36 protein-coding genes (1 of these 36 running past the window's edge) are annotated in these 57,671 nt (G+C 67.7%); 8 read left to right on the forward strand and 28 right to left on the reverse strand.

Features of this window, described 5'->3' with window-relative positions:
* Window positions 1-123: 123 nt before the first annotated feature.
* The 3 genes from PSV00_RS13155 to rfbB are packed head-to-tail and all read right to left on the reverse strand — an operon-like array spanning window position 124 to window position 3,068.
* Window positions 124-1,068 (reverse strand): phytanoyl-CoA dioxygenase family protein, encoded by a 945-nt coding sequence (locus PSV00_RS13155; protein WP_300447979.1) that lies wholly within the window; start codon window positions 1,066-1,068, stop codon window positions 124-126.
* A 33-nt stretch (window positions 1,069-1,101) separates the two neighbouring features.
* Window positions 1,102-1,998, reverse strand: coding sequence for a glucose-1-phosphate thymidylyltransferase RfbA (gene rfbA / locus PSV00_RS13160; protein ID WP_300448954.1), 897 nt, complete (start codon window positions 1,996-1,998; stop codon window positions 1,102-1,104).
* Entirely contained in the window at window positions 1,998-3,068 is a 1,071-nt protein-coding gene (gene rfbB, locus PSV00_RS13165; RefSeq protein WP_300447982.1) for a dTDP-glucose 4,6-dehydratase, read from the reverse strand. The genes rfbA and rfbB overlap by 1 nt, the downstream gene beginning before the upstream one ends.
* Before the next feature lie 138 nt (window positions 3,069-3,206).
* Between rfbB and PSV00_RS13170 the strand changes: the two genes are divergently transcribed.
* Genes PSV00_RS13170 through PSV00_RS13180 form a run of 3 tightly spaced genes read left to right on the forward strand, consistent with a single transcriptional unit; the run spans window position 3,207 to window position 6,695 of the window.
* On the forward strand, window positions 3,207-4,904 hold the full coding sequence (locus PSV00_RS13170; protein WP_300448955.1) for a tetratricopeptide repeat protein: 1,698 nt from the start codon (window positions 3,207-3,209) through the stop codon (window positions 4,902-4,904).
* Window positions 4,901-5,650, forward strand: a complete 750-nt coding sequence (locus PSV00_RS13175) for a hypothetical protein (RefSeq protein WP_300447985.1) — start codon at window positions 4,901-4,903, stop codon at window positions 5,648-5,650. The genes PSV00_RS13170 and PSV00_RS13175 overlap by 4 nt, the downstream gene beginning before the upstream one ends.
* Before the next feature lie 10 nt (window positions 5,651-5,660).
* Window positions 5,661-6,695, forward strand: a complete 1,035-nt coding sequence (locus tag PSV00_RS13180; RefSeq protein WP_300447987.1) for a class I SAM-dependent methyltransferase — start codon at window positions 5,661-5,663, stop codon at window positions 6,693-6,695.
* Between the two features lie 2 nt (window positions 6,696-6,697).
* Here the strand turns inward: PSV00_RS13180 and PSV00_RS13185 are convergent, their stop codons facing one another.
* From PSV00_RS13185 to PSV00_RS13245, 13 genes are all read right to left on the reverse strand, one after another.
* On the reverse strand, window positions 6,698-7,765 hold the full coding sequence (locus PSV00_RS13185) for a class I SAM-dependent methyltransferase (protein WP_300447989.1): 1,068 nt from the start codon (window positions 7,763-7,765) through the stop codon (window positions 6,698-6,700).
* Complete coding sequence (locus PSV00_RS13190; protein ID WP_300447991.1) at window positions 7,762-8,703, reverse strand: hypothetical protein; 942 nt, start codon at window positions 8,701-8,703, stop codon at window positions 7,762-7,764. The genes PSV00_RS13185 and PSV00_RS13190 overlap by 4 nt, the downstream gene beginning before the upstream one ends.
* Entirely contained in the window at window positions 8,700-9,260 is a 561-nt protein-coding gene (locus PSV00_RS13195; RefSeq protein ID WP_300447993.1) for a GNAT family protein, read from the reverse strand. The genes PSV00_RS13190 and PSV00_RS13195 overlap by 4 nt, the downstream gene beginning before the upstream one ends.
* Window positions 9,244-10,161 (reverse strand): GNAT family N-acetyltransferase, encoded by a 918-nt coding sequence (locus PSV00_RS13200; protein WP_300447995.1) that lies wholly within the window; start codon window positions 10,159-10,161, stop codon window positions 9,244-9,246. Before PSV00_RS13200 ends, PSV00_RS13195 begins: the two co-directional genes overlap by 17 nt.
* Entirely contained in the window at window positions 10,158-11,198 is a 1,041-nt protein-coding gene (locus PSV00_RS13205; protein WP_300447997.1) for a hypothetical protein, read from the reverse strand. Before PSV00_RS13205 ends, PSV00_RS13200 begins: the two co-directional genes overlap by 4 nt.
* Window positions 11,199-11,210: 12 nt before the next feature.
* Complete coding sequence (locus PSV00_RS13210; protein ID WP_300447999.1) at window positions 11,211-11,972, reverse strand: SDR family NAD(P)-dependent oxidoreductase; 762 nt, start codon at window positions 11,970-11,972, stop codon at window positions 11,211-11,213.
* Window positions 11,973-13,112 (reverse strand): DegT/DnrJ/EryC1/StrS family aminotransferase, encoded by a 1,140-nt coding sequence (locus tag PSV00_RS13215; protein WP_300448001.1) that lies wholly within the window; start codon window positions 13,110-13,112, stop codon window positions 11,973-11,975.
* Window positions 13,113-13,213: 101 nt separating this feature from the next.
* Window positions 13,214-14,167 (reverse strand): rhodanese-related sulfurtransferase, encoded by a 954-nt coding sequence (locus tag PSV00_RS13220; RefSeq protein ID WP_300448957.1) that lies wholly within the window; start codon window positions 14,165-14,167, stop codon window positions 13,214-13,216.
* Between the two features lie 83 nt (window positions 14,168-14,250).
* The gene (locus tag PSV00_RS13225) at window positions 14,251-15,105 is read right to left on the reverse strand and encodes a class I SAM-dependent methyltransferase (protein ID WP_300448004.1); all 855 of its coding nucleotides are present in this window, start codon (window positions 15,103-15,105) and stop codon (window positions 14,251-14,253) included.
* Window positions 15,106-15,139: 34 nt separating this feature from the next.
* Window positions 15,140-15,763 (reverse strand): class I SAM-dependent methyltransferase, encoded by a 624-nt coding sequence (locus PSV00_RS13230; RefSeq protein WP_300448006.1) that lies wholly within the window; start codon window positions 15,761-15,763, stop codon window positions 15,140-15,142.
* Between the two features lie 114 nt (window positions 15,764-15,877).
* Window positions 15,878-16,246, reverse strand: a complete 369-nt coding sequence (locus tag PSV00_RS13235) for a hypothetical protein (RefSeq protein WP_300448009.1) — start codon at window positions 16,244-16,246, stop codon at window positions 15,878-15,880.
* Window positions 16,247-16,313: 67 nt separating this feature from the next.
* Window positions 16,314-17,612 (reverse strand): pilus assembly protein, encoded by a 1,299-nt coding sequence (locus PSV00_RS13240; RefSeq protein ID WP_300448011.1) that lies wholly within the window; start codon window positions 17,610-17,612, stop codon window positions 16,314-16,316.
* On the reverse strand, window positions 17,609-18,052 hold the full coding sequence (locus PSV00_RS13245; protein WP_300448014.1) for a response regulator: 444 nt from the start codon (window positions 18,050-18,052) through the stop codon (window positions 17,609-17,611). The genes PSV00_RS13240 and PSV00_RS13245 overlap by 4 nt, the downstream gene beginning before the upstream one ends.
* Window positions 18,053-18,233: 181 nt before the next feature.
* Between PSV00_RS13245 and PSV00_RS13250 the strand changes: the two genes are divergently transcribed.
* Together PSV00_RS13250 and PSV00_RS13255 are read left to right on the forward strand one after the other, a co-directional pair.
* Complete coding sequence (locus tag PSV00_RS13250; protein ID WP_300448017.1) at window positions 18,234-21,608, forward strand: EAL domain-containing protein; 3,375 nt, start codon at window positions 18,234-18,236, stop codon at window positions 21,606-21,608.
* A 65-nt stretch (window positions 21,609-21,673) separates the two neighbouring features.
* Window positions 21,674-22,087, forward strand: a complete 414-nt coding sequence (locus tag PSV00_RS13255; protein WP_300448020.1) for a response regulator — start codon at window positions 21,674-21,676, stop codon at window positions 22,085-22,087.
* A 15-nt stretch (window positions 22,088-22,102) separates the two neighbouring features.
* Here PSV00_RS13255 and PSV00_RS13260 read toward each other — a convergent pair whose 3' ends face one another.
* From PSV00_RS13260 to PSV00_RS13275, 4 genes are all read right to left on the reverse strand, one after another.
* Window positions 22,103-22,573: a response regulator gene (locus PSV00_RS13260; protein WP_300448023.1), complete on the reverse strand. Its 471-nt coding sequence runs from the start codon at window positions 22,571-22,573 to the stop codon at window positions 22,103-22,105.
* Between the two features lie 86 nt (window positions 22,574-22,659).
* Window positions 22,660-23,067, reverse strand: coding sequence for a response regulator (locus tag PSV00_RS13265; RefSeq protein WP_300448026.1), 408 nt, complete (start codon window positions 23,065-23,067; stop codon window positions 22,660-22,662).
* A 22-nt stretch (window positions 23,068-23,089) separates the two neighbouring features.
* Window positions 23,090-26,230 (reverse strand): PAS domain S-box protein, encoded by a 3,141-nt coding sequence (locus tag PSV00_RS13270; RefSeq protein ID WP_300448029.1) that lies wholly within the window; start codon window positions 26,228-26,230, stop codon window positions 23,090-23,092.
* Window positions 26,231-26,332: 102 nt separating this feature from the next.
* Window positions 26,333-40,567, reverse strand: a complete 14,235-nt coding sequence (locus tag PSV00_RS13275) for a hypothetical protein (RefSeq protein ID WP_300448032.1) — start codon at window positions 40,565-40,567, stop codon at window positions 26,333-26,335.
* Window positions 40,568-40,889: 322 nt separating this feature from the next.
* Here PSV00_RS13275 and PSV00_RS13280 point away from each other — a divergent pair, with 322 nt between their 5' ends.
* On the forward strand, window positions 40,890-41,462 hold the full coding sequence (locus PSV00_RS13280) for a DUF1003 domain-containing protein (RefSeq protein ID WP_300448034.1): 573 nt from the start codon (window positions 40,890-40,892) through the stop codon (window positions 41,460-41,462).
* On the opposite strand, the gene mprF is transcribed toward PSV00_RS13280, so the two are convergent.
* Entirely contained in the window at window positions 41,459-44,041 is a 2,583-nt protein-coding gene (gene mprF, locus PSV00_RS13285) for a bifunctional lysylphosphatidylglycerol flippase/synthetase MprF (RefSeq protein ID WP_300448037.1), read from the reverse strand. The genes PSV00_RS13280 and mprF overlap by 4 nt on opposite strands.
* A 170-nt stretch (window positions 44,042-44,211) precedes the next feature.
* Here mprF and PSV00_RS13290 point away from each other — a divergent pair, with 170 nt between their 5' ends.
* On the forward strand, window positions 44,212-44,979 hold the full coding sequence (locus tag PSV00_RS13290; protein WP_300448039.1) for a glucose 1-dehydrogenase: 768 nt from the start codon (window positions 44,212-44,214) through the stop codon (window positions 44,977-44,979).
* A gap of 78 nt (window positions 44,980-45,057) precedes the next feature.
* A complete protein-coding gene (ugpC, locus tag PSV00_RS13295; protein WP_300448041.1) occupies window positions 45,058-46,146 on the forward strand; it encodes a sn-glycerol-3-phosphate ABC transporter ATP-binding protein UgpC in 1,089 nt (362 codons plus the stop codon).
* Between the two features lie 4 nt (window positions 46,147-46,150).
* On the opposite strand, the gene PSV00_RS13300 is transcribed toward ugpC, so the two are convergent.
* The 7 genes from PSV00_RS13300 to PSV00_RS13330 all read right to left on the reverse strand — a co-directional run.
* Window positions 46,151-49,318, reverse strand: coding sequence for a discoidin domain-containing protein (locus PSV00_RS13300; protein WP_300448043.1), 3,168 nt, complete (start codon window positions 49,316-49,318; stop codon window positions 46,151-46,153).
* A gap of 7 nt (window positions 49,319-49,325) precedes the next feature.
* A complete protein-coding gene (locus tag PSV00_RS13305) occupies window positions 49,326-50,147 on the reverse strand; it encodes a carbohydrate ABC transporter permease (protein ID WP_300448045.1) in 822 nt (273 codons plus the stop codon).
* Window positions 50,144-51,064, reverse strand: coding sequence for a sugar ABC transporter permease (locus PSV00_RS13310; protein ID WP_300448047.1), 921 nt, complete (start codon window positions 51,062-51,064; stop codon window positions 50,144-50,146). The genes PSV00_RS13305 and PSV00_RS13310 overlap by 4 nt, the downstream gene beginning before the upstream one ends.
* Window positions 51,061-52,341 carry a sugar ABC transporter substrate-binding protein gene (locus tag PSV00_RS13315; protein ID WP_300448049.1) on the reverse strand — a complete coding sequence of 427 codons (1,281 nt, stop codon included), beginning with the start codon at window positions 52,339-52,341 and terminating at the stop codon, window positions 51,061-51,063. The genes PSV00_RS13310 and PSV00_RS13315 overlap by 4 nt, the downstream gene beginning before the upstream one ends.
* Window positions 52,323-53,762 carry a glucoamylase family protein gene (locus PSV00_RS13320; protein WP_300448051.1) on the reverse strand — a complete coding sequence of 480 codons (1,440 nt, stop codon included), beginning with the start codon at window positions 53,760-53,762 and terminating at the stop codon, window positions 52,323-52,325. The genes PSV00_RS13315 and PSV00_RS13320 overlap by 19 nt, the downstream gene beginning before the upstream one ends.
* An 89-nt stretch (window positions 53,763-53,851) precedes the next feature.
* Entirely contained in the window at window positions 53,852-56,749 is a 2,898-nt protein-coding gene (locus PSV00_RS13325; protein ID WP_300448054.1) for a TonB-dependent receptor, read from the reverse strand.
* 82 nt (window positions 56,750-56,831) lie between these two features.
* Window positions 56,832-57,671, reverse strand: partial view of a LacI family DNA-binding transcriptional regulator gene (locus tag PSV00_RS13330; RefSeq protein WP_300448057.1) — the 3' portion only. Its footprint extends 246 nt past the window's final position; the window shows 840 of its 1,086 coding nt (coding positions 247-1,086); the start codon falls outside the window, past its right edge — the gene reads right to left on this strand; the stop codon is at window positions 56,832-56,834.

The raw sequence follows: 57,671 nt of genomic DNA on the forward strand, positions 1-57,671 counted from the left end.
CGCGCGGAGCGTCTGACGTTCGCCGAAACACATAGTCATACGGTCTCCGGGCGGATGCCCGGCGCTCCGCCCACGCCCCCATCACCGCGGCCGGACCGGCGCGCGGCCGCAGGCTCCTGCCCGCTACGCCACCGGCCGGATGGTGCTGACGATATTGCCGGTGTCGCGGGCCGAGCCGTCCTCGGCCAGGTCGCGGCGCGTCGCCGCCAGACTCAACGGTCCGCCCAGCGCGCGATTGACGGCGTCGATGCCCGTCTCGCCCGCCTCCGGATCCCGGGCCAGCAGATAGCGCAGCGACAGGCGCGGATGTTCGGCCGTGTCCTGCTGCGTCCCGTGCAGGGTGCAGGCGTGCCAGACGGCGGCATAGCCGGTACCCCCGGTCAGCATCCTCTGGGTCACGGTCATCGATCCGCCCCGGCCGTCGCGATAGGTCCACTGGTCCCCGTCCCCGGGCGTCAGCTCATGCGGAAACAGAGTCGAGGCCAGCGCCTGGCTGCCCTCCAGCACGAACAGGGGCGCGTCCACCGCCGTGACCGGATGCAGATAGATATACAGGGTGACGAAATCCGCCGTCCGCGCCGGATGGTCGATCAGGTCCTGATGGAAGTCGATGCCGGCGAAATAGGTCACATCCCGGTACTCCGGCCGGATATAGGGCCCCAGATTGTTGACCGCCTTGCCCTCGGTCCGCGCCTGCACCCAGGCCGGCATCCAGTCGCGCGGCACCCCGCACACCAGTTTGCGGTCCAGCGCCTGATAGTTCGGCCCCAGCAGTTCGGTCAGGCCCGCCACGATCGCCGGATCGCCCTCGACAAAGTCCAGGCTGGCGTCGATCCGGTCGACCAGATTGCGCCCCGGCCGCGGATTGACGCCCCGGAACTGCGGGTCGGCCAGGAACTCGGCCTCACTCAGAAACAGCTCCGGCCCGAAGGCCCGCGTCGCCTGCACCGCCATCAGCAGATCGGTCGCCGCCACCGGGTCGACCCCGGGCGAAAACACGTGAAAGCCGCGCGTCGCCAGGTCGCCGGTCACGACCCCGTCCTGCCCCTGTCCCGCCTGCCCCGTCATCGCTTCGCTCCCCACAGTCATCACGCGCCGGACCTAGGCCCCCGGCACCCAGTCCGGGTTCGCACCCTCGCCAACCAGTTTCAGCAGATAGGCCCCATAGGGACTGTTGCCGTGCGCCCGGGCACTGGCCCGCATCGCCGCCTCGTCCAGCCAGCCGTTGTTCCAGCCGATCTCCTCCAGGCAGGATATCTTGAAGCCCTGCCGCTGTTCGATCGTCTGCACGAACTGCCCCGCCTCCATCAGACTTTCGGGCGTCCCGGTGTCCAGCCAGGCGAAGCCCCGGCCCAGCATCTCCACATGCAGGTCGCCACGCCTCAGATAGGCCTCGCTGACGCTGGTGATCTCCAGCTCGCCGCGCGGCGACGGCTTCACCGCCCGGGCGATGTCGACCACATCGGCGTCGTAGAAATACAGACCGGTCGTGGCCAGGTTCGACCGCGGCCGTTTCGGCTTTTCCTCAATGCCCAGCGCCCGGCCGTCGGGCCCGATCTCCAGCACGCCGAACTGCTCCGGATTCTTGACCGGATAGGCGAACACCGTCGCCCCCGTGGTCCGCGCCGCGGCCGCCCGCAGCTTCGGGGTAAAGCCCTGGCCGTAGAAGATGTTGTCGCCCAGAACCAGACAGACCCGGTCGCCGTCGATGAATTCCTCGCCGATCAGAAACGCCTGGGCAATCCCCTCGGGCCGCTTCTGTTCGGCATAGGTCAGGCGGATGCCGAAACGCGATCCGTCGCCCAGCAGCCGCTCGAACATCCAGCGGTCCTCGGGCGTGGTGATCACCAGGATGTCGCGGATATCGGCCAGCATCAGCACCGACAGCGGATAGTAGATCATCGGCTTGTCGTAGATCGGCAGCAGCTGTTTGGAGACGCCATAGGTGATCGGGGCCAGCCGGGTCCCCGTGCCGCCCGCCAGAACGATACCCTTCATCATGTCGCCCCTTCCCTCAGGCCCAGCCGCTGGCCGTCATACCGTGCCCGCAGTCGCTGCAGGACGTCCAGATGACCCAGGCACCAGTCGACCGTTCGGGCCAGTCCGGACTCAAAGGTCTCGGCCCGCACCCAGCCCAGCTCGCGCTCGATCTTGCCCGAATCCATCGCATAGCGACGATCATGCCCCGGACGGTCGGTGACATGGGTGATCAGATCGGCATAGCGGGCCACGCCCGCCGGTCGCGCCGGTCGCGCGACCTCCAGCAGGGCACAGATGGCCTGCACGACCTCGATATTGCGCCGCTCGGCATCGCCGCCGACATTGTAGCTCTCGCCGACCACGCCCTGCCGCAGCACCAGCTCCAGCGCCGCCGCATGATCCTCGACATACAGCCAGTCCCGCACCTGGTCCCCGGCCCCGTAGATCGGCAGGGCCCGCCCCTCGATGGCGTTCAGGATCGTCAGCGGGATCAGCTTCTCGGGAAACTGGAAGGGGCCGTAGTTGTTCGAACAGTTGGTGATGATCGTCGGCAGGCCATAGGTCCGCGACCAGGCGCGGACCAGATGGTCCGCCCCCGCCTTGCTGGCCGCATAGGGCGAGCTCGGGGCATAGGGATCGCTCTCCCGGAACGGCGGCGCGTCGGGGGCCAGGTCGCCGAACACCTCGTCGGTCGACACATGCAGAAAGCGAAACCCGTCGCGCGCTTCGGCCGGCAGGGCGTCCCGGTGCCGCACCGCCGCCTCCAGCAGCACACCGGTCCCGGCGACATTGGTCTGGATGAAGACCGCCGGCCCGTCGATCGACCGGTCCACATGGGTCTCGGCCGCCAGATGGATGACCGCGTCGGGCCGGTGCCGGGCGAACACATCCGCCACCGCCGTCGCGTCGCAGATGTCGACCTGTTCGAACTGGTAGTCGGGCGACCCCGCGGCCGCATCGACGCAGGCCAGGTCCCCCGCATAGGTCAGCTTGTCGAGATTGGTCACGGCCACGCCGCCGGCGCTGACCAGTCGCCGCACGACGGCCGAACCGATAAACCCGGCACCACCGGTAACGAGGACGTTCATGCGCCTGATTGGCGTCCGCTGCGGTTAACAACCCGTCAAGCCGGACGCAGCGGTTCCGCTGAACCGGATCGTAAGCACAGGTTAACGCAATCCCGCTCTACTCGGCCCTTAACCATATTCCCGGAGAGACGCGTGAACATGATGGCGAAGGCGGCCACCGACCCCGTCGCCGAAGGGCGCGCCCTGCTTGAAGCCGGTGATCCGGCCGCGGCCGCGAACCTGCTCTACCCCTATACCGAGACCCACCCCGCCGATCACGAGAGCCGCTACTGGCTCTACAGCGCCCTGGTCGCGGCCGGCGAGCCGGCGGCCGCGCGCCAGACCCTGGACGACGCCCGCAACCTGCATTCCGTGGCCATGCTGCGCGCCCACGGTGTCGACCTGAACCGGTTCAAAACCGACAAGGCCTACTGTGCCCAGATCGGCATGCAACTCTACGCGATCAAACATATGGCCCCGGCCAGCCTGACGCTCGGGCGCGGCCTGGACCTCGACAATCCCGACGTCCAGACGATGATCAGCTACGGCCTGTCCCTGCAGCATCAGGGCCGGACCGACGAGGCCATCAATGTCTTCAGCGCCGCGGCCGAGGCCTTCCCGCATCCGGCGGTCCACGAATTCCTGCTCTACGCCCTGTTCCACGCCCCCGACCGCATGCGCCAGGTCTCGGACGAAGCGCGCCGCTGGAGCGACCTGTATGCCGCGCCCCTGACCCCGGCGAACCCGGTTTTCGCCAACGAACGTAGGACCGACCGCCCCCTGCGGGTCGGCTATGTCGGTCCCAGCTTCACCCGCAGCCAGGTGGCCCAGTTCCTCCTGCCGGTACTGGAGGCCCAAGATCCGAAGGCGGTCGAGGTCTTCCTCTACTGCGCCGATCCGGCGGCCGAGGACGCCCTGCCGGACGGCTGCACGGTGCGTGGCATCGGTGCGTTGTCCGACACGGAGGTCGCGGCCCTGATCCGCGAGGACACGATCGACGTCCTCGTCGATGTCTGGGGTCACACCGCCGGCAGCCGCCTGCCGGTGTTCGCCCACCGCCCGGCCCCGGTGCAGGTCGCCTGGATCAATTTCGTCCAGACCACCGGCCTCGCCTGCATGGACTACATCCTCCATGCCGACAGCATGAAGGTGGACGGCACCGATGAATTCTTCACCGAGGAAATCTGGCACATCGGCCCGATCGTGGCCCCCAGCCGCCCGTCGGCCGACCGGCTCCCCGACGTCCCGACCCCGGCGCTGAAGAACGGCTATGTCACCTACGGCTCGTTCAACAATCCGGCCAAGCTCAGCGAGATCACCATCGCCGCCTGGTCGCTGATCCTGCGCCAGCGCCCCCAGGACCGGTTGATCCTGAAATACGGCCCCTTCGTCGACCCGGTGCTGCAGCGGGTGACCCGGGCCCGGTTCGCCGCCTATGGCGCGGCACCGGAACAGCTTGAGTTCCGCGGCCACACCACCGGTCCCGACTACTGGCGCGAGTTCCAGGACATCGACCTGGCCCTCGACCCCTCCCCCTGCCCCGGCGGCACCACCTCGTGCGACGCCCTGGCCAATGGTGTGCCGGTCCTGACCCAGTGGGGCGACGATTTCTATAGTCGCATCGGCGTGCCCGTGGTCCTGCCCTGCGGCCTGCCCGAACTGATCGCAGAAGACTGGGACGACTATGTCGCCAAGGCCGTCGCCCTGACGGCGGACCCCCAGGCCCTCGACGCCCTGCGCGCCCGGGTGCGACCCGGCTTCGAGGCCTCCCCCTATCGCGATGAGGTCGGCTTCACCCGCAATCTGGAAGGCATCCTCCGCCAGATGCACACCCGCTGGCTGGCGGAAACCGCATGAGCGGCGAGCTGGATACGGAACGGGTCGTCCACGTCGCCGCCACCCTGCGGGACGGCGTCATCGAGACCGACATGGACCGGGCCGAGATCACCCACCGGGTCATGGAGCGCGGTCAGCTCGTCCTGCTGAAGCAGGCCTTTCCCGAAGCCATCCTGACCGCCGCAAGGTCCGCCGTGGCCGACTGGGGGCGACAGGTCCCGCCCGCCGAAGTCGATGACTTCAACGGCAACTACCACCGCCGCCGCGCGATGGTGGCCCGGCAGCAGCAGGCCCCGCATGTCTTCCACGACTATAATTTCAACGTCATGGGTAATGCCCCGCCGGAACTGGAAGCGCCCCTTTGCGGCCTGTTCGAGCCCCTGCGTCACCTCTACAACGACCTGACCGGCAACACCGTCGGGTTCGGCATTCCCGCGACCGGCCCCTACGTCCACCCCCAGCTGATCCACTACCCCGCCGGCGGCGGATTCTTTGCCCGGCACTGGCACAATCTGTCGCCCCAGAAGCTCGGCTTCATCGTCGCGCTGTCAAAGCGCGGCCGCGACTTCCGCAACGGCGGCACCTGTTTCGAGATCGACGGCGAGGTCGTCGACATGGAGACCCGTCAGGACATCGGCGACATCTGCATCTGGCGCTACGACCACCCGCACTGGGTCACCCAGTCCGACCTGCGCGACAAGTTCGACTGGGACAGCGACGCCGGTCGCTGGGTCGCGACCTTCGCCTATTTCGATCCTCGCGGTTAAGGCGGCACAGATGGCGACCGAACTGAAATCCAGCAAATACCGCTGCCCGCACTGCGCGGCCGCAGACTTCGCCGTCACCACAACCCAGTGGCGCTGCACCGGTTGCGACCACACCTTCGGCTGCGCCGCGGGCATCCCGCGCCTGTTCGTCGAGGACCGGCTGGGCTTCCAGGACCGCAGGCTGCGCGACACCTTCTATGACGGCCTGTTCGGGCGGCTCTATCAGGTCACCATGCCGGCCATCGTCATGCCGGTCCGGCCGCTGGCGATCTCCTGGCCCTACTGGATCGCCTATGGCGTCACGCTGGTCCTGATCCTGGGCCTGGCCGCCGGCCTCATCACCACCCTGGTCGCCGGGGTCTTCGTCACGGCCGCCCTGCTGTTCGCGGCTCTCGGCCTGATCCTCTGGCTGCTCAGCCGCCAGTCCTGGCTGCTGCATCTGATGTGGGTGGCGATCCCGGCCTGGCTGTCGCTGGCGCGCAAACCCTGGGTCCCGTCCGAGTCCTTCACCGCCGTCCATGAGCGGGTACTGGCCCCGCTGCGCGACGCCGGACGTCGGCTGCAGATACTCGATGTCTCCACGGGCTCGTGCAACTCGCTCTACCGGCACGGCTGGATGTCGCTCGACGCCGACTACACCGCCATCGACCTGTCCGAGACCATGCTCAAACAGGGCAGCGATCTGATGAGCGCTGCCGGCGTGCCGGTCGACCTGGTGCTGGGCGACGCGATGGAACTGCCATTCCAGGACAACAGCTTCGACGTGGTGCTCAGCTATGGCGCGGTCAACGGCCTGACCGATCCGGCCAGGGCCATCGCCGAAATGGCCCGGGTGGCCCGGCCCGGCGGCACCCTGCTGTTCCTGGACGAGCAGATGTATGACGCGGCTACGCCCATGGAGCGGGCCTATTTCATGAAGGTCCTGTCCAGCCACAACGTCATCCACCACTGCCCGGTGGAGACCTTCCCCGCGACCCTGACCGACGTCCGCGTCTCGCAGGTCTATCAATTCTACTACATCTGCACCGCGCGAAAGGCGGGCTGAGCTCAGGGCGTCAGATTGACGAACATGGCCCCGCCGGCGACGAAGCTGCGCTTCACGCGACTGCCGTAGGCGGCGATGGCCCGGTCGGCGACCTTGCGGGGCCCGTCTCCATGCGGCCAGTTGTAGTCGTCGAAGATGATCCAGCCGCCGGGCACGACCAGCGGCCCCCACAGGGCGAAATCCTGCGCCACGGCTGACTCGTCATGGTTGCCGTCCAGATGCAGGACCGAAATGGCCCCCGCCATGGTCGTCGCGCCAAACTCGCGCGAGGTCACGGTCCGGTCCCGGACATACTGGGCTTGAGCATCCTCGGAGGTCATCCGCAGATAGTTGAAGTCCCCGGTCGCGCAGCCCAGCATACTGATCAGAAAACCGGCATAGACCACGTCCCAGTCCCAGCCGCTGGAGGCCTCCTGGATATGGGTCGGCGCATCAGTCTGGACCGAGAGGCCCAGGTTCCACGGGTCGACGCAGAGGGTGGCCCCGACGTCGCACCAGGAACCGACCCGGTTCAGCACATAGCTGCTCTTGCCGAACAGGGCCCCGATTTCGACGATGTCCCCCTTCGGGGCCGAGGGCACCACGCCGCAGATCGCCAGGATCTTGTCGCGGGAACACTCGCCATGGATGGTCTCCACCTGGGCCAGCAGCCCGGCGACGAACTCGGCCGGAAGCGTCGACGGGGCCGCGCCATAGTCCGAGGCCTTCGCCAGTCCCGCCCGGCCCTCGGCCAGGGCATCGGTCACCCGGGCCATCTGCCGTTTGAACGGCCCGGGCCCCATCAGCTTCAGGTCCGGCAACCGCGCGGCCAGCGACTGTTCCAGCATGTGAAACGTCGGGGCGTGCGGCGTGAACAGGTCGGTGATCTGCTCGCGAACCACCAGGGCTTCCAGCGCATCAAAGAATTCGGGCGCGCCGATAAAGGGCAGCCGGGCCCAGACATCGAACGCCTCGGCATTCGGATCGACATCAAGTGACGAAGCGCCGACGACCCGACGCCCCCACTGCCCGGCTTCCCGGGCGAATTTCGCGGCGGCCTCAAGGGCAGACGGAAAGACGAGAATGGTCATGCGGTCTCCAGGATCGCGCAGCCGATGCCGGACTGTCCGAAACCGTCACCGTTGTGAAACATGATCTTGCGACCGTCGGCGGCGATGACGCTGGGATAGGACATGGTCGCCGAGTTCCAGCCCTCACCGGTCGGCTGCAGGCCGTCCGGGTCCGGCTGACGCGTCCAGTCCCGGCCATCAGTCGAGGTGGCATAGCCGATCCGGTAAGACCCCGACCCGTCGCGGTACTCACGACTGTTCCTGTAGGAGAACCACATCTCGAATCCCTCGGGTGTGCGCATCACCGACGGCCGGGTATTGGCCTCCAGCGCATCCAGTTTGGGAATGCAGGCATGGTTGGTCTGCCGCCAGCGCAGGCCATCATCCGAATGGGCCAGCTTGATCTGGTAGGTCGGTTCGAACTTACCGTCGATCTCCACCCAGCCGGTGCCGGACCCGTACCACATGGTCCAGACCCCATCCTCGACGATGATGTTGGGTGCCATCGTCATATAGGGCTCGTCCGGCGTGCGATCGACGACCGGCCCGTCAAAGACCCGCTCGAACGTCAGCCCCGCGTCCCGGCTCCGGGCCAGACCGATCGACATCCGGTACGGCACATGGCCGCCCCGGCTGACCCCGCCGTAGTACATCCACAGTTCGTCGCCGACCGTGATCACCTGGCTGGCGATCACCCCGTCTTCGTCATGGGTTCCCGGCTTGCCAAGATCCATAACCGGCCGGTCGTGCACATGGAGCAGGCGGGTCGGATCGGCACGATCGACCTCGATGAAGCCGGTGCGGCTGCGGTTCTCGGCGTTGCGGGTGCCGTAGTAGACGCGGATCCGGTCATCCATCAGAACGGCGGCGGGGGCCTGGGCGTGGGTCCGCGACCAGTCCCGTGACCCGTCTGGCGTGAAGATGACCCCCCGTTGCGTCCAGCCTGCGCCCACGCTCACGCCTCCCAGTAGCCGTTGGCGGCCACCAACGCGCGGTAGTCATCGCTGGTGACGCCGACCACGATTCGGTCCCAGTAACGGCCGCCCCGGAAATACCAGTCGCGCTGGCGACCCTCGACCTGCCAACCGCATTTGCCGCAGTATACGCCGACCGACGCCTCGTTATAGGCGATCATCGACCCGTCCAGCCGGCGCAGATGCAGCTCGTCAAAGGCGTAGCGCATGGTGGCCATGATCACGTCGACCCCGACGCCCTTGCCCCGCATCGACGGGTCTCCAATCATCATTCCGTGGAAGGCGTTGTTGTTCTTCCAGTCGATGTCCACGAGGTTGGCGGTACCGACCAGACCGGTTCCCGGCACGTCGATGGCAAAACGCTGGTTCAGCGGGTCGCGCGCCAGCCCTTCGAACCACTGCTGCGTCTGGTGCAGCGACGTGGGGAAATGCCATCCGCCCAGCATCGACCACAACTCCGGGTCATTGCCCCATTCATGAAGCGTCGGCAGGTCCGCCGCCTCGATAGCGCGCAGCGTGACGATCTTACCCTTGATGTTCATCGGCGCGCTCCTGTTGGCGTGGCCCGCGATAGGCCGGAAAGAAGGCTGTCCCGGCACGACCGGCGCTGAGCGCCGCATAGGCTTCCGGGTCGAGGATGGCACTGAAAAGGTAAGAAGGTTCCAAACAGTTGGAAAACCCCTTCTTGAAGCGAACCAGACCGTCGGCCGGATCGTCGCCCGTCCCCGCCCCGCCGCCGAAATTGACCACCGCGCAATCGGCCAGTTCGGTCAGCGCCAGATCATTGACCGCATAGGCCGCGCCGGTCTGGTAACCCTCGGGGGCCGAGGCGGCCAGATGGCTCATCGCGTGGCCGTCATGGGTGACGAACAGATGGGCCGAGACCAGTCGCCCCTCGACAAAGGCCCCGAAGGTCCGCAGCCCCGGCAATCCGGCCAGGGTCTCATGATGGGCCTGCGGAAAGTCGTGCAGGCCGCCCAGGCCGTGGCGGGTGGTGAGCTCACCGTACAGCGCCTCCCAGTCCGGCAGGTGGTCAGCCAGCGAAATCTCGGACACCACGGTCCGGGCCAGCGCCCGCCGCAGCTCATAGCGATGATGCTTGCCATAGGTGACAGGGCCGAGGCTCCGGTCATGGACGAAATGCGACTTGAAACGCCGCACCGCAGCGCCAGCGCTCTCCATCGCCGAAAGCGCCGGGCGCTGCCGGTCATCCAGTACCAGAACGACCGACACCAGACCCGCCGCCTTCAGTCGCGCCAGCCCCGCTCCCACGTCGGCGTCGCCTTCCAGCACCGCCAGCGGATAGGGGCCCATCGCATCCTCGCGGCTCCCGCACGGCGTCCGGCGCACCAGCACATGGCCGCCCCATTCCGGCACCGCCAGCGGCACCCCGATATGGGCGAGGCTGCGGGCATAGGCCTCGCCGGCATAGGGGGGGGTCATGCCAGCAGCCCCTCGACCCGACGCGCGATCCGCGCCATCCCGGCCTCGCCGTAACGGTGATCGCACGGCAGGGTGATCAGCTCACGGGTCCATTGTGTTTCCCGGGGGAAGTCCCCGGCCGGGGCCGCGATCTCCGGCCAGTGCACGGCCGCAAAAATCCGCTCCGCGTGCAGGCCCTTCAAGACCGCATCGCGCGCGTCGGGCTCCAGTCGCAGAACATAACCCAGCGGCGGCACCGTCGGATCGGCCGGCAGGGCCGACCAGTGGTGCAGGGCCCGGTCAAGCAACCGCCAGTTCGCCAGCCTCGGGTCGACGAGGCTAGACAGCGGGGTCCGCGACAGGACCGCAAGACTGCGTTCCGTCATCGCCTCGGAGGTGACCGCCATCGCCGCCTCCTTGCCCCGGTTGGCGACGTGCCAGACCGCATTGTTTCGCCCCAGGGGATCATCGTGACGCTGCTGGGGCGCGCGCCACAGTGCGTCGCCGTCTGGCGAGGTATCCGGACGCGGAAGCATCGCCCGCCCGACAGGGGCGACCAGCAATCCACCGTCGGCGACGCCCAGCAGCTTCCGTGGACTGTACAGGACCCAACTGCCGTCAACCGCCGGGCCGGGTGCCAGCGCCTGGGCCCGGTCCTCGACGATGTGAAGATCGGGGCGCCGCCGGATAAGGTCCCGCACGCCCTCCGCCACGGGCTGGCCGAAATAGGCCACGACCAGTACCAGATCGCCGGCTGCCATCCCGGCCTCGACACCGACAAGGTCGGGATGGAAACCCTCCGCCACCGGATAGAAGCGCACCCGCTCGCGGAAGGACGGAGCGACCATGTCACGACAGACGAAGGCCGGCAGCCATACGGTCGCCCCGGGCAGGGTCGCCACAAGGGCGGCGAAGGCCGAGCGGGCATTCCCGAAGGCCGCCCAGGCCCGGTCTCCCGTCCAGGCCTCCATCACGCTGACGCCGCCTGTCGCGCCGTCAGGATCATGCGTTTCGAAGAAGCCACCGACAGGTGCCGGCTTTCCATCTGGCGGGACCATCACACTCACGCATCACCGGGCAGTAAAGCCACCGTCGACCATATAGGTCCCGCCGTGGCACGAGCCGGAGTCGTCGCTGCACAGGAAGGCCGCCATCCGCGCGACTTCCTGGGCGGACACATAGCGCTGCAAGGGCAGGGCCCTGGCCGCGTCCGCCTGTCCCCGGGCGCGTTGCGGGTCCCGGTCGGACAACGCCTTGTCCAGCCGCCGCATCATGTCGGAGTCGATCGGGCCAGGGCACAGGGCATTGACGCGCACCCCGTGACCGCCAGCCTCAAGTGCGGCAGCCCGGACCAGGCCGATCACCGCGTGTTTGCTCAGCGTATAGGCCCCCAGCGATGCACTGCCGACCACGCCGGAAATCGAGGACAGGGCGACGATACTGCCCGCCCCCCTCGGCTTCATGTCGCGCAGACAGGCTTGCATCCAGAACAGGCAGCCCTTCACATTGACGGCGATGACCCGGTCGAAATCAACCTCGGTAATTTCCTCGACCAGGGCCACAGGGCCTTCAACGCCCGCGGCCAGTACCGCGGCATCGATCGGCCCGAACCGGCCGAGTGTGGCGTGATAGGCGGCCTCGACCGCAGCGCCATCCGTCACATCAGCCGGCTGGAAATGGACATTCGGATTGGCGGTCAGATCCGACGACGGCGCGACACGATCAGTCAGCACCAGCCGGGCCCCCTTGTCGAGAAACACCTGGGCACAGGCCGTCCCGACCGTTCCCGCAGCCCCGGTAATCAGTACTGTCTTGCCCGCCAGATCCTGCATCTAGAGGCCGGCCAGCGCCTGTTGAAGCGCGTCGGTGATCCGACCCGTCTCTGCGGCGCTGAGGTCGATCGAGAACGGCAGACCGATGACCGATCCGGCCAGACGATCGGTGTGCCGCAGATCACCGCGCGCGCAGTCGGCGAAGGCCGGGCTGGTATGGCACCCTGCCCCCCACCACTGGCGGGTATCGATGCCCTGCTGATGGAGGGCGTCAGCCACAGGGGCCGCCATGCCATCCGGCAGGCCGACGGCGCAGACGCTGGTGACCCAATCGGCACCCCAGCCGTTCTGGAACTGAACCTCCGGCCGGCCGATCAGACTGATGCGCAGTTGCTGTGCGGCGCGCAGGAACCGGAACCGGTCCGCCGGCCAGGCGTCGAGGCTGGCCAGCCCCACCGCCGCCGGATATTCCGACAGCTTGGCATTGGTCGCGGCGACGTGGCTCTCGCGCCCGCCCTGAAAGCCGAAGGTGGTCAGCTGCCGGACCCTGAGCGCCAGCGCGGCGTCCCGGGTCGCCAGAAAGCCGCCCTCGCCAATGCCCAGAACCTTGGTGGCGTGCAGGCTGACCACTGCCGGCAGGTCGGCGTCGTCGAGGGTGTCGAAGGCGGCGGCCGCATCGACCAGCACCGGCACGCCGGTCTCGTCACGGAATGCGCGCCAGGCCGCAAGGTCGCCGGCGGCTCCAAAGGCGGAGACCGGAATCACGGCGACCACCTGTGCGCGGATATCGGCCGCGAGTCCGGTGACGGCCTCTGGCCGCAACATCCAGCTGTCGGGGTCGACGTCAGCGAACCACGGCTTCAGACCCGCCTGCACCACGGCATGGGCCGTGGCGACAAAGGTCCAGGCGGGCATCACCACATAACCGCCCACGGGCAGGTTCATGGCCATCAGGGTCAGGGTCAGGGCCTGGGTCGCATTGGTGACCGTGACGACCTCGGTCCCGGCCGGGAACCGCCCCGCCAGACGCGCCTCGAACTCGGTCAGCAGCGGGCCGAAATTGGAGTACCAGCCGGCGTCATCGATTCTCTGGAGATAGGGAAACACGGCCTCGGCCGACGGCAGTCGCGGCCGCGCGACAGGCACCTTGGTAGGCCCCGTGGCCTGCGCCTCGCGCAACAGCGCCTGATTGACCGCCAAGCGGACACCCTCCCGAATTACACCCCGGATAGCGACACATTCGTGGTTAAGATGGGGTTACGCCGCCTACGTCCGGTCACCGCCGGGACAGGACATCCGGGTCAGCGATCCCGACGGTCTTCGTCCGTCCGGTCCAGCACAGCCCCGACATGGTCGATTCCCATACGGGCCGCGATCTCCACCTGGCGTTGCCGCTCGGCATACCCCTCGCGCTGCGCCGCCGTCCGCGTCTGGTAACAGCGCTCGCAGCAGACCCCCTCCACATAGTCGGGCGCGGCCCGGTCGGCCGCCCCCAGCGGCATCCGACAGCCCCGACACAGGGTGTGACTGCCCGCTTCCAGCCCGTGGCCGATGGCGACCCGCTCGTCGAATACGAAACATTCACCCCGCCACAGGCTGTCGGCCTCCGGCACGGTCTCGAGATATTTCAGGATACCGCCCTCGAGGTGATGGACCTGGTCAACGCCCTCGGCCTTGAGAAAGGCCGTCGCCTTTTCGCAACGGATGCCGCCGGTGCAATACATCGCCACCTGCGGCGGGGTCGGCCGGTCCAGCAAGGCCCGCCCCTCCCGCTCGAACCAGTCGGGGAAGTCACGGAAGGTCCGGGTATTGGGCTGGATCGCCCCGGCAAAGGCCCCGATCGCGCCCTCGTAATCGTTGCGGGTATCGATCACCACCGTGTCCGGATCGGCGATCAGGGCGTTCCAGTCGGCCGGCGAGACATAGAGCCCCGCATTGCGTACCGGATCCAGATCGGTCCGTCCCATGGTCACGATCTCGGTCTTGATGCGGATCTTCAGCCGGTGGAACGGCATGGTCACCGCCGTGGATTCCTTGACGTCCAGATCGGTGAACCCCGGCAGGGCACGAATCCCGGCCAGCACGGTCTCGATTGCCGCAACCGGTCCCGCGATCGTGCCGTTCAACCCCTCGGGCGCGATCAGCAAGGTGCCCCGCACCCCGGACGGGCACAGCCGTTCGAGGCCGGCGCGCACCGCCTCGCAGTCCTCGATCACCGCGAAGCGATACAGGGCGACGACGCGGACGGGCGGCAAGGTCGGGATGTCTGTGGTCATATCGCGCCCCTATAGCGGAAGCCGCCCCTCCGTCGCCAGAGCGGACGATGGCCCGACGCGCCTCAGGCCCGGCGGGCCGTGACGATCCACACAGCGGCGGGCATCATCACACCGTCCGGGGTCAGATGGGTTTCCAGAACCCGGCGCACCGCATCGGCGATCACATCGGCCCGGGATGGATCCTCGCGCAGGATGGCCCCGAGCGGCCCGACACGGAAGGCCAACTGCAGCGTCTGCTCCACGTCCCCGCTGCCGATCTGCGTATCATGGGGCCGGATATCGATGGCGGAGAACCCCGCCCCGGTCAGAATGGCCCGCACCCGGTCAGCGTCGGCGAAGGCGAACGGTCCCGGTGCCAGCGGGTCCATCGGCGGCGGCGGCGGAATGAACGGCAGGGCCGCCGCCAGCGGGGTCCCCATCCACGGATTTTCGGCAAAGGACCGCCAGCAGACGAAGGCCAGGCGGCCGTCCGGCTTCAGGCTGCGCTTCAGGTTGGCGAAAGCCGCCACTGGATCGCTGAAGAACATCACGCCAAAGCGCGAGAAGGCCGCATCGAAGACCGAGCCCCCCAGGTCCGCCGCCTGCACATCCGCCTCCCGAAAGTCGGCCGTCAGCGCCGCAGCCGCCCCGGCGCGGCGACGCGCGACCTCCAGCATCGGCCGCGAGATATCGACCCCGACAACGCGCCCCTGCGGGCCGACGCGACCGGCCAGGTCCAGGGTCGTCTGGCCACAACCACAGCCGATGTCGATCAACTGTTCACCGACTCCTGGCGAAAGCGCCTGAATGGCCGCCGCGCCCAGGGGGGCGATCTGACGATCCAGCTGATCCTGGAACCGGGCCCAGGTCTCCCCGGCGGTCGCGTTCCAGTAGTCGACCTGGGCCTGATTGGGCCTCGCATCAGGGGGTGAGATCACGGCCTGCTCCTTGATCTTGAGGCCGACCCCCGCGTCAGCCGCGGCGGGCTTCGCCCCATTCGCTCCACCCCAGGACCCGGGGCGTGTTGGGCAGATACATGCACGCCGGATCGATGAGTTCAAAGCCCGATGCGGCAATCATCGCCGACACCGGACGGGTCAGATGACAGCCCCCCGCCAGCGGCTTCCACATGGGCTCGATCCGCCTCTGCCATCGCGCCACATCGGAATCAGGGGACAGCCCGTGCTCGGCGTACAGCAACCGGCCGTCGGGCCGCAGCACGCGCCGGGCCTCGGCCAGGGTCGCTTCCGGCGAATGCACCGAACACAGGGTGAAGGTGCAGACCACCGTATCAAACACGGCCGCCTCGAAGGGCAGGGCCTCGGCTTCGCCGTCGAGAATCTCGACCGTCAGCCCCGGCGCGCGCGGCGCGGCCAGCGCCTTTTGCCGCAGACCGGCCGATGGATCGACCCCGGTCACGCTGTCGACGCACGACGGGTCATAGAAGGCCAGGTTCAACCCCCCGCCGATACCCAGTTCCAGCACCCGCCCCCGGGCCAGCGGCACGACCTTGGCGCGCTGGTGCCGGATCGGCCCGGCACCGCAGGCACAGCCGATCACATGCGGCAGGATGTGGCGGTCATAGAATGAGGGCATGCGGCGCGAATTCCGTGACGACGGCGGGCTGGCTGGCAGCATGGACGCCGACAGCCGTCCTGTCATGGCCGACATGACATCCCGATCACTGACCGCCCGGTCGCGGCGGGCCGTTCAGCTCCGGCGGTCCTCAGGACCACCGCTGCGCTCGCCCGAGCGACGCTCGCCCTGACGCGTGCCACCATTGAGCATCATCAGCTCCAGGCGAACCTCAATCAGACGCTCCTCAATGGCTCCCAGCGCCAGAACCAGGATCGAGACACCGACCAGCCCGCCGACGAAACTCAGACCGACCAGAACCGAGCCGAGACCCAGCATCTGATCCGCCAGGAGGATGAGCGCGAACATGCCGCCGGACACCACCAGGGCATAGGCCCCGATCAATTTCATCAGCGATCGCCGCGGCGCGAAACGGTTGATGCGGTTGCCCGGCTTGCGCCGCTCCTTGCCGCGCCGTTCGACCGGGGCGATCGCGTCAGGCATTGTGGCTTCGGGGGCTGCCGTGGGTGTGGATTTCACCTGTTTTGCCATCATCATCGTTTCCGTGAGTTCAGTCGACCAGATGCGCGCCGCCGGCACTGGGCCCAACGCCGGCGGGAACCGGAACACTGGACGTATTGTAGTTGGCATTAATGAAAAGGGTCGGGGCCCCTTTCAACTGCAGATATTTGGCGACGATCACCGTCCAGGCACTGTCGCGGGCCACGGCCGCCGAGCCGTCGATGACCAGCCAGGCCTCAGGGATGTAGATCACCCCCAGCAGGGCCTCCACATTGTCGGCGGTGACACTGAAGACCTGGGTATTGTCGCGGGTCGCGCCCATGACCAGGCCGGCAAAGGGACCGGTTTCCCGGCCTGACAGATTGACCCGGGCCTGTTGCCTGAAGTCGAACCGTGACGGCTTGTCAAAGAACAGCACCACATCCCGGCCGGTCAATTTCGCGGAACCGCTGATCGTCAGAACGCTGCCGATAAACCAGTGATCCCCGGGCTCAAGGATCAATTCCGACGTCCCGTCGAACAGCATAACACCGCAATGCACGCCCGCGGCCAGGCGGGTGACGCCTGAGGAAACTCTGATACCGGTACCGCTTACACGCCCCCGCCTGGCGCTGGCGCGTCCACCGACGACGACACTGTCGCAGGGCCGATTGGCGTTCAGAACCATACCGGCAAACGGATCGGCAATCCGGGCGGCTCCGGTGCCTGGCGTCGGACTGATCACACCGGTCGCCGTGCCCACGGCCTGAACCCGGGCGGCGGAAATCGATCCGCCGACGACCTCGATGTCCTGGTTGGAATGAACCATACAGCCGGGCGCGCTCATGCGCGGCGACTGTCTCAGGCTCAACCCCCTGCTCAGGCTCCCGCCGGTGACAAGCACGCACAGCGGCACCAGTCCGACCGTCGACGCCGTGGCCTGGGCGGTGAAATTCCAGCCGCCCGGCGGAAGCATACTGCCGAAGAAGGAGGCGCGGTGCCCCTTGACCGTGACCCGGATCGCCCGCTGGCCGCCCTGGTCGATGATCGAATAGGTCGGGTCCACGTCCGGCGGATTCTGCCACTGGGTCATCTGCGCCTGGAAAAAGGCCGACGCCCGCTCGCGGGCCGCCGCCCCGTCTGTGGCCAGACTCAGGGACGGGGCCCCGGCCAGGGCGGCACTGTCTGCCAGACCCTGCAGACGGTCCCGGGTCGCATTGACCGCCGTCAGGTCTATCGCCCCGACCGCGAGCAGGGCGAGACCCGGCACGACCAGGGCGAATTTGAGCGCGATCACGCCCCGCACATCCCGCTTCAGCTCGCCCAGGGCGAGGTGGATATGGCGAAGGCGGTCGGTGAAACCGATCATGCCGCCTCGGACCCGGCCGCCTGCCGCAGATGATGCTCGGCCCGGTTGCTGCGCAACACGAACCGCATCTGATAGGTCAGGAGCCGCCAGTTCAGCGGCTTGGTCACGAACGAGGTCGCCCCCAGGTGGAAGGCCCTGTCGATGGCCTCGACGTCCTCACGCCCGGTCTGCACGATCACCGGCAAATGGGCAGTCGCCGGATCGGCGCGCAGCCGTTCCAGCAGGCCGAACCCGTCGAGACGTGGCATCTCAAGGTCGACCAGCAAAAGGTCGTAGCGGGTCACCGCCAGTCGCTCCAGCGCCTCCAGTCCGTCGCCGGCCGTATCGACCTCCGCATGGGGGGAGGCCAGATTGACCTGGGCAAACTCCCGCAGGATCGGATCGTCGTCGACGAACAGGATTCGCGCGTCAGTATCGAGAACATAGAAGAAGCCAGCCATCGCAGAACCCTCCCGGTTCCCTGAATTAGAGCCGGTGAACAAACCGGCGTCTCATTGCCTTAAGGGAGCAGTCATTAATGTCTGGTATTGCTAAATTAGGTATTCATACGGAACCAGACCTCTGGATTGGTCACTATTCAACAACACCGGGTCCATTCGCCGGAAGCTGATCACCCTGGTCTTGACCTCCCTGGTGTCGGCCGGACTGGTGACGGCCGCGCTGTCCGGCTGGACCGATGCACGGCGCCAGGCTGCGCTGGAAACCGCCAGACTGACCCAGACGGCCCAGGTGATCGGCTCGATGGCCGCGCCGTCGGTTGCCGGCAACGACGCATCCGGTGCCTTCCTGGCTGTGCGATCGATCGGCCAGATGCCCGATATCGTCTACGCCCGCATCCAGACGGCGGACGGATATCTGCTGGCCGAGACCGGCGGCGGTGTTCGCCTCAACTCCGACGCCAGCCTTCAGCAGACCGACAGCCTGTCTCTGTGGTCCGCGCTGAAGACCGGCACCATCCAGATCAAGACCCCCATCCTCAATGACGGCACCCGGGTCGGCGAGATCACTCTGCTCAGCGATGTTCCGGGCCTGCGTTCGCGAATTCTCTCTGCTGTCCTGATCAGTCTCGCCGGGGCCGGGGTGGCACTTCTGGCCGGCCTGCTGGTCGCCATGCGCATGGCGCGACGGATCAGCGAGCCGATCACCCGCCTCGCCCGATTCACCAACCACGTCCGCCAGTCCCAGGACTATTCCGGGGCGGTCGACATCGAGGCCGAAGGTGAACTGCGCGACCTGGTCAGCGGCTTCAATGACATGCTCGACGGTATCCGCGCCCGGGACGAGAAGATCGCCGCCCAGGTCGCCGGTCTGGAGGGGCAGGTCGCCTCCCGGACTGCGGAACTCTCGGTCGCCAAGGAGGCCGCCGAAAGCGCGAACGCCGCCAAGTCCGATTTCCTGGCGGTGATGAGCCACGAAATCCGCACCCCGATGAACGGCATCCTCGCTCTCAGCGAAATGCTGTCGCGGTCCGACCTGCCCGCCCGCCAGAAACGCTATGCCGACGTCATCGCCAAATCGGGCCAGTCCCTGCTCAGTATCATCAACGACATCCTCGACTTCTCGAAGGTCGAGGCGGGCAAGCTGGAGATGGAGGCCGTCCCGGTCGATCTGACCGAGGTCGCCGAGGACGTCGCCAGCCTGTTCATGGAACGCGCGGTCAGCAAGGGGCTGGACCTGGCCGTGTTCGTGGATCCGCGCACACCGGTCGTCAGCGGCGACCCGGTTCGCCTTCGTCAGGTGCTGGGCAACCTCGCCAACAACGCCATCAAATTCACCGAGACCGGCGGTGTCCTGATCACCATCGAACCGGTCGCCGATGCGCCGGGCCAGATCCGTTTCGCTATCGTCGACTCCGGCCCCGGCATCCCGGCCGATCGTCTCCCCCACCTGTTCGAAGCCTTCACCCAGGCCGATCAGAGCACCACGCGTAAATACGGCGGCACCGGGCTGGGCCTGACCATCTGCGATCGTCTCGTGCGCGCCATGGGCGGCGAATGGGCGCTCGAGAGCGTGCTCGACCAGGGCTCGACCTTCGCCTTCCAGGCTCCCCTCGTCGCCGTCGAGGACGCGCTGCCCGAAGTGCCCGCGTTCGACGCCTGGCGTGTTCATGTCGCCGAGACCGGCGGCCAGACCGCCACGGCCCTGGACCGCTACCTGAAGGCCTGGGGGGTGACGGCGACCCGCAAACCGGTGCCGTCCGGGAGTTCGATCCAGCTGGACCCCCAGCCCGACGCCGGAACCGGCGGGCTCTCGCTGATGATCTGTGCCACCGAGGACGAGGCCGCCGCCTTCTCCGAACGTGGCGTCTGCGCCATGGTCAAACCCCTGCGCCGGGACGATCTGCTGCAGGTCCTGCAGCAGATGAAGGCCGGCAAGCGCCCGTCCCTCGACCGGCTGTCGTCGCAGGTCGGAAGTCATCAGACCTTCCCCGGACTCCGGGTGCTGGTGGTCGACGACTCCGAGGTCAATCGCGAGGTCGCCGGCGAAGCCCTCGGTCGCCTTGGCGTGATCGTGTCCCTGGCCGAGGATGGGCTGCAGGCGATCGAGGCGCTGCAGGTGGCGACCTTCGACCTGGTCCTGATGGACGGGTCCATGCCCAATCTCGACGGCTTCGAGGCCGCGCGCCGAATCCGCGTCGAAGAGGCCGAAACCGGCCGCACTCGTACCCCCATCGTCGCCCTGACCGCCCATGTGGTCGGCTCGGGAGCCGAGGCCTGGCGCACGTCCGGCATGGACGACGTGATCCACAAACCCTTCACCCTCGCCGACCTGACCCGGATCCTCGGACGCTTCTGTTCCGACCATGCCGTGGCCGCGGGGTCGGCTCCGACCGGGACCGGCACCCCGCCCCCGGAGTCCGCCATCAGCGACACAGCCGGACTGCTGGATCCCGCCATTCGTCGGGAACTGGCGACGATGGCCGCAAACGGACGACCCGATTTTGTCGAAAAGGTCGAGGGCCTCTATGCCGTCAACGCCCCGCTCAGGGTCGCCGACATTCGCGCGGCCCTGGAGGCCGGCGATCTGGACGCCCTGGCCCGGGCAGCCCATGCCCTGAAGTCCATGAGCCTCAGCCTCGGGGCCTCGATGGTCAGCGCCGCCGCCTCACGGATCGAGCAGGACGCACGCAACGGCGACTCCTCAGCCCTCGACGCCGATGCCCTCGACGCCCTGATCGGTCAGACGCTGTCGGCCATGGGTCGCCCGCCTGTCGTCACCCCCATGAACGGGGCAGCGGTAACACCGGATCCCGACTGGGGCACCCGGGCACGGAGGGCCATCGCGGCCGGTCATATGCGCCTTGAATACCAGTCCATGGTCGACCGGTCGGTTCAATTCTCGGACAAGGTCGAAGCCCTGGTGCGCTGGACCGATCCTGATCTCGGCCCCATCGGCCCTGGCGAGTTCATTCCCGAGCTGGAGAAGAGCGACGCCATCATCGACCTGACCGATTTCGTCCTGACCACCGCCATGCGTGAACTGGCGGCACGGCCGGACCTGCGGGTCTCGGTGAACGCCTGCGCCCGGGACTTCCAGGACCCTGGCTTTGCCGTCCGTGTCGCCGCGATCGCCAAACGGGAAGGCTTTCCGCTGGAGCGGCTCGAGATCGAGGTCACCGAAACGGCGATCCTCGACATCGAACCGGCCCGACAGACCATCCGGCTTCTGACCGCCATCGGCGTCGGTATTGCCCTCGACGACTTCGGCTCCGGCTACACCAGCCTGCATGCGTTGCGCGAACTCCGCTTCAGCACACTCAAGATCGACAGCAGTTTCGTGGAGCGTTGCTGCGAGGACACTGCATCCGCGGCCATCATCCATGCGGTGATAGGCGTCGGTCGGGCCCTGGGCATGAAGGTGGTCTGCGAGGGGGTTGAGACCGAGGACCAGGCGGCCTTCCTCAAAACCGCGGGCGTCCATTATCTGCAGGGATATTTCTATCACCGCCCCTGCCCCGTCACCGACCTTCCCGAAGCCAAGGCAAGGGCCGCATAGGGATTAAGCATCTGTCTTGACGGAACGGTGTGAATTCCGCGGGCATGATAAAGTGGGAGACAACCATGGCCATCATCGTAATCGTCGACGACGACCCGACCATAAGACTAATCGCCGGTGAAATGCTTCGGCATGAAGACTATGCGGTTGTCGAAGCCTCGGATGGCGATGAAGCCCTCGGCGTCGTGGCCATCCTGCCGGTCGACCTCGTCGTCCTGGACATGCTCATGCCCAACAAGGACGGGCTGGAAACCATCAGCGAACTGAAGGCCTCCCATCCCGAGGTGCGCATTCTGGCCATATCGTCAGGCGGGCGGATGGACAGCGGCATGCTGCTGCGTACGGCACTGGCGTTCGGGGCTGACGATGCCCTGCCCAAACCCCTGCATGCCGACACCCTCGCCCGGACCGTCGCCCGCCTGCTCGCCGCCCCCGCCCAGCAATGGCCGGCAGCGCGCGCCGAGGCCCCGACGGGCTAACCGGAAGCCGCGAAATCAGGCATCGAGGATCAGATCGTCTCCGGGCGTCTCCGGGTCGGTCGCCGGTGGCGGGGCCAGCAACCATTTCACCCGCTTCAGGAAGGCGTCAGGCCGGAACGGCTTGGTCAGATAGCCGGAAGCCCCCGACGCCATGGCGCGCTCGATGTCGCCCACGGTTCGAAGCGCCGTCAGCATCAGGACGGGCGTGTTCTGGTGCTGGGTGTTTCGTTTCAGCCGCTCCAGCGCCTCGATCCCGTCGACGACCGGCATCATCGTATCCAGAACGATCACATCCGGCCGAAACCAGTCGGCGATCTTCAGGGCCTCATCGCCGTTCGAGGCGACTTCAACGGCAATCCCGCTCGACTCGAGGGTCTGGCGGGCCATGGCCGCCAGATACCGATCGTCGTCAGCGACAAGAACCTTGGGGGTCGGCAACGACGGTACTCCGGACTCGAACACAACAGCCAGGGACTGCCGATCCATGTCGATTTTAACCATCAACCATAAACAGTACCTTGCCGCCGGGTCGGAGCCCGTCGGCCCGCCTCGCCGCGGCGAGGGTCCGGCGGTCAGGCCGCGATCATTCCCCGCACGGCCTCGAGCAACGCCTCCACCGAGACCGGCTTCTCAAGCCAGCTCCCCCCCAGCGCCTCAACCACCTTGCGATCATCGACGGACGACCAGGCGGTCAGCATGATGACCGGAATGGCGACGCTCCCCGGCTGTGCCCGGATCTGCCGCAACGCATCACACCCCGAGACTCCGGGCATGGCGAAGTCCAGAATAACGAGATCCGGCCGCAAGGCCTCGACCTTGTCGACTCCCTCCACGCCGCCCGTCGCCAGTTCGACGGTATATCCGGCACCTTCGAGATGAATTCGCGTCACCTCCCGCATGATCGGATCATCGTCGACGACCAGGACCAGGGGGGGACGGCCTGCCCGGTCGGGGCCGGGTCGATCGAGCTCAGTCAACATGGACGCCCCCTTACCCCGGGCCTCAGCTGGACGCTACGGCGCTGACCAGGGTTTCGACAAGCAGACTGAAGTCCCTGTTTGCGGCCTCGTCCGCCAGGGCGGCACTGGCCGCGGCCTCAAGGGCGAAGGCCGCATCCGACACAGCCGCAAACCCGAGACTGCCCGAGGTGCCGGCAATGGAATGGGCCAGGGCGGCGATCGATTCCGTCCGTTCGGGCTCGCCCAGAAGCACCATCTGTTCGAACTCGGCCGCAAGGGTTGAAAGCCGGAACCGATAACGCCCCTTCAGCGCGGCCAGCGGGTCAGGGATACCGGCACCCGGGTCGGGCGGAACCGGCGTTTCGGACAAGGCTCCAACCCGCGCGATAACCTCATACAAGGCCTCCGTCCGGATCGGCTTGGTCAGATGCTCGTCCATGCCGGCAGCCCGGCATTCAGCGACCTGTTCGGCCATGACATTGGCCGTCAGGGCCACAACCGGGATGGTCTCGGCCCCATTGCTCAGCCGCCGGATCAACCGCGTCGCTTCCAGACCGTCCATGCCCGGCATCTGGACGTCCATCAGGACCACATCATAGGTCGGGTCAGTCCTGAGCAGGGTCAGGGCGGCCTCGCCGGAGGTCACGCCCTTGATGGTGTGTCCGGCCCGCGTCATCAGGATGTCGATCAGTTCCAGATTGGCCTCAACGTCGTCAACGGTCAGGATTTTCAGGCTCCGACCGCCTTCGGCCGCCCCCTTCGCGCCGGTCGCCGGAACCGGCGCGGGTCGCTCGGCCCCGGCATGGGGCAGGCTGAGCACCGCCGTGGTTCCGGTCCCGAGGGTACTGTCCAGTCTCACCGCTCCGCCCATCAACCGGGCCAGGGAATGGCTGATCGATAGCCCCAGGCCCGTGCCTCCGAAGCGCCGGCCGACCGAGGCGTCGGCCTGGGTGAAGGCCTGGAACAGCTGCGTCAGCGCCTCGGGCGCGATCCCGATTCCGGTATCGATGACGCGCAACTCGACCATGGACCCGGTCAGGGCGACCTCCAGTCGGACCGAACCCGTCTCGGTGAATTTGGCCGCATTGCCCAACAGGTTCAGCAGGACCTGACGGGTTCGCTGCTCGTCGCCCGCTATCCACGGGGCGAGGCCGTCTTCGAAATCGACCTCAAAGGTCAACCGGTCACCGACTCCGCTTCGCGTCAGGTCAACAACATCCAGCGCCAGAGCCTGCAGATCAAACGGTCGCCGATCGACGGTCATCTTGCCCGCCTCGATCTTCGAGAAATCAAGAATATCGTCGATCAGGACACTCAGTCCCCGTCCCGCCGTGCGAATCCGGTCGACATAGCGCGTCTGGTCTTTCGACAACGGCGTATCGGCCAGGACATCGGCAAAGCCCAGAACGCCATTCAGGGGCGTCCGGATTTCGTGGCTCATATTGGCAAGGAATTCCGTCTTGGCCCGGGTCGCCGCCTCCGCCTCGGTTCGGGCTTCGGCCAGGGCCGCCTCCCGCTCACGACGGTCTGTTACGTCACGCACGGAGTCGGTGATCTGAATGATCCGGCCGTTGTCATCACGCTGGAATCTCGGCCGGGCCTCCATCCAGTGACGCGAACCATCCTTGGCGAAAGCACAGTATTCGATGGTGGTCGGCACATCCGAATCCAGGGCCGCATTGAACTGGGCAGCCACACTTTCCCGGTCCTCGGGGACGATGAAAAAGGGCGTCTTTCCAATCAGCTCTTCCGGCGCATACCCCAGTATCTCGGTGATTGACGGGGACACATAGCTGAACACCCCCCTGGCATCATAAACGGCGATCACGTCGCTGGCGTTGTCCGCCAGCAGACGGAAACGTTGTTCCTGCTCGATGGCTTTCGCCACGACCCGACGCTCTTCCGTCAGGTCCTTGAACACGCCAAAATAGCCGATAACCTGGCCGTCAGAGTCCGTCTCGCTGGCCGCCATCGAGCGCACATCGCGGCGGGTGCCATCGGACCGCCGGATCAGGACGGCGTCAAATTCCCAGCCCTCATCCCGGTCCACGCCGCTCTTGATCATCGCCTCCACCCGTTGCCGGTCCCCGTCGGCATAGAAGGCCAGAGCGTTGTCGAGCGCCGGACTGAACGACGCGGAATCGACTCCGTGAATTCGGTAAACCTCCGGCGACCAGAAGATCGCGCCCGTTTCGATATTGAGCGTCCAGTAGCCGACCTGCGACATCCGTTCCGCCAGCCGCGCATGGGCGATCATCTGGCGCTCCCGGGCACCCTTTGCCCGGCGCACGGCCCGTGCCCGCGTCAGGCGTTCGATCAGTTTGCGGCGCTCGGCGAAGGTCATCCCGACGGTCAGGGCAATCACCGTCAGCGTGGCCAGGAACAGCTGCAGGACGATGAAACGCCGGGCGATATCCCCCGCGATCAGAACGAGCGGACCGAGTTCATGGATGGTTGCCATGACGGCGATGATGCTGACCAGCAGTGCCCCGAGGGCCGCGCCGGCAACCCCGGACCGGATGGCAACCAGGGTCAAAGCTGCCGGGGGGATGAACAACAGGGGCAACGATGACTGCAGAAAGACCGCCGTGGACACGATAACCAGCAGGCCGAGCCCCAGCACGGTCCGCAGCCGGTCAGCAGTGAACAGCTCTGAAAAGCGGCGATTGAACCCTGACAGCAGGAGGGGGGTGAAGACGAGCAGCCCCAGCAGGTTCGCCGCGAACCAAAGGCTGAACCCGGCAACGGTTGGGCGATATCCGGCGACCATAAGCCCGGCCTCGGCTGTCGCGACAGACACAAGGCAGGCGATCGTCGCCGCAAGGCCGAAGCGCGGCATTCCGGCGCGTCGCATCAGACGAAGGGAACCGCGACGCCCGAGGATCGCCAGCATAACCCCCACCTCCACCAGATTGGTGAAGGCCATCAGCAGCGCCATCGGCGGCGAATTGCCCACGATCACTACGGCCAGGGCATTGCCGATAAAGGCACTGCCCAACAGCAGTGGTCGTTCGACCCGTGTGCAACTGAGGACGACCGCGAGCACCAGGGCATTGACCGGCCAGACAACGACATAGCTGCCGGCCTTCCGGGTGACGACGGTGATCGCGACAACAAGAATGAACACGACGACCGCCAGCGCGATCGCCGTCCCTGCCTGCCTCAGCCGCGCGTTTGCCCACATCGGCCAGTCGCTCCGATCTCTCTGAACCGCAGACTTAAGCTCAAAGACTGGTCAGAGTGCTAACGGAGCCCACTCCGGAACAGGCCGTAGCCGGGCCGCTTTCTAGAACGGCATCTTCAGGCTGACGCCGGCGGTGTGGTTATGGACGTCGTCGCTGAGCTCGGCGGTGTAGCCGACGCGCACTTCCAGGCCGTTGGCCCGGGCGACGCGCAGCTCGGCCTCCAGGCGCAGGGCCTGGCGGTCGAGGGCCGTGGCGATCAGGGCCGGATCCGCCGCCGGATTGGCGCCGATCAGACGCATCGGCAGCACCAGCTGGTCGTCGGAGCGGAACACCTGGCCGACGGTGAAGGTCGCCGCCGCATAGCCGCGCGCATCGTCCTGCATCGTCACCCCCACACCCAGTTCCGGCGTGATCGAGCCGATATACCGGGTCTCCTTCAGGACCTCGACACCCAGCCCGTCCAGACCGGTCTCGGTCAGGCCGGCATGGTGCAGGGCCGTATAGGTGGCGGTCAGGGCCGGACGCAGGAACAGGGCGTCACGGGTGAAGACCTGGGCCGCATGGACCTCCAGCTGGGCATAGCCGGTCTCGGGGCTGGAGGTGCCGACCCCGGGCTGGAACACATCCACCCGACGCTCGGTCTCCAGCCACTGCCAGCCGCCGCTCAGCGACACCCCGACCTCATCGCCGCCGGGACCGGCATGGCGCACACCCAGGCCGCCGTGGACGCCGTCTCCCTCGGTATGGGCGCGGGCCGCGTCGACATGCATCCGGTCCAGACGGTCGTAGCCGACCGCCCCGGCCAGGGACCAGCGCGCGTCCAGACGGTGTTCGAACCCGCCCCGGAACTGCATGGTCTGGCCTTCGACGCCGTAGTTTTCGACATTGCCGGTCCGGTCGGTCGAGGCCGTCTCGACCCGGGCCCAGACACACTGGTCCTCAAGACGCGAGACCCGGCCCGGGCAGCTGAACAGCTGCTGCGAGAAGTCCTCGGCCGCGACCAGCTGGCGATAGGTCGGGGCCATGTGCGGCTCCGGGTTCAGCTGGTCGAAGATGCCGGCATAGGTGGCTTCCTCGCCCACCCGCAGATTGCCGATCAGCGTCATCAGCCGACCGATGCCGCCCGAACCGCCGACCGCGATGGCCGAGTCCATATGCTTGCCGAGGGCCCGCCCGTTGGCGATGAGATAGGGCTGTCCGAAATTGGTGGCAACGGTCAGCTGGATGCCGATGTCATTGGCGATGATGCCGAAGTCGATGGCCAGGGTGTCGTCAATCTCCAGACCGTGGTCGACCGCCGTGCCCGCCGTGGCGAACAGGGTGTAGGGGTTGCTGTTCTCCAGCCAGGTCAGGATCACCTGGCCCGTGCCGTCGACGGTGGTGTCGCCGCTGACATTGACCACGTCCGAGGCATAGGGACCAAAGGCCACATCGAACACCAGATTGCCGCCGGCCGTCTGCAGGAAATGGCCGTCCAGATCCACGGTATTGATGACCCGGGCCCCGTACAGCAGGTTGGTCTGCGGCGTGCCGTCGTCATCGAGATTGCCGAACCCATCGCCATTGGCCAGGTCCAGCGGATAGCGCGGGGCCGACAGGCCCATCACGAAATTCCCGGCATTGGCGAAGGTCGCCGCCGTCACCGGCAGCGGGGCCGCCAGCGGACCCGGACCGGCCGCGAGGGCCGGCAGGACCTGCGGCTGGTCGCCAGCCTTGGCGTTACCGGCCTCGACCGGGATCACCTGGGCCTGGTCAAGACCTTTGGTTACGCCGGGATCGGACGGCAGAATCTGGGGCTGATCGATCCCCTTGGCATCCGCATCCGCCCCCGGAATCACCTGGGGCTGATCACTGCCCTTGGCCGACCCGGTCGAAGCCGGAATGACCTCGGGCCCGTTGACGCTGACGGCCATGGCCGGAACCACCTGGGCCCCGCCCCCCTTGGTCACCGGCTCCAGCGGTGCCGGCGGGGTCCCCGCATCGCGCAGGTCGATGGTGTTGAAGGCGACGAAGGTCGAGCCGGTCTCGTTGTTGAAGGCATTGCCGCCCGAGCCGAGGTCGATATTGCCGACCACGAGGCCGGTGTTGCTGACCGTGTCATTGCCGCCCGTGGCATTGATCGCCAGGCCCGACACCGCCGAGACCGAGCCCGAGGTCACCAGCCGGTTGTTCAGCCCGCCGTCGAACATCACCCCCATGCCCGTATCACTGCCGCCGCGCACGCCACCGGTGACGAAGGTGGTGATATTGCCCGCACCGTCGCGGCCCAGACTCTGGGCCAGGAGCGCGGTCGAGCCGGATTCGGCGGCGAAGATGTCACCGCTGATGCTGAGGTTGATCGCCCCGCCGCGACCGGCCCCGCCGGCCGTGCCGGCAAAGATCCCGTCGACCCAGCCGCCGCCGCCGCCCAGACTCTGGGCGATAAGGCCGACGCTGTCGGTGCTTCGCGTGACGATGGATCCGGACTGCTGGAACGAAATGGCCCCGCCGTCGCCGGCGTTGCCGGTGTTCAGGGTCAGGGTCGCGTTTGCCGGCGCACCGAACACCGCGCCGCCGCCGCCGCCGATCGACTGCAGGACAACCCCATAGGCCCGCAGACCCGAGGTGACGATATTGCCGGTATTGGTCAGGGAGACTGCCCCGCCGTTGCCCGACGCCGCCCCCGTCCCGCCGAGGCCGACCGCCGCCACACCGACACCCGACATGCGCACCTCGCCGCCGCCGGCCCCGACCGACTGGGCCAGCAGGCCGATGGCATGATCACCGGTCGTGGTGATCCCCCCGGCGAAGGTCGCCGAAATCGCGCCCCCGTCCAGACCCGTGCCGCCGCTCGCGCCCAGGCTGGAGGTCACAATCGCACCTGCCGTGCCGTCGCCCTGCAGGGTCACACTGGCCGAACCGCCACCGCCGCCCACCGATTGCAGGATGGCCCCGGTCGACAGGTTGCCGGTGGTCTGGAGCACGCCCGCATGGTCGCGAACGATGGTGCCACCGCGCTCATTGGTGCCGTTGGTCCCGCCCAGGGTCACGTCGATCGGTCCCAGCAAGGCCCCGGCCGGAGCCGTAATGTCGACCACGGCACGGCCACCGCCGCCACCGATGGTCTGGATCAGGGCCCCCGGCGTGTTCTGGCCCGTGGTGAGGATGTCGCCGGAATGGCTGCTGGTCGTCGCGCCGCCGTTGTTGTTGACACCATTGCTGCCGCCGAGGCCGACCCTGAAGGCGATGCCCACCGGCACATCGACGGGGGTCGCGGCGGGGTCAGTCGGGGCCGCCATGGCGCTGGACGCCGGCAGCGGGGCCACCGACGGCGCAGGTGCAGGGCCAGCCAGCTGGCTGAGAATCCGGGCATTGATGAAGGTATCGCCGCCACCGCCGCCGACCGACTGGATCAGGGTGCCGAGGCCGTTGTCGCCGGCGACGCCGAGGCTACCGGTAGAATTGATCGTCACCGATCCGGCATTCATGCCCGAGGCCCCGTCCGCGCCGTTCACGGCTACGACCATGGGGTCACGCGTCGGCGGCGGGGAGCCGGGCCCGACGCCGGGGATCAGCACCCCGGGCAGGCCGATGATGCCGTCGAAATCGAGCTTGAGCGAGCCGCCGCCGCCATTGATGCTCTGCGCCAGAATGGCCTGTGAGCCCGCGCCCAGCACGGTGATGTCGCCGGAATGGTTGACGATGACCGCCCCACCGGTGCCGCCCGTGCCGCCGCCGGTGGCCCCGACCAGGGCCGATACAGCATTGGACAGGACGAAGCTGACGGGCTCCGAAGTCAGGCTGAAGCCCATATTGGCGTTGCCGCCGCCGCCGCCGATGCTCTGGGCGACGATGCCGTGGGAGCCGGCCCCGTGGGTCAGGATGTTGCCGCTGTTGCTCACGGTCACGGCCCCGCCGTCGCCGCCGTCACCACCGGTGCCGCCGATCGACACCAGGGGGGCGGACAGGGGGGCGCCGATGATGACATTGGCCGCAATGGCCATGCCGCCATTGCCGCCGCCGCCGCCGATCGACTGGGCCAGGATGCCGTGGGCACCCGCGCCGGTGGTCTCGACGATACCGCCGTTGTCGACAATGACCGTGCCGCCGGCATTACCGGTGCCGCCGTTGCCGCCGATGTTGAGACCGGCCACGACACTGTCCTTGCCGGTCTGCAGCGCCGTCAGGGAGATGATCGACGAGCCGTTGCCGCCGCCGCCGCCCAGGCTCTGGGCGAACAGGCCATAGGCCCCGGCCCCCTGGGTCAGGATTTCACCGGAATGGGCCACGGCCGTGGTGCGATTGGTCACCGTGACCGCCCCGCCGGTGCCACCGACGCCGCCGTGCCCGCCGAGGTTGACGACCGCGCGATGGCTGGTCGCCGTGGCACCGGGCGCGCCGGCAACCACATCCAGCACGATGCCGCCGTCGCCGCCACCGCCGCCGATGCTGTTGGCGCTGATCGCGGCCGCGCCGCGGCCGGCGGTGAAGATCAGTCCTTCATTGAGGACGGTCACCGTGCCGCCGCTGCCGCCATCGCCGCCGAAGCCACCCACATTGAGATCGATCGAGTCGTTGCTGCTGGCCCCCTGGACGCGGAAATTGATCGCTGCCCCGCCGATGCCGCCGCCGCCGCCGATGCTCTGGGCGCGGATGCCGAAGGACGTCTCGCCCTGGGTGGCGATAACGGCGCTGTTGGTCACGGAGACCGTATTGCCGGCCGCGCCGCTGCCACCGGATCCGCCGATATTGACGGCCGTGGTGCGGGCGGTCGAGCCTGTGGGCAGGGAGTTGTACTGAAGCGCGATGGTGCGCGCGGCCCCGCCGAGGCCGCCGCCGCCGCTGATCGACTGGGCCAGGATCCCGTCCGACTCCTTCATCGTGGTCACGATGTCGGCCGTATTGCCGACCGTGACCGTGCCACCGACGGCACCGGTGCCGCCGTCACCGCCCACGGCGACCGTCATGGCCCCCGAGGCCGCAAGGACGATACTGGTCGCCGCCCCGCCGATGCCGCCGCTGCCGCCGACGCTGTGGGCGAAGATGCCGCGCGCGCCGTCGCCACGGGTGGTCAGTGTGCCTGCGGTATTGACCAGGATATCGCCGCCGGTGGCCCCGGACCCGCCGTCGCGGCCGATCGAGAGGTTGCCGGTATAGACCGAGGCTGCGGCCCCGGTGGTGACCGAGCCGCCGACCGTGGTGGCCGCGCTCATGCCGCCGCCGCCGCCCACGCTCTGGGCAACGATGGCACTGGATCCGGCCCCGGTCGTGTCGATAGCCCCGTTCATGTTGACGGTGACATTGCCGCCGGTTCCACCGCTGCCGCCGGCGCTGCCGATGACGATGTCGACGGTGTTGCTGGCCAGACCGCCGACGGACATGTCCAGCACCGTACTACCGCCGCCCTTGCCGACGCTCTGGGCCCGGATACCGACCGAGTTGGCACCATGGGTGATGATCGTACCGGTATGATCGACCGAGACCGCGCCGCCCGACCCGCCGGTGCCGACGTCACCGCCGATGGCCAGGTTGAGCGAGGTCGCGCCGATCAGCACACCGGCACCGATGTTGAAATTAGCGTCGCCGCCGCCGCCGCCGACCGACTGGGCGACCAGGCCGTCACTGGCATTGCCGGTGGTGGCGATATCGCCGAAATGCCGGACGGTGACCGCGTCCCCGTTGCCGCCGCCGCCGCCGCTGCCGCCGACCGCGATCAGTGCCGCCTTCGGACTGCCGACCGCGAGCCCGGTGGTCAGGCCGAGGACGACATTCACCCCCGCCATACCGCCGCCGCCGCCGACGCTCTGGGCGAACAGACCGCCGGATTCCTCGCCGAAGGTGCGGATCAGACCGCCGACAGCCGCCCCGGTGCCGGTCGCGCCGTCATAGCCGCGCGTGACCGTAACCGAGCCGCCGTTGCCGCCCGAACCGCCGGAGCCGCCGACCCCGACCGAGAAGGGATTGCCGAACGGGGCCGCGACACCCGCGACATTGATCCCGCCGATGCCGCCGCCGCCGCCGACCGACTGGGCCACGACTCCGGGGGAACGACCGGTGAACGCGGTCGCGACGAACAGGTCGTCTCCCGGCTGGGGTGCCGTGTGCGCCTGCGCATTGACGAGCACATTGCCGAGACTGGTCAGCCGCACGTCACCGGCATCCGCCCCGGTACCGCCGGTGCCGCCGATTCCGACCGCCAGGCCATAACCGCTGCCGGGATTGATGTTGGCCGCGATGTTGATACCGCCGGTGCCGCCGCCGCCGGCCACGCTCTGGGCCATGATGCCGAATGCATCCAGCCCCTCGACCATGATCTGGCCGATCTGGCCGACGGTGACATCACCGCTGATATTGCCCGCGCCGCCGAAGCCGCCGAGGCCAAAGACGACCGACGGGTCGCTGGTGCTGAGGTCAGCCGAAATACCGCCCGAGATGTTGATCGCGCCATTGCCGCCACCCCCGCCGACCGACTGGGCCTGCAGACCGCGCGAGAAATTGCCGGCCGCGAACAGATCCGCATTGACGTTGGCGGTCACCGCCCGCGCCAGGCCGCCGCCGCCACCGAAGCCCCCGACGCCGAGCGTCAGGCTGCCGTCCATGACGATGCTGCCGGAAATATTGATCGCGCCATTACCGCCACTGCCGCCCACGCTCTGGGCGGAAATCGCCGAATGATAGTCACCGACGGACACCACCTGCACCCGGTCAACGCCGGGGGCCGCGACCATCAGATTGACGGTGCCGGCATCGCCGCCGGCTCCACCGAAGCCGCCGATGCCGATGGCCACGGCGCGACTGGCCTGGGTGGTGCCCGGGGCGGTAATGGCGATCTGGCCGGTGACATTGATGCCGCCCGCCCCGCCGCCGCCGCCGATGCTCTGGGCAGTGATGCCGCTCGAGCCACCGGCGCGGGTGCGGTAGTGGAAGGCGTCTCCGGCCGCGCCCACGGTCACGTCCGAAGTCAGGCCGATGGCCCGCACATTGCCGGTGACGCTGGCGATGATATTGCCTGCATCACCGCCGCCGCCGCCGAAGCCGCCCAGGCCGAACCCGAAGGCCCCGGCATTGCCGGAATTGGTCGCCGCGATCCCGCCCGAGATATTGATTGCCCCGGTGCCGCCGCCGCCGGCGACGCTCTGGACCATGATGCCATGGGAATTGATGCCGTCCGTCAGGGTATCGCCGACCCGGGTCAGGGTGACATTGCCCGAGGTCCCGCCACCACCGCCGAAGCCGCCGATGCCGATCGCCGCCGTGCCGGACGTCCCCGTACCGATGGCAAGGGCTCCGCTGATGTTCAGGCCACCATTGCCACCACCACCGGCCAGACTCTGGGCCAGGACTCCGGTCGAAAAGTCGCCTGTGGTCGCATAGAGGCCCGTTACCGAACCGATCACCGTGCCGGAATTGCCGCCGCCGCCGCCGAAGCCGCCGACGCCGACGGCCGCCGCGATGGCCGCGTCATTGTTGCTGGTCAGTGACACCGCGCCGGTGATGTTGAAGGCCCCGTTGCCGCCGGCCCCGCCGAGGCTCTGCAACATTGCGCCAAAGGCATGCGAGCCGAGGGTTGTCAGGTCGCCGGTCAGGACGCCGGTCACTGCACCGGCGCTGCCGCCACCGCCGCCGAAGCCACCGAGACCCAGGCCCAGGACACCGCTGTTGCCGCTGGATGCCGAAATCCCGCCGGTGATGTTGAAGGCCCCGCTGCCGCCACCACCGCCGACGCTCTGCAACTGGGTGCCGTAGGCATACTGGCCTTGCGTATGGACGTTACCGGTGATCGTGGCGTTGACGCTCGAGGCATCACCACCGTCACCGCCGAAGCCACCAACACCGACTCCCACCGTGCCCGAGGCCGCGATTCCGGCGCTGTCCGTGGTCAGGGTCAGGCCACCGGTGATGTTGAACGCACCCGTGCCGCCGCCGCCGCCGACGCTCTGATAATTGACGCCGAACGACCGGTCTCCGAGCGTACCGACATCGCCCGTGACACCACCGCTGACCGCGCCGGCGTTGCCGCCACGACCACCGAAGCCCCCGACTCCGACGCCGACATTACCGCCCAGATTCCTGGTCACGGCGATGCCGCCGGTGATGTTGAAGCTGCCGCTGCCGCCGCCACCGCCGACCGACTGGGCCAGGACTCCGGACGCGTCCGCGCCGAGCGTCGTGACGCTGCCGGTGACCCGGGCGATGACCGCGGCGGCATTGCCGCCGTCGCCGCCGCTGCCGCCGACGCCGATGCCGATGTTGCCGGCCCCCTCCTTGGCGACGGCGATGCCGCCGGCCACGGTGAAGCCGCCATTGCCGCCGCCACCGCCGACACTCTGGGCGACGATGGCCCGGCTTCCGGCCGCGCTCGTGTCCGCTGCGATGAGGGACGAAGTCACCACGCCATCATTGATCGCCAGGGTCACGGAACCGGCGTCCCCGCCGCCGCCGCCAGCTCCGCCGACGGCGACGCTGAGCGTGCCCGTACCACCGCTGCTGGCCAGGCCGATGCCGCCCGAGATGTCGAACGCGCCGTTGCCGCCGCCGCCACCGACCGACTGGGCCAGGATGGCGTCGCTGCTGATTCCGCGGGTCTGGCTCATGCCGGTCATGGTCAGATTGACCGCGCCCGAGCGCCCACCGGTGCCCCCGGCACCGCCGACGCCAACGCTGGCACTGACCGCAGCCCCACCCTGGCCGCTCGCCGACAGGCCACCGGTGATGTTGAAGGCTCCATTGCCACCGCCGCCGCCGACACTTTGCGCGACGACACCGTCTGAATTGCGCCCCAGGGTCGCGACATTGCCGGTCACCACGCCGGTCACCGCATCGCCAAGCCCGCCGCCACCGCCGTAACCGCCGAGACCGAAGCCGAGCACCCCGGCGACGCCGCTGGACAGCGAGACACTACCGGTGATGTTGAAGGCCCCGGCCCCGCCGCCGCCGCCCGCGCTCTGCAGCAGGACGCCGAACGACTCATCGCCCGAGGTGTAGGTATTGCCCGTTCGGGTCGCATTGACCGTCGAGCCATCGCCGCCGTCCGCGCCGAAACCGCCGATGCCGACGCCCAGGGTTCCGGCCCCGCCGCCGGTGGAGACCGCCAGGCTGATGCCGCCGGTGATGTTGAAGGCCCCGTTGCCGCCGCCCCCACCGAGGCTTTGATAATTCACGCCGCCCGAGCGGATTCCGGTGGTCGAGACGGTGCCGTTCACACCCCCGCTGACGGCACCGCCATTGCCACCCCGCCCGCCGAAGCCGCCGACGCCGACCATCAGATTCCCGGCCACGTCCTTGCTGGCCGAAATGCCGCCGGTGATGTTGAAGCCACCATTGCCGCCGCCGCCGCCGACGCTTTGCACCAGAACGCCCGTGGCGTCCGAGGCCGCGGTCGATCCCCCGGACAGATTGGTACCCGTACGAACCTCGCCGGTGACCCGGCCGGTGACAGCGCCTGCGTCACCACCATCGCCACCGCCACCGCCGACGCCGACGCCGATGTTTCCAGCCGCGTTCAGGGCCAGGCTGACTCCGCCGGCGATTGTGAAACCCCCATTGCCACCGCCGCCACCCAGACTCTGGGCCACGACTGCCCGGCCGCGAATGCCCCCGGTCCGGGCCGCCGTGGCCGTCGCCGAGCCGCCGTCGTTGACCGCCAGGGTCACCGCGCCAGCATCGCCGCCGCCGCCGCCGGAACCGCCGACCGCGACACTGACCGTACCGGCTCCGACACCGCTCAGGCCGATGCCACCAGCCACCGAGAAGCCCCCGTTGCCGCCGCCGCCGCCGACCGACTGGGCGACGATACCGTCACTGTCGGCCTGGGTCGTCGCCGTGGTGCCGGTCACCGCCAGGGTGACGTCACCCGAGCGGCCGCCCGATCCGCCCGATCCGCCGATACCGACGCTGACCGACCCCGCGGCTGTACCCGCGGCCGAGATCGCGCCACTGATGTTGAAGGCTCCGTTGCCGCCGCCGCCGCCCAGACTCTGGGCCACGATCCCGTCGGAATCGAGTCCGCTGGTGGTGACATTACCGACCACCGTGGCCCCAACGCGCGCACCCGTGCCACCGCTGCCGCCCGAACCGCCGACGCCCACCGAGATACCGGCACCGACCACACCGGCCCCGCCGATGGCACCGCTGACGTTGAAGGCCCCGTTGCCGCCGCCGCCGCCCACGCTCTGGGCCAGGAAGCCACCGGACTGGTTGCCCGAAGTCGTAATTCCGACCGCCGAAGCGTCAACCTGGCCACCATTACCACCGCTGCCGCCGCTGCCGCCGACACCGATAGACAGGGCTCCGCCCACCGTGCCGCCGCCACCGATGGCACCGCTGATGTTGAAGCCTCCGGATCCGCCGCCGCCGCCCACGCTCTGTACCGTCACACCGGTGGACTGGAACCCTTCGGTGACCACGGTGCCCAGAGCCGAGCCGTTGACCGTCCCGCCGTTCCCGCCGAGGCCCCCGGCCCCGCCGACGCCGATCGACACGGCACCACCCACGGTGCCGCCGCCGCCGATTCCACCGGACACGTCGAAATTACCGACACCACCGCCGCCACCCACACTCTGGACCAGCAGGCCACCCGACTGGTCGCCAAGGGTCAGGACGGTACCGCCTGACGTACCCGTGGCCGTGCCGCCGGTTCCACCGTTGCCGCCGGACCCGCCGACGCCGATGGTCAGGGCACCGCCGACCACACCGGCACCGCCGATGCCGCCCGAGACGTTGAATCCGCCCGATCCGCCACCGCCGCCAACGCTCTGGACCACGACTCCGGTCGACCGGTCACCGCGGGTTTCGACCGCCCCGCCGACCCGACCGGTCACCGTGCCGCCGACGCCACCGCTGCCGCCTGAGCCACCGACCCCGACGGCCGCGCTGGCGCTGCCCGTACCGGAGAAGGACACGGCCCCGGAGACGTTGAAGCCGCCGTTGCCGCCGCCGCCGCCGACGGACTGGATCACAGCCCCGCGCGAGTCGTCCTGCAGGGTCGTGATCGAGCCTTCGAATATCCCGTCAACCGTACCGCCAAGGCCGCCGCTGCCGCCCGACCCGCCGACACCGACCGAGGCCGAGGCCGAGGCCACACCGGCCGCCGCGCCCGAAAAGGCGATGGAGAAGCCACCGTTGCCACCACCGCCGCCGACCGACTGGGCCAGCAGTCCGGTCGAGAACAGGCCATTGGTCTGGATGGAGCCACCGGAATGGATCGAGACCAGACCGCCCGCGCCGCCACTGCCGCCACTGCCGCCGACGGCGGTCGAGAAGGCCGCTGCCGCAGACTCACCGGCCGCAAAGGCGAAGGACAGGGCAAAGCCGCCGGTGCCGCCGCCGCCGCCCGTGCTCTGGGCCAGAATGCCCTCGGCATAGGTGCCGGCCGTGAAAATATTGACGTTGCCGTCGAGGGTGACCTGTCCCCCCAGACCGCCGCTGCCGGCCGAACCGCCGACGGAGGCGCTGGCCGCCACGCCGTAGCCGGCCGTGACCTGGGCGCTGAATCCGCCGTTGCCGCCGCCACCGCCGACGCTCTGGGCGAAGATGCCGCGCGCGCGATAGTTGGCCGTCTGGATCAGCGGAACGTCCGCCCCGGACGGGACCAGGTTGATGTCAACGACGCCCCCCTGCCCACCGGTGCCGCCGGCACCGCCGACCGCCACACCCGCAAACAGGCTGACCGAGGTGCTGGAGCCGCCGTTACCACCGCCGCCGCCGACCGACTGGGCGAAGATGCCATGCGCATCGACGCCGCCGGTCGTCAGGGTTCCCGTGTGGTTGACGGTCACGATGCCGCCCGCGCCGCCGGCCGTTCCCGAACCGCCGATGGTCAGGATCACGCCGCCGGTCGTCCCGCCGTCACCACCGCCGCCACCGACCGACTGGGCCTGAATGGCGCTGGACTGATTGCCCGCCGTCGTGATGCTGCCGCCGTTGGCCACGGTCACATTGCCGCCGATACTCGATCCGCCGCCCGAGCCGCCGATCGCATAGGCCGCGCCGGAATCCCCGCCCGAGCCGCCGCCGCCGCCGACCGACTGGGCAAAGACGCCCCGCGCCAGGATGCCGGAGGTCGCAATCGATCCGTTGTTGGTGACACTGACCACGCCGCCCCGACCGCCGCCGCCGCCGGTGCCGCCCAGGGCGACGATGCCGCCCGATCCGGAGCCCGAGCCGCCGCCGCCGCCGATCGACTGGGCGAAGATGCCGTCCGAGCCGCGCCCCCGGGTCGTGATCGAGCCGCCGGCACTGGCCGTCACAGTGACCGTTCCGCCGATACCGCCGCCGGCACCCGACCCACCCAGGGCCAGCAGACCACCGGTGCCCTGGGCCGCGCCGCCGCCGCCGCCGACCGACTGGGCAAAGATTCCGCGCGCGCCGGCCGAATTGGTGCCTTCACCGGTGGACAGGATTCCGCCCGACGTCACCGTCACGTTCCCGCCCGCGCCGCCGGACTGGCCCGACCCACCGAGGGTGACTGCGCCGATACTGGTTCCGGCGTTGCCGCCGCCGCCACCGACCGACTGGGCGAAGATGGCGTGTGCGCCCGTTCCTGTGGTCGTGACCCGGGCCCCGCCCTCGACGGTAATCTGGGCGGTGCTGCCGCCGCCGCCCGAGGCTCCGCCCGAGCCGAAGGTGGCCAGGCCGACGCTGGTGCCGCCACTGCCGCCGCCGCCGCCGATCGACTGGGCGAACAGGCCGTGCGAATTGGCCCCGTGGGTCGTCGTGATTGACCCACTGCGCGCGAAGATCGCCGCTGCCCCGCCACTGCCACCGGACGCGCCACTGTCGCCAAAGGCCACCAGGCCGACAGCCGTGCCGGCGCTGCCGCCCGAACCACCGACCGACTGGGCCACAACGCCGTGGGCCCAGGCCCCCTGGGTGGTGATGCTGCCATAGTGGTCAACGGTGACGCTGCCGCCATTGCCACCGGCGCTGCCGCCACCGGCCGTACTGATGATGCCATAGCTGGATCCACCGCCACCGGCGGCTCCGCCCAGACTCTGGGCCATGATGCCCGAGGCCCCGGCATTATGGGTGGTGATCGTGCCGCTGTTGATGACGTGGACGGTGCCGCCCTGGCCCGCCGACCCGCCACCGCCGCCGGCTCCGGCGATGAAGCCGGTGCCGCCGGCCCCGCCCGCACCGCTGCGGCTCTGGGCAAAGATGCCGTGCGAACCGATCCCGGTCGTATTGATCAGGGCCGCATTGTTCAGGGTGACACTGCCGCCCGCCCCGGCGGCCCCGCCGGCTGCGCCGGGGATATTGCCATAGGCGTCGCCGCCCTGGCCGCCGTTGCCGCCGACGCTGGTGGCGATGATACCGGCCAGGCCGGCCGTGACCGTCTGGATCGGGCCCTGACCAACGGTGACGGTCCGGTTGACGGTCGGACCAGCCGCGCCGGCCCCGCCGGCGGTCGGGGAGACCGCGATCGTTGCGCAGCCGATCACCGGAATGCAGATCCTGACCCCGCCCCCGTCACTGCCGTCACCGCCGTTGTTGCCACGGACACCGGCATTGATGTTGGCGACGTCTCCGGCACCGGCGGGGAAGGTGAAACCGGTCGAGCCTGTCCCGGTGCTGCCAATCGTCCCGGGTGCCACCCCACCGATCTCGACACTGGCCGAGTTGACCAGGTTGAGGTTGGCGAACCCGGTCATGTCCAGCAGGCCACTCGGCAGGACCTTCCGCGCCCAGATGTTGACGATCCGCCCCGAGGTTATGTTCTGATTGGCCTGGATCACCTCATAGACGACCGGCACGGCCGGATCGTTGTTGTCGGTGAACCGGTCACCGACGGCCGCCGCGAGAATGATGAAATTCTCGCCGTCGGTGCGCACGACGCCCGCGCTCATGATCTCGACCACTGTCTCGTTCAGGCCACTGAGCGGATTCAGCACCGTGTCCCCGACCGCGACCACCGGCGTGACCGCCAGCGGCCCGCCCGGATCGGCGGCAAGCGCCGCGAAAGCCACGCCGGACAGCAGCGAGGCTCTCAGCCCGGTCGGGGCCTGCTCCCGGGCCGCCGCCGCCATGGGCATGGCCACCGCGGCGCTGGCGGTCAGGATCATGGCGACGCGCCGCAGGGTGCGCGAGAAGCGGCGCGTACGCACGGAATCCACCCGGCGCGGTCGACGACGCGCCGTCGCCGGCACCAGGGCGGTCGCCAGTCGATCCAGGGCTGCCGAGAGTTCGGTCGCCCCGGCATCCTGCCGGCACGCCAGGATTTCGACCAATTCCAGGATCTGTTCCCGGGCGGACTGCGACTCGGCCCGTGACAGGCGGTCGGGCTGCAGATTGAGGGCGAAACGATCGATCAGGGCGGCAACACGGCTCAGTCTTGAAGCCTTGATCGACAGATTGGCCATAACGCCCCCTTCAAATACCAAGGCTATCCATGGGCGGGTTCGCCGGTAAGGCCAAGGTCGTTCCCGCCTCAGGTGAACTGAAACGGATCAATTTTCCTAGATTTTCTGGCTATTTATTCTTAGCACCGACACCAACACCGGAAATTTGACCACCGCAGATTGCGCTCTGCCCGCGGCGCAATCAACCGGATGACGCGGCGATTGCCGGTCCCGGGCCGGTGGCCGCCCTCCCGTCGCGCCTGCACAAAAAACGCTGCATTCTCCGGTTTCCGCTCGCTAGTCTCGTGTCTCGACCAACGCCTGCGGCGTGATGGAGCCCCACATGTCTGACCCGACCCCCGTTGACCTCACCCAGGCCGCACACCGCTGGTTCGCCAAGGCCCCGGAAGCGCTCAGCGAACGCGAGCGCCGGGTCCTGCGCCGCGCGGCCACGCGCGACACCGTGTCCAGCAACACCAATCTCAGTTTCGACGACAAGCTCACCTTCGGTCAGAGACTGGCCGACCAGGTCGCCTCGTTCGGCGGGTCCTGGACCTTCATCATGGGGTTCGGCACCTTCCTGGCGCTGTGGGTGGGACTGAACCTGCTGCTGCTGCGCAGCGCCTTCGATCCCTACCCCTTCATCTTCCTCAACCTGATCCTGTCGATGCTCGCGGCGATCCAGGCCCCGGTGATCATGATGAGCCAGAACCGACAGGGAGTGAAAGACCGCTACGACGCCGCCCACGACTATGAGGTCAACCTCAAGGCCGAGATCGAGATCATGGCCCTGCACGACAAGCTGGATCAACTGCGCACCCAGGACATCGAGACCATGCTGCGCAAACAGGAGGAGCAGATCGCCCTGCTCACCCGACTGGTGCAACAGATGCCGCCCCCGGCCGACGCCGGCTAGCGAAGCGCCCCCATCAGCCCCCCACTGGACAGCAGGGCGGCGTCGGCCAGGGCCGGGCCCAGCATCCAGCTGGTGGGGGCGGCGATATAGACCGGGTCCCAGCGCGGATTGAATTTCTGCTTGAAGGCCCGCAGCCCCTCGAACCCGTACAGGCTGCCGCCCTCGGCATAGACGAAACTGCCCAGACGGGCGACCGACGGGGCCAGCCGATGGGAATCGAGCCCGGACAGCGGGGCCATGCCCATGTCGAACGCCTTGAACCCCTGCGCCTTGCCCCACCGCATCAGATGGATGAACAGCAGTTCCATACTGTTCTTCGGCGCGCCGGTTCCATATCGCATCAGGTCGATCGAGACCGTATGGCCGTCCGGCGTGCACCACAGGTTGGCGAAGGCGACGATCGCCCCGTCCTTGCGCAGCACCGCGGTCGGGAAGCGCCGCAGATAGTCGCGGTCGAACCGACCGAGACTGAAGCCCTTCTCGACGCCCTGATGCATGGCCAGCCAGGCGTCGGAAACCTGCTGCAATGCATCGGCGATGGCGTCAAAACCTTCCGGCGGCACGATGGCGAATTCGGCCCCGTCGCGCTGGCCGCGATTGACCGCATGACGCAGCGGGGCCCGTACAGGCCCTTCCAGGGTGAAATTCTCCAGCTCGACGATCGCCGTCTCGCCGATCTTTGAAGCGACCAGGCCGCAGTCGATAAAATCGGGCAGGCTGTCGCGACTGACCGAATAGAAGACCGTCCGCGCGCCGTGCCGGTCGCACAGTTCCCGGAAAGCCCAGATCGCCGCCTTGCGGTCGTCGCGCGGCCCGACCGGCTCACCCATGGCGACGAAGGCACGCCCCCGGACTCCATACTGCACGAAGCTGTGGCCGCTCTCGCTGAACATCAGGGACTTGTCGCCCAGAAACGCCAGATTGGCCTCGGGCGAGGCCTGGTCTGAAGTGGCCAGAATGGCGGTGACCCGCTCCAGGTCAGCGACCGTCGGACGCAGGGTTTCCGCCGCGGCCGGTCGCGTCAGCCGCCAGGCGAAGATCAGCACGGCCAGGGTCGCTGCCCCCACGGCGGCCCGCAGGAAACGGGGGGCATTCTGTTCCGTCAGGAAGGTCCACCAGAGGTCATCGCGATAGGCGACGTTCTGATAGGCGAACAGGCCCAGCCAGCCCGCCGCGGCCAGAACGACCACAATGGCCACCACCGATCCCGGACTCATCGGAGCCGAGCGCAGTCCGGCATCGCGATGGAAGGCTCCGCGGCTGAAGGTCAGCAGGCCGGCGACGGCCCCGAGGAACAGAAACTCCTGGAACCCCAGCCCCTTGAGCAGACAGGCCAGGGCTGCGGTGACGAGGGTGATCACCGTGGCCCACCAGGCCCGGCGCAGCCGCCCCAGCAGGCCGAAGGCCAGAAACAGCAGGAACACCCCGGCCAGACTGGCGGCGAAATGGGACAGATTGATCAACCCCTCCGGGGCCAGCCGGGCCAGCATCTTCAGTCGCCCGGCCCCGTCCGGCGTCACCACCGACAACAGGGTCACGATCCCTGCGGCAAAGGTCAGCATGGCAAACAGTGACGGCGCGACCTCGCGCCACACAGCTTCACCGGCCTCCATGGCGCGCCCGCCGGCCGGCGAACGTCCGTGTGCCCGCAGGCCGATAGCCACGGTCAGGACACCGGCCAGCAGCAACGGTCCGACCACATAGACCAGCCGATACAGCAACAGGGCCCCGACCACGTCTGCGGTCCCGACACGCGGCCCCAGAGCTGCGATCATGATGGCGTCAAACGCACCCAGCCCGCCGGGAAGACCGCTCAGGGCCCCGAGCAGACCAGCCATGCCGAATACCGGCAGATAGTGGAGCAGGTCGCCCCGGCTGGCCGCAGGCAGGAGGACATACAGGATCGTCGCCGCCGCCATCCATTCCGCGGCACTGGCCAGGACGATCACGCTGCGCGTCCTGCGGTCGGGCAGGAAGCGCCGCAGCCAGCCCGCACGCGGGGCCAGCAGATAGGCCGCCAGAATCTTGAGACCGAAGATGGCCATCAACAGCCCGACCCAGTGCGGCAGATGGGCCTGAGCGGCGATATCGCTCAGCGCCCCGGCGGCGGCCAGACTGACCAGCACCAGCCCGCCGATCAACCCGACAATGGCTGACAGCGCGCTGACCAGGGCGACGTCAGCCCCCGATAATCTGTCCGCCTGATAGGCGCGAAAGCGGATCCCGCCCGCCAGGGCCAGGCCCGGGGCTCCGGCATTGGCCAGGGCGAAGGCCAGCATCGACGGCTGCCAGGTTTTGCGCCAGCTTGCCGACCGTCCCAGCGAGGCCAGGGCCAGCCTGTCGAAACTCGAGGCCGCGCCGAGACTGACGACCAGGGCGGTCAGGGCCAGAACCATGGACGTCAGGGGCGTGGCGGTCGCGGCCGCCTCGACCTCGCGCCAGCTGACCTGCCGCAGTTCGCCGCTGATGACGACGGCCGCCACCAGGAAGACAACGGTGCCGACAACCGGACCGGCCCATCGCAGCCACTGTCTCTGGTCCCGCCCCGAAGCCCTGTCGTCGTCCGTGTCTTCGATCATCACTTGGGTCTGCCGAAAGGCCATAAAGCGTCGCCGTTGCTCTGGCACCCTTCCCGCTCGGACCCGTGGCGTCAATTCCGGTTCGCGCACGACGATTGACACGGGTCAATGCGGACCCGGCCATCGACGCCCACCTTCGACGCTTACCGTACAAACGAGAGGAGGCCGTGATGAACCGCCTGAAAGACAAGGTCGCCGTCGTGACCGGGGGCGCCCTGGGGCTGGGCCGCGCCATCGCCACCCGCATGGCCGAGCAAGGGGCCGCCGTCGCTGTGCTGGATCTGCTGGAGTCTGACACCGACGCCCTGGTCGCCGACCTGACCGCCGCCGGTCACCGGGCCCGGGGCTGGACCTGTGATGTCTCCGACGAAAAGACCGTCACCCGGGTCTTCGCCGAGGTCGCCGACCATTTCGGGCGGCTGGACATCGTCGTCAACAATGCCGGCGTGGCGGGGGTCAACAAGCCGACCCACGAGATCACCGAGGCGGAGTGGGACTGGGTCCAGGCGATCAACGTCAAGGGCGTCTTCTTCTGCACCAAACACGCCATCCCCCTGCTGCGCCGGGCCGGCGGCGGCAGCATCATCAACCTGTCCTCGATCTATGGCCTGGTCGGCGGCCCCGACGTCCCGCCCTACCATGCCTCCAAGGGGGCGGTGCGGCTGATGAGCAAGACCGACGCCCTGATCTACGCGCCCGACAGGATCCGCGTGAACTCGATCCATCCCGGCTTCATCTGGACGCCGATGGTCGAGCATCATCTGCAGACCACGGGCGATCCCGAGGCCGCGCGCGCCGCCACCGCCGCCCTGCATCCCCTCGGTCATATGGGCGAGCCTGACGACATCGCCTGGGGGGCCGTCTACCTGGCGTCGGACGAGGCCAAATTCGTCACCGGATCGGAACTGGTCATCGACGGCGGCTATACGGCGCGCTGACCCGGTCGGGGTCCCGCCCATTGATCTGCCCCTGTAACCGGTTACGGTGGCTCCCGGGAATTGATCAGGACTTCAAGCATGGCGGACGTCCGGCTGACCGGGGTGAAGAAGAGCTTCGGCAAGACCGAGGTGCTGCACGGCATCGACCTCGACATCGCCGACGGTGAGTTCGTCGTCTTCGTCGGCCCCTCCGGTTGCGGCAAGTCGACCCTGCTGCGCGCCATCGCCGGCCTGGAAGAGGTCAGCGCCGGCACGATCAGCATCGGCGACCGGGTGGTCAATGACCTGTCCCCGTCCGATCGGGGCATCGCCATGGTGTTCCAGTCCTACGCCCTCTATCCGCATATGAGCGTCTACCAGAACATGGCCTTCGGCCTGACGGTGGCCAGGGCCGACAAGGCCGAGATCGACCGCCGGGTGCGCGCCGCCGCGACCGTGCTCAACATCACCGACTATCTCGACCGCAAGCCCAAGGCCCTGTCCGGCGGCCAGCGCCAGCGGGTCGCCATCGGCCGGGCCATCGTGCGCGAACCGCAGGTCTTCCTGTTCGACGAGCCCCTGTCGAACCTCGACGCCGCCCTGCGCGTGAAGATGCGTTACGAGTTCGCCCGGCTCCATGAGGAGCTGAACACGACCATGGTCTATGTCACCCACGACCAGATCGAGGCCATGACCCTGGCCGACCGCATCGTCGTGCTGAACGCCGGTCACATCGAACAGGTCGGCGCGCCCATGGCCCTGTACGAACACCCGCGGAACCTGTTCGTCGCCCAGTTCATCGGCAGTCCGAAGATGAACCTGATCGCCGCCGAACTGGTGGAAGGATCGGCCACATCGGCCACGGTCCGCACCGCCGCCGGCAGCACCATCCGGGTCGCGGTTGACGCCTCAGGAGCTCGGGCCGGCGACAAGGTCACCGTGGGGATTCGCCCCGAACAACTGACCCTGGCCGGCAGCGGCGCGACGATCACCGCCGTCGCCACCTTCGTCGAGACCCTCGGCAATGCGACCTTCGCCTATCTCGACTGTCCGGGTCAGCCGGACACGCTGACGGTCCAGCTGCCCGGGGACGTTCGGCCGGGCACCGGGGATACACTGACCCTGCATATCGCGCCCGACCAGGCGCATCTGTTCGACCCCGACGGCAACGCCTTCCGACGCCTCTGACGTCTCAGCGCATCTCGATGCGACGGGCCCCGGCCGGAATGGACAGCACGGATCCTGACCAGGTCGCCGACCGACCGTCGATCGTCACCCTTGCCGGGGGCGTCTCACCCGACGGCCACAGCACGACATAGCCGCCCGGCGGAGTCGCGCCCGGTTCGATCGTCAGCACATAGGTTCCGCCCTCACGCCGGAAGCGATAGCCGACCGGCCCCCAGGCGGTGCGCACGCCGCGAACCCCGACCCCCGTCTCCGCCTCCAGCCAGCGGCTCGGCACCCCGGCCGCCAGCACCAGGGCATGATCGCGGTCGCGCTCATAGACCAGCAGGTCCAGGGCCGAGCGGATAAAGTCCGAACTGATCCAGGCGTGGGGCATGTCGCCGATGAAGCGCGGCTCGCGCGCGTCGCGGCCCACCACCTCGGCCCAGCCGTTCCAGGCCGCCGGCCGCATGTCGGCAAAATAGAAGTCCAGCGCCCGCAGCGCCGCCTCGCGCCGTCCCAGTCGCACCAGGGCCCCGACATTGCGCAGCTCATACGGGGTGTAGTCGCTCCAGCCGATGCGGTTTTCCTGCCGCGCGGTGAAATTGGCCCACCATTTGTCGAAGGTCCCGGTCAGCAGGTCCTGCGGCAGGTCATCGATCAAGTCGCCGGGCGACAGGGCGATGGTGGTCGAGGTGGCATCGAAATCACCCCGGTCCGCCGCTCCGGCGATCCAGTCGATCCCGTGCACCCGCGCCGTGGCCGTGATCGAGGCCATCAGGTCGGCGCGGAACTCGGCCTCCGACGCCCGGATGCGGGCCGCCGCCACCGGATCGCCCAGGGACTCGGCGATGAACACCGCGTCGCCATAGCCGCGCAGCCCCCAGAAGTCGTCCCAGTAGCTGTAGGCGGGCCGGTCGGAATAGCCCTCATGGCTGATGGTCGGCGGCAGCAGGCCGAACAGGTGGTGTTTGGCTGCGGTCTGGAATTCGGCCGTGCGGGTCGAGGCCCGCAGCCCGTCCATATAGGCGACCGCCGCCTGCACCTGCGGCCAGACCGCCCGCAGCAGGGTCTCGTCATGGGTGTAGCGATAGGTCTCGGCGGCCAGGAAGATGAACTCGCCGTGGCTGTCATTCTCGGGCACCGGATCCGCCCCGCGCGCATCGGCGCAGCACGGCACCTTGCCGTTGTCGAACACCAGCGGCGCGAACCAGCGCAGATAGTCGGCCGACAGTTCGGCATGACCCAGCCGGTCCAGCCCCTCGGCCATCATCGCCCCGTCACGGATCCAGCTGCGGTTATAGCTGCGCGTGCCCGGCTGCAGGATCGGCCCCTGCCGCGACATCAGGATCTGGGCCAGGGACGAGCGCATCACATCCTCGATCCGCTGGGCCTCGAGTGGCAGGATCAGATCGACCCGGTCCAATTTTTCGCGCCAGGCGGCGGCGACGCGGTTTCGGGCGGCGTCCAGCGCGGCGGCGACATCGGCGACCGGTGCGATGTCCGGGGTCGGACCGGCCAGTCGGGCCACAAGGCCGAATGTCCGGGCCTCCCCCGGCTGCAGGGTTGCGTCGTACAGCAGGCCACCGGCCATAAGCGTTCCGGAATCGGACTCGACATGGCGTCCCGACGGGGCACCTCGTCGTTCGGCAGCAGCCAGCAGGCTTTGCGGGTCCGCCCCGCTCTCGAACGGGCTCAGCGCCACCCCGTCTGGTGCTGCAAGGCTGCTGATGCGGATGGCGTCATTGAGCACCAGGGTGGCACCGTTCCAGTCGATCTGTTCGATCGGCCCGACCCCGCCCGGGATGGCCAGAAACTGTGCCGGGCCATTGACCTGGAACGGCCGCGCCATCAGCGCCAGAGTCAGGGTCCGCATCCGGTTCGAGGTATTGGTCAGGACATATTGCCCGTACAGCTGCGCCTGATCCGGCGTGCCCTCGGCGAAGGCGGTGACGGCCAGGGTCCACCCCTCGCCCGTCCAGGTGACCGTCGGGATCGGCAGGTCGTCGTCCTGCAGGCCCTGGCTGATCTGCACATCGGCCCAGGTCACCAGCCGTCCGTTGTCCAGCACGAAGGGCTCGATCGACGGGCCGCCGCGCCGCAGTTCAATGGCCCCGTCCTCGCCGATCAGTCCGCTCTCGCCGCCGCCGTCGACCCCGACCAGGGTCCAGTAGGGTTGCTCCCCGACGAAGCCGCGCGGATAGAGGCCGCGACGGCTCTCCCCGGCCACGGCAGTGACGAAGGCGGTGGCCGTGGCCCCGAACGCCAGCGACTCGATTTCAACCGATTTCAGTCCGTAGCCCGAACCGGGTCCGCCCTTCAGGTCCAGCCTCAGATACCGCGCTGCGGTTTCCGGCAGCCGCAGCCAGTCTGTGCCGCCGTCGCCATCCCTCACCCGGGCCAGTTCGTGCCAGTCATGCCTGTCGGGCGAGGCCAGAACCGCATAGTCGGACGCCGCCTGTCCCTCGGCCCAGCGCAGGGTCAGGCCGCCGAACTCCCGTTCGTATCCAAGGTCGAAAATCAACCATTGACGGCCCGTGGCGTCCGTTCGCCATGCGGTGTCCGGGTCATCGTCCACGCTCGCCGGGGCCATGGCATTGCCGGCCTCGCTCGAGGCGGTGGCGACCGGCCGGGGCGGGCTGTCGGGTTCGGGCGGCAGGGCATGAAATTCCAGCTGGTCCAGCTCGATGAACCCCTGTCCGCCCTCCCCGGCCGTGACCACGAATTCGATGCGCGCGGCCCCGCGGAAGGCAGGGTCCGGGTCGGGTCCCCAGGCTCGGACGATCTGGCGCTTCTTGATCGTATAGCGGGTCCAGTCGCCGTTCGCCTCGAAGCGTTCGACCCGTCGCCAGTGGACGTTCTCGCCCGAGGCATCGACGAATTTGATCTCCAGCGTATTGGGTCGCATCGCGCCGCGAAGCCAGAAACTGATTTCGTAATTGTCTATAACATTCAGATCAATGGCGCGAGCAGCGAAGGCATAACCCGAGCGGCCGTTAAAGTCATAGGTGAGCCGCATCGCCCGGCCGTCATGGCCCGGTACCGCCGTGATCGTCGACGACACATCGGTCGAGGCATCGGCGCTCCACGGGGTCAGGGAGTCGAAGGAATCGAGCGTCTCCACCGTCTGGGCCCGGGCCGTTCCGGCCAGGATCAGGGCCAGCAGCAGGCCGCTCAGAATGCGCAGGATCGCCATGTCAGCCCTAGCCCTTCACACTGCCCGCGAGCATGCCGCGGATGTAGTAGCGTTGCAGGGCCAGGAACAGGATCAGCACCGGGGCCACGGTGATTACTGCCCCGGCCATCATCATTTCGATGTCCTGGACATGCTCGCGCGACAGGGCCGCCAGAGCCACCGGCAAGGTGTAGTTGGACTGGTCAGTCAGCACGATCAACGGCCACAGGAAGTCGTTCCAGCTGCCCAGGAAGACGAACAACCCCAAGGTCACCACGATCGGCTGCAGCGTCGGCAGCACCACGCGCCGGAAGATCTGACCTTCGCTGGCTCCGTCGATCCGCGCCGCCTCCAGCATTTCGTCGGGGATCGACAAGGCGTACTGCCGCACCAGAAACAGGCCGAAGATCGAGGCCAGCCACGGCACCAGCGCCCCGGCATAGGTGTTCACCAGACCGACCGATTTCAGCATCAGGAACAGCGGCAGGGTGCCAATCTGGGCCGGGATGACCAGGGCCCCGATCATCAGCTGGAACAGCCGGTCCCGCCCCTTGAACGCCAGTTTGGCGAAGGCATATCCGGCCGGCACGGTGAACCCCAGGGCCAGCATCGTGGCGAGGGTCGCCAGGGCAAGACTGTTCCACAGATAACGCCCCATGCCCTGGTTCACGAACAGGTCGCGATAGTGCTGCAGCGTCCAGACCTTCGGCAGCAACGGGGGCGGAAAGCTGGCCGCCTCGCCTGTCGCCATGAAGCTGACCGACACCATCCAGGCCAGGGGGAACAGCACCATCAGGGCGATAAAGGCCACCGCCAGATTCAGCAGAATGGCCTTCGGGCGGATCCTCATGTCTCGGCTCCCAGACGACGGGAGACCCACAGCTGCACCATGGTGATCGCGAAGATGCACAGGAACAGGATGACGGCGACGGCGCTGGCGGAACCCAGGTTCCACCATTTGAAGCCTTCTTCGTACATGAAATAGAGCACCGTCACCGTGCTCTGGGCCGGTCCGCCCTGGGTCATCACATAGGGTTCGGCGAACAGCTGGAAGAAGCCCGCCACCGAGATGATGCTGACCAGAAGCAGGGTCGGGGCGATGGCCGGCAGGGTCACATGGCGGAACGATTTCCACGGCCCCGCCCCGTCGATCCGGGCGGCCTCATACAGGTCGTCCGGCACCGTCTGCAGCACGGCCAGGAAGATCAGCATATTGTAGCCGAAGGTCTTCCAGACCACGAACATCAGGATGGCCGGGATCGAGGTCGCCGGGCTGCCCAGCCAGTCGACCGCCGGCAGGCCGATACTGGTCAGGGCCCAGTTGATCACGCCATAGCGGGTGTGCAGCAGGTAGTTCCACAGCACTGCCGTGGCCACCAGGGTGGTGACATAGGGGGCGAAGAACATCACCCGCCAGATCGGCCGCCACTTGACCACCCGCGCGTGCAGGATCACCGCCGCGCCCAGCGAGGCGGCGATGGTCAGGGGCACGCCGATGATGGCGAACACCACGGTGTTGCGCATCGCCCCCCAGAACAGCGGATTGGTCAGCAGGCGCTCATAGTTCTGGCCGCCGACGAAGCGCAGATTGCGCAGATCTGCCAGGGCATAGATGTCGAAATCGGTCAGGCTCAGGAACATGGCCGAGACCACCGGCACGACGAAGAAGATCGCGATGGCGATCAGGGCCGGGGCGATGAAGCCCCAGGCCGCCCGTTCGCGACGGCGCGTCGCGCTGTGGGGTGCGGTCACCGGTTCAGCCGTCATGATGCCCGGTCCCGTTCGATCATCCAGCGCCGCTTCTCCAGCAGCCGGTCGGCACGCCGGTTGATCTCGGTCCCGGCGGCCTCGGGCGTATAGTCACCCCGCACCATATGTTCGGCGACGATCTGCATCTCGGTGGCGATCCGCTCCCACTCGGGGACCTTGGGCACGGCCCGGGCCCGGGCCAGCTGCCCCTTGAAGGCGGCGATATAGGGATCACCGGCGACGGCGGGGGCCGACCAGGCGCTCTGCCGGGCCGGCAGGCTTCCGGTGATGGCGTTAAAGCGCGCCTGCACCGCCGGCTCCGACAAATAGCGCACCAGCTTCCACGCCGCCGCCTGATGCGGCGAGGCGCGGAACACGGCCAGAGACGAACCGCCCGGAGCCGAGGCCCCCAGGCCGGTCGGACCGGGCACGCCGGTGGTCATCCATTTCGTTTCCGGCGGCAGGCGCGCCTTGAAGTCGCCGATGGTCCAGGGACCCGAGAAATAGAAGCTGAAATAGCCGCGCGCGAACTCGGTCCAGACGTTCGATATCTGGGTCGCCGACACCAGCGGGGCCAGACCCTCGTCGAACAGACTCCTGTAGAAGGCCAGGGCGGCGATGAAGGACGGACTGGCGAAATTGCCGCGTGTATCCTCGTCGCGCAGCAGGGCCTCGTCGCCCTGCAGGCCGAAGGTCAGCAACTGCTCGAACTCATTGACCGGCATCAGGATGGCGTAGTTACCGGGCCCGGCGACGCGTTTGACGTCGTGCATGGCCCGTTTCCATTCGGCCCAGGTCGGCGGCACCGCCTCATGGCCCGCCCGGGCCAGCATGTCGGTCCGGTAGAAGATCAGCCGGGTATCGACATACCAGGGCGTGGCCATGGCCCGGCCGTCGATCTCATTGGTCTCCAGCACCGCCGGAAACTGGTCGGTCAGCAGGTCAGCCGCGGCCGGTGGCGTCGCCGACAGGGCCCCGATGGCCGCCATCTCCGCGACCCAGGTATTGCCGACCTGGCTGACGTCCGGCAGGGAATCCCCGGCATAGGCCGTCAGCAATTTCTGGTGCGCCGCCGTCCACGGCAGAGGCTGGACCTCGACCCGGATATCCGGGTTCAGACGTTCGAACGCCGCCGTCAATTGCGGAACATTGCTGCCCTCATTGCCCATGGCCCAGAAACGCAGATGGGTCCGGCCGTCTCCGTGCGACGAACAGGCCGCCAGCCCACCTCCGGCCAGCAGGCCCAGGGTCGCGCGACGATGCGGCCGGTACAGGGTCATGCGTCGTCCAGCCATCCGCCGGTGAATCCGGCCCGTTTCAGGCCGCGGATCAGGTTCGGCTCACCCCGCATGGCCCGCCAGACCAGATCGGATCGATGGTTCTCGGTCATGACCACTATGGGGCCCTGGTCGATACCCAGGTAGTCAGTGTCCACCCACCCGACCCCCGGAACCATGCGGCCGTGCAGCAGGTCCGGATGGCTCTCGGTCAGGGTCGGATTGAAGGCATCGAGGAAGCCGTGCTCGGTGTAGATCGCCGCGCCGTAGCGCGCCTTCATCGCCTTGACACAGGCCGTCACCGCCTCCGGTGCGAACGGCAGGGAGGCCGCTGCCGCCGTCGGGGCCAGGGTCCCGTCGTCCCGGGTCCCGGGTCCCCGCGCCGAATAGCTGAAGAACTCGCGCTCGCGGCCGGCGACTACCGCCTTGAAGTCTCCGGGGCCGTCGCAGGCCGTCAGACCCCAGACGTCGGCACCGTAACCGACCCAGCCCATCGGATTGTCGACGGCGTATTTTTGCTGGGCCAGAACGGCGCGGCGGCTGTTTTCGAAATAGTCGAACGGGCCGATTTCGGCGGATTTGGCCCGCATCCAGGCGTCGCCTATGCCCCGGAAATCGATGAACATATGGCTGTATTGATGGCCGAACATCGGCGGGAAATGCAGATGGGCCGGACCCCAGTCATCGGTCCAGCTCTGATCATAGACCGAGCACCATTCGCTCCAGACCGACGGGGCCACCGGATGGGTCGGACTGCCCAGGGCCAGCAGCAGGACGATCATGCCCTCGTTGTAGACATGCCAGTCGGCCTCGATGAATCCGCTCTCCGGATGCCAGCCCATCGTGATCCGGTCCGGCCGGACCACGGCCCAGTCCCACTCGACCCGCTCATAGACGGCCTGGACCCGCCGACGGATCTCCATCTCGTCCGGATGGTCGCCGTCGAACCAACGCGCGGCGAACAGCATCCCCGCCAACAGCAGCGCCGTATCCACGGTCGACAACTCCGTCTCGCCAAAGCGATGACCAGTCTCCATGTCAAGGAAATGATAGAAGAATCCCTTGTACCCGATCACCCCCGTAGCCTCGGGGCCCTGCGGCGCATCATGGAAAAATCGCACCGTTGTCAGGGTTCTTTCCCGCGCCTCGGCCCGGGTCATCCAGCCCCGAGCCACGCCGACCGGCCAGCAGCTCAGGGCGAATCCCACGGCGGCGACGGACGAGAAGGATTCGCTGGGCCAGCGGTCGGGAGTCAGGCCGTTTTCAGCCCGGGTGACATCGCGGAACCACCGAAAGGTCCGGGATTGCAGTTCGTCGATTTCAGGATCGACCGAAGGTCCGGCAACGGCGTCCGGGACGAGACGGTCGACACAGCCGACCAGGAGCGGAACCGCCCCGGCCGTGGCGGCGGAACCCATCAGAAATCGGCGACGATCCATGGGCACAACCTCATACGCAATTCAGGACGAAAACAGAAAAGTCGGCCGCCCCGCGTCCGGAGACGAAGGGCGGCCGTCAGGCTCAGGGATTACCAGCGATAGCGCAGACCGACCTGGAAGCTTCTGGTCGGCAGGTACTGGGACCGGGGATCTCCGTACTCGGACGAACAGAGGCATTGCTCGAAGCCGTTGTAGTTCTTGAAATTCAACACATTGATCGCGTCGAAAATGAACTCGACGGAGTCGCCGCCCCAGACCTGGAACTCCTTGGTCAGGCGCAGGTCCAGCTGACGGAAGGCCCAGGCGTCCTGGAAGATGAAGCTGTGCTTCTCGGGCCGACCGCCGTTCCAGCAGACGTCCGGATTGCTCGCTCTCGGGCAGGCCCACTGATGGAAGGGAAGGCCCGACCCCAGGGTCAGCAGACCCGACAGACGGAAGTCCATCGGCAGACCGACGATGGCCGAGGCCACGATCCGGTGACGCTCATCCTGATTGGTCGGGAACTGGGGTGAAAGGCCGGGGCGGTTATAGTCGAAATCGAAACCACCGATCCCGCCGTCGCGGCTGCCGTTCCGTTTGGCGTCGGACAGGGTGTAGGCGAATGACATACCCCAGTTGCTCACCGTATCGAACGGCTTGTCGACCGTCAGATACATGGCCTTGAACGTCTGCTCGGCGTCGTTATTGCCGAAGAAGATCAGGTTGCGGAACTCGGAATAGCCGACCGATCCCGGGGTCGGACCCGAGAACCGGTCACCCGTCTCCGACCCGGCGTTGGCGATATACCAGGCGAACAGGTTCGACGTCTTGCCGTAGGCGAGAGTCAGCGCCGTCTGGAACGGTCCGTATTTCTGACGGACACCGAAGTTGAACTGATCGGTCCGCGGCGGCTCCATGTCATTGTTCAACAGGAACACCTCACCCTGGCCCGGCGTCGCCGCCAGCAGCGGGTCGAGACCCGCCGGTGTCAGATAGCTCGGATCCCAGGCCACGGTATTGACCCCGCCATGCACCCCGCCCGCCACGGAGAAAAAGATCTCCTTGTTGAACTGGAAGGGCTTGAAGCGCTCGTCGAAGGCGAAGTTGAAGCCGACCCGGTCGTAATAGCGGCCGGCACCACCGAAGATGACCGTCCGCTCGTCACCATAGACGTCATAGGAGAAGCCGATCCGCGGCTGGAAGGCCCCCGTGAAGGCGTCGCGCCCGTCGGTGATGTAGTCTGACGGGGTGAAATAGGACGGGAAGTCGTAGCCCGGCAGGTTCTGGATGGCCGTGACCATGTCCCGGATGCTGTCCGGAGTCCGGTAGTCGTTGTTGACGGCGTTGTCCTCATAGTCCCAGCGCAGGCCGAGGTTGATTTCAAGCTTGTCGCTGATCTGCCAGTCGTCCTGGACGTACAGGCCGAGCACATTGTTGTCGACGTCGGCGGGCGGCACATAGGCCCCCAGTTCGACCCGGACCGGGATGTCAATGCTGCCGTTGATTTCCGGGCGGGCGTCGACGTCGAAGATGAACTGCGGATTCCTGCCGAACTGCTTGTTCACATACATGTTCTGCATCGAATATTTCACACCCATCTTCAGGGTGTGAAGGCCGAACCAGTCGATGTCGCTGAAGGTCAGGTCGTCCTTGAACGTCCAGCTGCGCTGCCGGATATCCTGATTGTTGCTCTGCCCACCGGTGTTGAACACCGTGTCCTCGCGATTATAGACATTGTACTGGAAGCCCGGGGCCCCGCTGTCATCGCGGAAGATGACGTACGAACGCCCGTAGTCAGAGAAATTCAACGCCGTCGGATTGTAGTTGTACTCAAAATAATCGACCGAAATCTCATTCAGGAAACGGTCACCGTTGTACTGGTGCCGGATATTCAAAGAGCGGGTATCGGTATTGATCTGGTTGGCTCGCGAATAGGCATTCGTGCCGCCGAAATCGCGGATGTCCGCCTCGTCGCGATAGGTCACGCTGACGTCCAGACGCTGGCGATCATCAATCGACCAGGACAGCTTGCCGAAGAACAGATCCTCCTCGAACGGAGCGGCGAAACTGCCGGTGTCGGCACCGAACAGGCCGGCATAGGCGGCACGATTCAGGACGACGGTATTGGACCGGGTCTCGTCCTTGCGCTCATAGGCTCCGAAGAAATGCAGCCGGTCCTCGATGATCGGACCGCCCACCGACAGGCCATATTGCACCCGCTTCAGATCCGCCTGGGGATCGCCACGATCCCGCGCGAAACGGTCCTGCGAGATCCAGTCCTGGTTCTGGTAGGTGATGAAGGCGTCGCCGCTGAACTCATTGGTCCCCGAGCGGGTCACCGAGGTGATGATCGAGGACGAAGCCTGCTCGTATTCCGCCTTGAAATTCTGGCTGATGACCCGGAATTCCTGAATGCCCGCCTGGGGGAAGGGGTTGCCGCGACTGTCGTCCTGACCGGCCACGCCACCATCGATGATGGTTGATTTCTGGTTCTGGCCGTCGATGAAGACGTTGATCGCCGATGCGCCCTGACCACCGGCGGAAATGGTCCGCTCGGTCTCACCCTCGGTCACCCTGACGCCGGGTGCCAGGGCGGCGAAATTCAGGAAGTTCCGGCTGATCTGCGGGAGGTTGTTGATCTGCGCCTGGCTGACGTTGGTGGCGACCTCGGGCGTCCGCACCTCGAACACGCGGCGACCGGTGACGATCACATCCCCGATCTGCGTGCCTTCCGGCGCGTTTGCCGTGGTCATGATGCCGACGTCCAGATCGAGGGTTCCGACCTGGCCCAGGGCCAGGGTCACCGTGTCCGAAGTCGTCTGACCATCCGCTGTCGTGACATCGATCCGGTAGCTGCCCGGGCGCAGGCCGGAGAGGACATAGTTGCCGTCCGGACCGATGCGCCCGCGGGTCACATAGCCCGTGGAGACTTCCGTCGCCGAGACCGAGCCGCCGGCCTCGGCCTGCTGACCGTCATAGACGGTCCCGCGCAGGGTGGACGATGCCACCTGGGCCGAAGCCCCCCCGACGCAGGCTAGTGAAACGGCAACCGCGAGTGCGGACACCGCGCCGAGATATCGAGAATTGAGCCTAGACATTATGGTCTTCCCCCTTGAAGGACGTCATGTCCGACACGACCGGAGCGGATGCTCCTGCGCGCGGCGTGATGGTTGGAATCGCCGGTTTGCTGGATGGGCGGACGACCAGTTCGGGTCGAACGACCTCGCAGGCGGTGTCGGCGACGTCCGAGCCTGCGGATTCGATGATGCGAACGAGCCGCTCAAGAGCGTTGCGACCCATGTCGACGATGCGAATTCTGAGTGTGGTCAGGGCGGGGCGAACAAGCTCCGCGAGGGGCACGTCATCGAACCCCACCATGGCGACGTCTTCCGGGCAGCGGACGCCCGCCTCCTGCAGGGCCAGCATGGCCCCGATCGCCATGATGTCGTTCGCGGCGAACACCGCGTCCGGCCGTGACGCATGGCGCGCAAGGATCGCACCGACCCTGTGTCCCGAGGCCTGGGTAAAATCCCCCTCGACCACGATCGGCGTCAGCCCGCCCCGCGTCACCGCCTCAAGATAGCCGGCCAGGCGCGCCTCGGCCTCGATGTTTCCGGCAGGTCCGGCGACATGCGCGATCCGCCGGCGGCCCGTGGCCAGCAGATGTTCAACGGCGGCGACGGCTCCACCATGATTGTCGACGACCACCGACGGGCGACCGGCGTCTCGAGCCCCGCCATTCATCAGAAGGACCGGCAGACGTCCGGCCAGGCTGGCCGTCAGCTTGGCCGCGTCGAGATGGGGCGAGAGAACGATGAGCCCATCGACCCGACCGCGCATGGACCGGATAGCAGCCGAGGCCTCGTCAGCGTCGTCGTGCGAGCTGGAGACGATCAGATGATAGCCATGCACCCGGGCCGCGACATCCAT

The sequence above is a fragment of the Brevundimonas sp. genome (assembly GCF_029945885.1).
In the GTDB taxonomy this organism is placed as follows: Bacteria; Pseudomonadota; Alphaproteobacteria; order Caulobacterales; family Caulobacteraceae; genus Brevundimonas.

What these genes read in the sequence shown, in the direction of transcription:
- PSV00_RS13255 (WP_300448020.1), top strand. Translation starts at nt 21,674, where the DNA reads ATGGCCATCATCGTAATCGTCGACGACGACCCGACCATAAGACTAATC.
- PSV00_RS13205 (WP_300447997.1), bottom strand. Translation starts at nt 11,198, where the DNA reads ATGGTCCCGCCAGATGGAAAGCCGGCACCTGTCGGTGGCTTCTTCGAA.
- PSV00_RS13185 (WP_300447989.1), bottom strand. Translation starts at nt 7,765, where the DNA reads ATGACCATTCTCGTCTTTCCGTCTGCCCTTGAGGCCGCCGCGAAATTC.
- PSV00_RS13300 (WP_300448043.1), bottom strand. Translation starts at nt 49,318, where the DNA reads ATGGCGATCCTGCGCATTCTGAGCGGCCTGCTGCTGGCCCTGATCCTG.
- PSV00_RS13175 (WP_300447985.1), top strand. Translation starts at nt 4,901, where the DNA reads ATGAGCGGCGAGCTGGATACGGAACGGGTCGTCCACGTCGCCGCCACC.
- PSV00_RS13200 (WP_300447995.1), bottom strand. Translation starts at nt 10,161, where the DNA reads ATGACCCCCCCCTATGCCGGCGAGGCCTATGCCCGCAGCCTCGCCCAT.
- rfbB (WP_300447982.1), bottom strand. Translation starts at nt 3,068, where the DNA reads ATGAACGTCCTCGTTACCGGTGGTGCCGGGTTTATCGGTTCGGCCGTC.
- PSV00_RS13310 (WP_300448047.1), bottom strand. Translation starts at nt 51,064, where the DNA reads ATGACGGCTGAACCGGTGACCGCACCCCACAGCGCGACGCGCCGTCGC.
- PSV00_RS13315 (WP_300448049.1), bottom strand. Translation starts at nt 52,341, where the DNA reads ATGGCTGGACGACGCATGACCCTGTACCGGCCGCATCGTCGCGCGACC.
- rfbA (WP_300448954.1), bottom strand. Translation starts at nt 1,998, where the DNA reads ATGAAGGGTATCGTTCTGGCGGGCGGCACGGGGACCCGGCTGGCCCCG.
- mprF (WP_300448037.1), bottom strand. Translation starts at nt 44,041, where the DNA reads ATGATCGAAGACACGGACGACGACAGGGCTTCGGGGCGGGACCAGAGA.
- PSV00_RS13235 (WP_300448009.1), bottom strand. Translation starts at nt 16,246, where the DNA reads ATGCCTGACGCGATCGCCCCGGTCGAACGGCGCGGCAAGGAGCGGCGC.
- PSV00_RS13155 (WP_300447979.1), bottom strand. Translation starts at nt 1,068, where the DNA reads ATGACGGGGCAGGCGGGACAGGGGCAGGACGGGGTCGTGACCGGCGAC.
- PSV00_RS13270 (WP_300448029.1), bottom strand. Translation starts at nt 26,230, where the DNA reads ATGTGGGCAAACGCGCGGCTGAGGCAGGCAGGGACGGCGATCGCGCTG.
- PSV00_RS13170 (WP_300448955.1), top strand. Translation starts at nt 3,207, where the DNA reads ATGATGGCGAAGGCGGCCACCGACCCCGTCGCCGAAGGGCGCGCCCTG.
- PSV00_RS13260 (WP_300448023.1), bottom strand. Translation starts at nt 22,573, where the DNA reads ATGGATCGGCAGTCCCTGGCTGTTGTGTTCGAGTCCGGAGTACCGTCG.
- PSV00_RS13210 (WP_300447999.1), bottom strand. Translation starts at nt 11,972, where the DNA reads ATGCAGGATCTGGCGGGCAAGACAGTACTGATTACCGGGGCTGCGGGA.
- PSV00_RS13290 (WP_300448039.1), top strand. Translation starts at nt 44,212, where the DNA reads ATGAACCGCCTGAAAGACAAGGTCGCCGTCGTGACCGGGGGCGCCCTG.
- PSV00_RS13305 (WP_300448045.1), bottom strand. Translation starts at nt 50,147, where the DNA reads ATGAGGATCCGCCCGAAGGCCATTCTGCTGAATCTGGCGGTGGCCTTT.
- PSV00_RS13180 (WP_300447987.1), top strand. Translation starts at nt 5,661, where the DNA reads ATGGCGACCGAACTGAAATCCAGCAAATACCGCTGCCCGCACTGCGCG.
- PSV00_RS13240 (WP_300448011.1), bottom strand. Translation starts at nt 17,612, where the DNA reads ATGATCGGTTTCACCGACCGCCTTCGCCATATCCACCTCGCCCTGGGC.
- PSV00_RS13280 (WP_300448034.1), top strand. Translation starts at nt 40,890, where the DNA reads ATGTCTGACCCGACCCCCGTTGACCTCACCCAGGCCGCACACCGCTGG.
- PSV00_RS13245 (WP_300448014.1), bottom strand. Translation starts at nt 18,052, where the DNA reads ATGGCTGGCTTCTTCTATGTTCTCGATACTGACGCGCGAATCCTGTTC.
- ugpC (WP_300448041.1), top strand. Translation starts at nt 45,058, where the DNA reads ATGGCGGACGTCCGGCTGACCGGGGTGAAGAAGAGCTTCGGCAAGACC.
- PSV00_RS13195 (WP_300447993.1), bottom strand. Translation starts at nt 9,260, where the DNA reads ATGAACATCAAGGGTAAGATCGTCACGCTGCGCGCTATCGAGGCGGCG.
- PSV00_RS13230 (WP_300448006.1), bottom strand. Translation starts at nt 15,763, where the DNA reads ATGCCCTCATTCTATGACCGCCACATCCTGCCGCATGTGATCGGCTGT.
- PSV00_RS13265 (WP_300448026.1), bottom strand. Translation starts at nt 23,067, where the DNA reads ATGTTGACTGAGCTCGATCGACCCGGCCCCGACCGGGCAGGCCGTCCC.
- PSV00_RS13275 (WP_300448032.1), bottom strand. Translation starts at nt 40,567, where the DNA reads ATGGCCAATCTGTCGATCAAGGCTTCAAGACTGAGCCGTGTTGCCGCC.
- PSV00_RS13320 (WP_300448051.1), bottom strand. Translation starts at nt 53,762, where the DNA reads ATGGATCGTCGCCGATTTCTGATGGGTTCCGCCGCCACGGCCGGGGCG.